The sequence below is a fragment of the Streptomyces sp. NPDC104309 genome, assembly GCF_055584025.1.
This window is the reverse complement of record NZ_JBVJMV010000017.1, coordinates 57410-115080: the sequence shown is the minus strand read 5'-3', so window position 1 is coordinate 115080 and position 57671 is coordinate 57410. Positions and strand designations below refer to the sequence as shown.

43 protein-coding genes, 1 tRNA gene and 5 pseudogenes (2 of these 49 running past the window's edge) are annotated in these 57671 nt (G+C 69.6%); 35 read left to right on the top strand and 14 right to left on the bottom strand.

The features are described from left to right. Positions 1–1833: the 3' portion of an ATP-dependent DNA helicase gene (locus ACZ68L_RS24750; protein WP_469580283.1), read on the top strand. 138 nt of this gene lie to the left of the window's left edge; only the last 1833 of its 1971 coding nucleotides appear in the window; its start codon lies off the left edge, out of view; it ends in the stop codon at positions 1831–1833. A 246-nt stretch (positions 1834–2079) separates the two neighbouring features. On the opposite strand, the gene lexA is transcribed toward ACZ68L_RS24750, so the two are convergent. Continuing rightward, positions 2080–2874: a transcriptional repressor LexA gene (gene lexA / locus ACZ68L_RS24745; RefSeq protein ID WP_469580280.1), complete on the bottom strand. Its 795-nt coding sequence runs from the start codon at positions 2872–2874 to the stop codon at positions 2080–2082. 557 nt (positions 2875–3431) lie between these two features. Between lexA and nrdR the strand changes: the two genes are divergently transcribed. Further along, a complete protein-coding gene (gene nrdR, locus ACZ68L_RS24740) occupies positions 3432–3944 on the top strand; it encodes a transcriptional regulator NrdR (protein WP_469580277.1) in 513 nt (170 codons plus the stop codon). Positions 3945–4104: 160 nt separating this feature from the next. Then, on the top strand, positions 4105–7002 hold the full coding sequence (locus ACZ68L_RS24735) for a vitamin B12-dependent ribonucleotide reductase (protein ID WP_469580273.1): 2898 nt from the start codon (positions 4105–4107) through the stop codon (positions 7000–7002). Between the two features lie 390 nt (positions 7003–7392). Here the strand turns inward: ACZ68L_RS24735 and ACZ68L_RS24730 are convergent, their stop codons facing one another. Both ACZ68L_RS24730 and ACZ68L_RS24725 read right to left on the bottom strand, forming a co-directional pair. Beyond that, positions 7393–7929, bottom strand: coding sequence for a TerD family protein (locus ACZ68L_RS24730; protein ID WP_469580271.1), 537 nt, complete (start codon positions 7927–7929; stop codon positions 7393–7395). 130 nt (positions 7930–8059) lie between these two features. Then, entirely contained in the window at positions 8060–9016 is a 957-nt protein-coding gene (locus ACZ68L_RS24725; protein WP_469580269.1) for a DUF1152 domain-containing protein, read from the bottom strand. Between the two features lie 89 nt (positions 9017–9105). Here ACZ68L_RS24725 and ACZ68L_RS24720 point away from each other — a divergent pair, with 89 nt between their 5' ends. Beyond that, the gene (locus tag ACZ68L_RS24720; RefSeq protein ID WP_469580264.1) at positions 9106–9711 is read left to right on the top strand and encodes a YdbC family protein; all 606 of its coding nucleotides are present in this window, start codon (positions 9106–9108) and stop codon (positions 9709–9711) included. Between the two features lie 186 nt (positions 9712–9897). Here the strand turns inward: ACZ68L_RS24720 and ACZ68L_RS24715 are convergent, their stop codons facing one another. Further along, a complete protein-coding gene (locus tag ACZ68L_RS24715; RefSeq protein WP_469580259.1) occupies positions 9898–10614 on the bottom strand; it encodes a TetR/AcrR family transcriptional regulator in 717 nt (238 codons plus the stop codon). Positions 10615–10786: 172 nt separating this feature from the next. Here ACZ68L_RS24715 and ACZ68L_RS24710 point away from each other — a divergent pair, with 172 nt between their 5' ends. From ACZ68L_RS24710 to ACZ68L_RS24685, 6 genes are all read left to right on the top strand, one after another. Next, positions 10787–12397 carry an ABC-F family ATP-binding cassette domain-containing protein gene (locus ACZ68L_RS24710; RefSeq protein WP_469580257.1) on the top strand — a complete coding sequence of 537 codons (1611 nt, stop codon included), beginning with the start codon at positions 10787–10789 and terminating at the stop codon, positions 12395–12397. 222 nt (positions 12398–12619) lie between these two features. Beyond that, a complete protein-coding gene (locus ACZ68L_RS24705; protein ID WP_469580255.1) occupies positions 12620–13279 on the top strand; it encodes a histidine phosphatase family protein in 660 nt (219 codons plus the stop codon). Between the two features lie 12 nt (positions 13280–13291). Beyond that, entirely contained in the window at positions 13292–14194 is a 903-nt protein-coding gene (locus ACZ68L_RS24700) for an ADP-ribosylglycohydrolase family protein (RefSeq protein WP_469580252.1), read from the top strand. Between the two features lie 47 nt (positions 14195–14241). Then, positions 14242–15315, top strand: a complete 1074-nt coding sequence (locus tag ACZ68L_RS24695; RefSeq protein WP_469580251.1) for a DUF4153 domain-containing protein — start codon at positions 14242–14244, stop codon at positions 15313–15315. Positions 15316–15483: 168 nt separating this feature from the next. After that, complete coding sequence (locus ACZ68L_RS24690) at positions 15484–16194, top strand: ribonuclease HII (RefSeq protein WP_469580248.1); 711 nt, start codon at positions 15484–15486, stop codon at positions 16192–16194. A 60-nt stretch (positions 16195–16254) separates the two neighbouring features. Further along, positions 16255–16872 (top strand): hypothetical protein, encoded by a 618-nt coding sequence (locus tag ACZ68L_RS24685; RefSeq protein WP_469580245.1) that lies wholly within the window; start codon positions 16255–16257, stop codon positions 16870–16872. 69 nt (positions 16873–16941) lie between these two features. On the opposite strand, the gene ACZ68L_RS24680 is transcribed toward ACZ68L_RS24685, so the two are convergent. Beyond that, complete coding sequence (locus tag ACZ68L_RS24680) at positions 16942–17580, bottom strand: hypothetical protein (RefSeq protein ID WP_469580242.1); 639 nt, start codon at positions 17578–17580, stop codon at positions 16942–16944. Positions 17581–18100: 520 nt separating this feature from the next. Here ACZ68L_RS24680 and ACZ68L_RS24675 point away from each other — a divergent pair. The 3 genes from ACZ68L_RS24675 (at position 18101) to ACZ68L_RS24665 (ending at position 22937) form a co-directional block, all read left to right on the top strand. Continuing rightward, positions 18101–20260 (top strand): RecQ family ATP-dependent DNA helicase, encoded by a 2160-nt coding sequence (locus ACZ68L_RS24675; RefSeq protein WP_469580240.1) that lies wholly within the window; start codon positions 18101–18103, stop codon positions 20258–20260. A 473-nt stretch (positions 20261–20733) separates the two neighbouring features. Next, positions 20734–21684, top strand: coding sequence for a LysR family transcriptional regulator (locus tag ACZ68L_RS24670; RefSeq protein WP_469580238.1), 951 nt, complete (start codon positions 20734–20736; stop codon positions 21682–21684). A 326-nt stretch (positions 21685–22010) separates the two neighbouring features. Continuing rightward, positions 22011–22937 carry a DMT family transporter gene (locus ACZ68L_RS24665; RefSeq protein WP_469580236.1) on the top strand — a complete coding sequence of 309 codons (927 nt, stop codon included), beginning with the start codon at positions 22011–22013 and terminating at the stop codon, positions 22935–22937. Between the two features lie 165 nt (positions 22938–23102). On the opposite strand, the gene ACZ68L_RS24660 is transcribed toward ACZ68L_RS24665, so the two are convergent. The 3 genes and pseudogenes from ACZ68L_RS24660 to ACZ68L_RS24650 all read right to left on the bottom strand — a co-directional run bounded on the left by ACZ68L_RS24660 (position 23103) and on the right by ACZ68L_RS24650 (position 24382). After that, positions 23103–23318: a hypothetical protein gene (locus ACZ68L_RS24660; RefSeq protein WP_469580233.1), complete on the bottom strand. Its 216-nt coding sequence runs from the start codon at positions 23316–23318 to the stop codon at positions 23103–23105. Beyond that, a tRNA-OTHER gene (locus ACZ68L_RS24655) sits at positions 23284–23357 on the bottom strand. The genes ACZ68L_RS24660 and ACZ68L_RS24655 overlap by 35 nt, the downstream gene beginning before the upstream one ends. A gap of 242 nt (positions 23358–23599) precedes the next feature. After that, positions 23600–24382 (bottom strand): annotated as a pseudogene (locus tag ACZ68L_RS24650) (MBL fold metallo-hydrolase). Between the two features lie 212 nt (positions 24383–24594). Between ACZ68L_RS24650 and ACZ68L_RS24645 the strand changes: the two are divergent. From ACZ68L_RS24645 to ACZ68L_RS24635, 3 genes and pseudogenes are all read left to right on the top strand, one after another. Continuing rightward, complete coding sequence (locus ACZ68L_RS24645) at positions 24595–26691, top strand: SpoIIE family protein phosphatase (protein WP_469580231.1); 2097 nt, start codon at positions 24595–24597, stop codon at positions 26689–26691. A 229-nt stretch (positions 26692–26920) separates the two neighbouring features. After that, positions 26921–27496, top strand: a pseudogene (locus ACZ68L_RS24640) (LysR family transcriptional regulator); the annotation flags it as partial. Positions 27497–27524: 28 nt separating this feature from the next. Further along, entirely contained in the window at positions 27525–27815 is a 291-nt protein-coding gene (locus ACZ68L_RS24635; RefSeq protein ID WP_469580228.1) for a hypothetical protein, read from the top strand. 197 nt (positions 27816–28012) lie between these two features. Here ACZ68L_RS24635 and ACZ68L_RS24630 read toward each other — a convergent pair whose 3' ends face one another. Beyond that, positions 28013–28678 carry an SURF1 family protein gene (locus ACZ68L_RS24630; RefSeq protein WP_469580226.1) on the bottom strand — a complete coding sequence of 222 codons (666 nt, stop codon included), beginning with the start codon at positions 28676–28678 and terminating at the stop codon, positions 28013–28015. Between the two features lie 77 nt (positions 28679–28755). Between ACZ68L_RS24630 and ACZ68L_RS24625 the strand changes: the two genes are divergently transcribed. From ACZ68L_RS24625 to ACZ68L_RS24580, 10 genes and pseudogenes are all read left to right on the top strand, one after another. After that, positions 28756–29139, top strand: coding sequence for a hypothetical protein (locus ACZ68L_RS24625; protein WP_469580223.1), 384 nt, complete (start codon positions 28756–28758; stop codon positions 29137–29139). Positions 29140–29193: 54 nt separating this feature from the next. Further along, entirely contained in the window at positions 29194–29568 is a 375-nt protein-coding gene (locus tag ACZ68L_RS24620; protein WP_469580220.1) for an amidohydrolase family protein, read from the top strand. 23 nt (positions 29569–29591) lie between these two features. Then, a pseudogene (locus ACZ68L_RS24615) lies at positions 29592–30070 on the top strand (GNAT family N-acetyltransferase). A 51-nt stretch (positions 30071–30121) separates the two neighbouring features. Then, positions 30122–30760, top strand: coding sequence for a hypothetical protein (locus ACZ68L_RS24610; protein WP_469580218.1), 639 nt, complete (start codon positions 30122–30124; stop codon positions 30758–30760). Positions 30761–31482: 722 nt separating this feature from the next. Then, a complete protein-coding gene (locus ACZ68L_RS24605; RefSeq protein ID WP_469580215.1) occupies positions 31483–32781 on the top strand; it encodes a DUF4192 domain-containing protein in 1299 nt (432 codons plus the stop codon). 743 nt (positions 32782–33524) lie between these two features. Next, on the top strand, positions 33525–34289 hold the full coding sequence (locus tag ACZ68L_RS24600; protein ID WP_376272453.1) for an NUDIX hydrolase: 765 nt from the start codon (positions 33525–33527) through the stop codon (positions 34287–34289). Positions 34290–34399: 110 nt separating this feature from the next. Further along, positions 34400–36160, top strand: a complete 1761-nt coding sequence (locus ACZ68L_RS24595; protein WP_469580213.1) for an ATP-binding cassette domain-containing protein — start codon at positions 34400–34402, stop codon at positions 36158–36160. A gap of 160 nt (positions 36161–36320) precedes the next feature. Further along, positions 36321–37208 (top strand): FadR/GntR family transcriptional regulator, encoded by an 888-nt coding sequence (locus ACZ68L_RS24590; RefSeq protein ID WP_361448147.1) that lies wholly within the window; start codon positions 36321–36323, stop codon positions 37206–37208. A 324-nt stretch (positions 37209–37532) separates the two neighbouring features. Continuing rightward, positions 37533–39080: an RNA polymerase sigma factor gene (locus ACZ68L_RS24585; RefSeq protein ID WP_469580210.1), complete on the top strand. Its 1548-nt coding sequence runs from the start codon at positions 37533–37535 to the stop codon at positions 39078–39080. Between the two features lie 130 nt (positions 39081–39210). Next, positions 39211–40041 (top strand): S1 family peptidase, encoded by an 831-nt coding sequence (locus ACZ68L_RS24580; protein ID WP_469580205.1) that lies wholly within the window; start codon positions 39211–39213, stop codon positions 40039–40041. Positions 40042–40143: 102 nt separating this feature from the next. On the opposite strand, the gene ACZ68L_RS24575 is transcribed toward ACZ68L_RS24580, so the two are convergent. Further along, entirely contained in the window at positions 40144–40374 is a 231-nt protein-coding gene (locus tag ACZ68L_RS24575; protein WP_283854449.1) for a DUF7455 domain-containing protein, read from the bottom strand. Positions 40375–40808: 434 nt separating this feature from the next. On the opposite strand from ACZ68L_RS24575, the gene ACZ68L_RS24570 reads away from it, so the two are divergent. From ACZ68L_RS24570 to ACZ68L_RS24545, 6 genes are all read left to right on the top strand, one after another. Beyond that, a complete protein-coding gene (locus tag ACZ68L_RS24570; RefSeq protein WP_469580203.1) occupies positions 40809–42929 on the top strand; it encodes a DNA gyrase/topoisomerase IV subunit B in 2121 nt (706 codons plus the stop codon). A 128-nt stretch (positions 42930–43057) separates the two neighbouring features. Next, positions 43058–43576 (top strand): DUF1453 domain-containing protein, encoded by a 519-nt coding sequence (locus tag ACZ68L_RS24565; RefSeq protein WP_469580200.1) that lies wholly within the window; start codon positions 43058–43060, stop codon positions 43574–43576. Further along, positions 43573–44745: a sensor histidine kinase gene (locus ACZ68L_RS24560; RefSeq protein ID WP_469580197.1), complete on the top strand. Its 1173-nt coding sequence runs from the start codon at positions 43573–43575 to the stop codon at positions 44743–44745. The genes ACZ68L_RS24565 and ACZ68L_RS24560 overlap by 4 nt, the downstream gene beginning before the upstream one ends. Continuing rightward, a complete protein-coding gene (locus tag ACZ68L_RS24555) occupies positions 44742–45419 on the top strand; it encodes a response regulator transcription factor (protein WP_469580194.1) in 678 nt (225 codons plus the stop codon). Before ACZ68L_RS24560 ends, ACZ68L_RS24555 begins: the two co-directional genes overlap by 4 nt. Before the next feature lie 98 nt (positions 45420–45517). Next, a complete protein-coding gene (locus tag ACZ68L_RS24550) occupies positions 45518–45994 on the top strand; it encodes a DUF485 domain-containing protein (RefSeq protein WP_469580192.1) in 477 nt (158 codons plus the stop codon). After that, positions 45991–47583 carry a solute symporter family protein gene (locus tag ACZ68L_RS24545; RefSeq protein WP_469580189.1) on the top strand — a complete coding sequence of 531 codons (1593 nt, stop codon included), beginning with the start codon at positions 45991–45993 and terminating at the stop codon, positions 47581–47583. The genes ACZ68L_RS24550 and ACZ68L_RS24545 overlap by 4 nt, the downstream gene beginning before the upstream one ends. A gap of 31 nt (positions 47584–47614) precedes the next feature. Here the strand turns inward: ACZ68L_RS24545 and ACZ68L_RS24540 are convergent. From ACZ68L_RS24540 to ACZ68L_RS24530, 3 genes and pseudogenes are all read right to left on the bottom strand, one after another. After that, positions 47615–48283 (bottom strand): annotated as a pseudogene (locus tag ACZ68L_RS24540) (response regulator). After that, positions 48265–49915 (bottom strand): annotated as a pseudogene (locus ACZ68L_RS24535) (ATP-binding protein); the annotation flags it as partial. The pseudogenes ACZ68L_RS24535 and ACZ68L_RS24540, both read right to left, overlap by 19 nt. A gap of 257 nt (positions 49916–50172) precedes the next feature. Beyond that, entirely contained in the window at positions 50173–51519 is a 1347-nt protein-coding gene (locus ACZ68L_RS24530; RefSeq protein ID WP_469580187.1) for a citrate/2-methylcitrate synthase, read from the bottom strand. 109 nt (positions 51520–51628) lie between these two features. Here ACZ68L_RS24530 and ACZ68L_RS24525 point away from each other — a divergent pair, with 109 nt between their 5' ends. Both ACZ68L_RS24525 and ACZ68L_RS24520 read left to right on the top strand, forming a co-directional pair. Continuing rightward, positions 51629–52789 carry a citrate synthase/methylcitrate synthase gene (locus ACZ68L_RS24525; protein WP_469580184.1) on the top strand — a complete coding sequence of 387 codons (1161 nt, stop codon included), beginning with the start codon at positions 51629–51631 and terminating at the stop codon, positions 52787–52789. A gap of 21 nt (positions 52790–52810) precedes the next feature. Beyond that, on the top strand, positions 52811–53941 hold the full coding sequence (locus tag ACZ68L_RS24520; protein ID WP_469580182.1) for a CobW family GTP-binding protein: 1131 nt from the start codon (positions 52811–52813) through the stop codon (positions 53939–53941). 401 nt (positions 53942–54342) lie between these two features. Here ACZ68L_RS24520 and ACZ68L_RS24515 read toward each other — a convergent pair whose 3' ends face one another. Continuing rightward, positions 54343–56793: a DNA gyrase/topoisomerase IV subunit A gene (locus ACZ68L_RS24515; RefSeq protein WP_469580179.1), complete on the bottom strand. Its 2451-nt coding sequence runs from the start codon at positions 56791–56793 to the stop codon at positions 54343–54345. Between the two features lie 270 nt (positions 56794–57063). Between ACZ68L_RS24515 and ACZ68L_RS24510 the strand changes: the two genes are divergently transcribed. Next, on the top strand, positions 57064–57671 hold the 5' end (the start) of the coding sequence (locus ACZ68L_RS24510; protein WP_469580176.1) for a M16 family metallopeptidase. 775 nt of this gene lie beyond the right edge of the window; the window shows 608 of its 1383 coding nt (coding positions 1–608); the start codon lies at positions 57064–57066; the stop codon falls past the right edge of the window.

Sequence of the window (57671 nt, the reverse complement as noted above, 5' to 3'; positions counted from 1 at the left end):
GGCACCGGCACGGGCAAGTCCCTCGGCTATCTGGTGCCCGCGCTGGCGCACGGGGAACGCGTTGTGGTGGCCACGGCGACGCTGGCGCTGCAGCGCCAGCTCGTGGAGCGCGACCTTCCGCGTACGGTCGACGCCCTGCACCCGCTGCTGCGCAGAAGCCCCCAGTTCGCCATGCTCAAGGGCCGGTCGAACTATCTCTGCCTGCACCGGCTCCACGAAGGAGTGCCGCAGGACGAGGAGGAGGGACTCTTCGACCAGTTCGAGGCCGCGGCCCCGTCGAGCAAACTCGGCCAGGATCTGCTGCGGCTGCGGGACTGGTCGGACGAGACGGAGAGCGGGGACCGTGACGACCTCACCCCCGGCGTCTCCGACCGTGCCTGGGCCCAGGTCTCGGTCTCCTCGCGCGAATGTCTGGGCGCCTCCAAGTGCGCGTACGGCGCGGAGTGCTTCGCAGAGCTGGCCCGTGAGCGTGCCAAGCTCGCCGATGTCGTGGTCACCAATCACGCCCTCCTCGCCATCGACGCCATCGAGGGCGCCCCGGTGCTCCCGCAGCATGAGATGCTGATCGTCGACGAGGCCCATGAGCTGGTCTCCCGGGTCACCGGGGTGGCCACCGGAGAGCTCACCCCCAGCCAGGTCAACCGCGCTGTCCGCCGAGCGGCGAAGCTGGTCAACGAGAAGGCGGCCGACGCCCTGCAGACCGCGTCGGAGGGCTTCGAGCGGGTGATGGAGCTGGCGCTCCCCGGTCGGCTGGAGGAGGTCCCCGAGGATCTCGGATACGCACTGCTGGCGCTCCGGGACGCCGCGCGCACGGTGATCTCGGCCATGGGCGCCACCCGGGACAAGTCCGTTCAGGACGAGGACGCCGTCCGCAAGCAGGCACTCGCATCGGTGGAGACGATCCACGGCGTCGCCGAGCGGATCACCCAGGGCTCGGAGTACGACGTCGTCTGGTACGAGCGGCACGACCGTTTCGGCGCCTCCGTCCGGGTCGCCCCGCTCTCCGTCTCCGGACTTCTCCGCGAGAAGCTCTTCGCCGAACGGTCCGTCGTCCTCACATCGGCCACGCTCAAGCTCGGCGGGGATTTCAACGGGGTGGGGGCGTCGCTCGGACTTGCTCCGGAGGGCACTGCGGGCGATGACCTTCCGCAGTGGAAGGGGCTCGACGTCGGGTCACCGTTCGACTATCCGAAGCAGGGAATCCTGTACGTCGCCCGGCATCTGGCGACGCCCGGCAGGGAGGGATCCCGCACCGACATGCTGGACGAGCTCGCCGAGCTGATGGACGCGGCGGGCGGGCGCACTCTCGGGCTGTTCTCGTCCATGCGGGCGGCTCAGGCCGCCGCCGAGGAACTGCGGGGCCGACTCGACAAGCCGATCCTGCTCCAGGGCGAGGAGACCCTCGGAGAGCTGATCAAGAACTTCGCGGCCGACCCCGAGACCTGCCTCTTCGGCACGCTGTCCCTCTGGCAGGGTGTCGATGTGCCCGGGGCCAGCTGTCAGCTGGTGGTCATGGACCGGATCCCGTTCCCGCGCCCCGACGATCCGCTGATGAGCGCGCGCCAGAAGTCGGTCGAGCAGGCAGGGGGCAATGGGTTCATGGCCGTCGCGGCAACGCATGCCGCGCTGCTGATGGCCCAGGGTGCCGGCCGACTGGTACGGGCCACAGGGGACAAGGGCGTGGTCGCGGTGCTCGATCCGCGACTGGCCAACGCCCGTTACGGCAGCTATCTGCGCGCCTCGCTGCCCGATTTCTGGTACACCACCGACCGCAACCAGGCGCGTCGCTCGCTCGCGGCGATCGATTCGGCCGCCAAGGCCAACGGCCAGTAGGCCCTGTCCTGCCGGTCTTCGCGGGCCCGGAACGCCTGGCACGGCACCTCGCCGCGTTGTCGGAGTCGCCCAAGTACGTCCAGTACGAGGACGATCCTCCGCCTTGCGATGCACCGCACCAGACGCCCCGGGCTGATCCACGAAGATCGACAGGACAGGACCTAGTCCGCCCGGTTGTGAGAGGGCACAGGCAGGCCCCGGGATCGGCGCAGTGGATCCCGGGGCCCGGTCGGAGCCGGTGAGTCGTCACACTCGCCGCAGCACCGCCACCACCTTGCCGAGAATCGTCGCCTCGTCGCCCGGGATCGGCTGGTAGGCGGAGTTGTGCGGGAGCAGCCACACATGGCCGTCCTCACGCTTGAAGCGCTTCACCGTGGCCTCGCCGTCCAGCATGGCCGCCACGATGTCGCCGTTCTCCGCGACGGGCTGGCGGCGCACGGTCACCCAGTCGCCGTCACAGATCGCCGCCTCGATCATCGAGTCACCGACGACCTTGAGCACGAACAGCTCTCCGTCACCGACCAGCTGGCGGGGGAGCGGGAAGACATCCTCGACCGACTCCTCGGCGAGGATCGGGCCACCGGCCGCGATCCGGCCCACCAGCGGTACATACGACGCCGCGGGCTTCCCGGTCGTGTCGGTGGGCTGCGAGCTGGGCTGGTCCGAGCCACGGACCTCGTACGCCCGCGGGCGATGGGGGTCGCGACGCAGGAAGCCCTTGCGCTCCAGGGCCATCAGCTGATGGGCGACGGAGGACGTGCTGGACAGGCCCACCGCCTGACCGATCTCCCGCATCGAGGGCGGATACCCACGCCGCTGCACGGAATCCCGGATCACCTCGATCACGCGCCGCTGCCGGTCCGTGAGCCCCGAGCTGTCCGCCCGGATACCTGGAGGTCGGCCGGGCAACGAGCGCGCTGGGCGCATGGGCTCGGGCCCCTCCGTGGTCGTGACTGGGTCATTCATGGCATGCACCGGCTCGAGTCGGCTCTGGGAGCGGTCCTGGGCAGTGATGGTGGCACTGTCTGCGGTGGTGGTCACGTCGGCCCCTCTCGAATGGTCTCCCTAGCTGGACAACGGTAGTGGCTTTCGAAAGGTTGCGCCAAACACACGTTCGAGTGAAAAACGAATAAAAGTCTGTCGTGTGTTCACTGTCGGGTGTATGTGCGGCGCGGGGTGGTCGGGCTTCCGCTCGGGGCGGTCCGTCGGGCCGAGTGGAAATCCGGATCACTGTCCGGTGGCAATTCGGATCATTACGGTAGCGTTCACCGGCGCGGTGTCGCCGGGCGGGGTGGCCCCCCCGGGGCGTTGTCGGAGTCGGACAGCGGGAGCCCCGCAATCCTGGCGGCCGCGCGGTTCCCGTAACCTCGTGCTCGGCCGTACGCTGCCTGCCGGTCGCCCGCGATGCGCGACGCGCGCTAGGGCCGAATGCGCGGCCAAACCCAAGATCTAGTGGTTGGATTGTTCCAATCACCCAGAAGTTGTGGTCCCCGGTCCGCCGGGGGTGTGGCCATCGCCTATGCTTGTCACTGCTTCGAGGGGCCCCGGTGGGCCCTGAAGAGGCTATTCAGTCGTGCTGTGAAGGAGGGTTGGGAGCCATGCACTGCCCCTTCTGCAGGCACCCCGACAGCCGGGTCGTCGACAGTCGCACCACCGATGACGGCACGTCGATCCGCCGTCGCCGCCAGTGCCCCGACTGCGCCCGCCGTTTCACCACGGTGGAGACCTGTTCGTTGATGGTGGTCAAGCGCAGCGGTGTGACCGAACCCTTCAGTCGTACCAAGGTCATCTCCGGCGTGCGCAAGGCGTGCCAGGGGAGGCCGGTCACCGAGGACGCACTCGCCAAGCTCGGCCAGCGGGTCGAGGAGGCGGTGCGTGCCACCGGCAGCGCCGAGCTGACCACCCATGACGTGGGTCTGGCGATCCTCGGCCCCCTGCGGGAACTCGACCTTGTCGCGTACCTGCGTTTCGCGTCCGTGTACCGGGCGTTCGACACACTCGAAGACTTCGAGGCCGCCATCGTGGAACTCCGCGAACGGCGACCTCCCGTGGAGGAGCGCGGGACCGGAGAGACCCTTGAGGTCCCCGTTCCCGCCGTCGCCGCCGACTGAGCGACACCGGCCGATCGGTACAGGTGTGCGGATCGGCGACAGAGCGGCTGTATGGACCCGCTCCGGGCGATGTGCGTGGCGCCCGAAGCATCAGAGACAGACCGTGCCCCGGGAAGTTCTGGGCACTTCAGGGCGTTTTTGCCCACATATGGGAGGCGGCATGACAGAGACGGCGAGCGGCCCGGCACGAGGTTCCCGAGCCAAGGGATCCAAGTCGAGCAAGGGTCTGCGTATCGAGCGCATCCACACCACCCCCGGCGTGCATCCGTACGACGAGGTGGCATGGGAGCGCCGTGACGTCGTCATGACCAACTGGCGCGACGGTTCGATCAACTTCGAGCAGCGTGGCGTCGAGTTCCCCGACTTCTGGTCGGTGAACGCGGTCAACATCGTCACCAGCAAGTACTTCCGCGGGGCCGTCGGCACCCCGCAGCGCGAGACCGGTCTGCGACAGCTGATCGACCGGATCGTGACGACGTACCGCAAGGCCGGCGAGGAGCACGGCTACTTCACCTCTCCCGCGGACGCCGAGATCTTCGAGCACGAGCTGGCGTACGCCCTCCTGCACCAGATCTTCAGCTTCAACTCGCCGGTCTGGTTCAACGTCGGCACGCCCCAGCCGCAGCAGGTCTCCGCCTGCTTCATCCTGGCCGTCGACGACTCCATGGAGTCGATCCTCGACTGGTACAAGGAAGAGGGCATGATCTTCAAGGGCGGCTCCGGCGCCGGCCTGAACCTCTCCCGTATCCGCTCCTCCAAGGAGTTGCTGTCCTCCGGCGGCAACGCGTCCGGTCCGGTCTCCTTCATGCGCGGTGCCGACGCCTCCGCCGGAACGATCAAGTCCGGTGGCGCCACCCGGCGTGCGGCCAAGATGGTCATCCTCGACGTCGACCACCCCGACATCGAGAACTTCATCGAGACCAAGGTGAAAGAGGAGGAGAAGATCCGCGCCCTGCGCGACGCGGGCTTCGACATGGACCTGGGCGGCGACGACATCACGTCCGTCCAGTACCAGAACGCCAACAACTCGGTCCGCGTGAACGACGAGTTCATGAAGGCCGTCGAGTCCGGTGGCAAGTTCGGGCTGCGCGCGCGCATGACCGGTGACGTCATCGAAGAGGTCGAGGCCAAGTCCCTCTTCCGCAAGATGGCCGAGGCGGCCTGGGCCTGCGCCGACCCGGGCATCCAGTACGACGACACGATCAACCAGTGGCACACCTGCCCGGAGTCCGGCCGGATCAACGGCTCGAACCCCTGCAGCGAGTACATGCACCTGGACAACACCTCGTGCAACCTGGCCTCGCTGAACCTGATGAAGTTCCTCAAGGACGACGGCAAGGGCAACCAGTCCTTCGAGTCCGAGCGCTTCGCCCAGGTCGTCGAGCTGGTCATCACCGCGATGGACATCTCCATCTGCTTCGCCGACTTCCCCACGCAGAAGATCGGTGAGAACACCCGCGCCTTCCGTCAGCTGGGCATCGGTTACGCCAACCTCGGCGCGCTGCTGATGGCGACCGGCCACGCGTACGACAGCGACGGCGGCCGCGCCCTCGCCGGTGCCATCACCTCGCTGATGACCGGCACCTCGTACAAGCGCTCCGCCGAGCTCGCCGCGGTCGTCGGCCCGTACGACGGCTACGCCCGCAACGCTGAGCCGCACCAGCGCGTCATGAAGCAGCACGCCGACGCCAACGCCGCGGCCGTCCACATGGACGACCTGGACAACCCGATCTGGGCCGCCGCCACGGAGGCCTGGCAGGACGTGATCCGTCTCGGCGCGAAGAACGGTTTCCGCAACGCGCAGGCCTCGGTCATCGCGCCCACCGGCACCATCGGTCTCGCCATGTCCTGCGACACCACCGGCCTTGAGCCCGACCTCGCCCTGGTCAAGTTCAAGAAGCTGGTCGGCGGCGGTTCGATGCAGATCGTCAACGGCACCGTTCCGCAGGCCCTGCGCCGCCTGGGCTATCAGGAGGAGCAGATCGAGGCGGTCGTCGCCCACATCGCCGAGCACGGCAACGTGATCGACGCCCCCGGTCTGAAGGCCGAGCACTACGAGGTCTTCGACTGCGCGATGGGCGAGCGTTCCATCTCCGCGATGGGCCACGTGCGCATGATGGCCGCGATCCAGCCGTGGATCTCCGGCGCGCTCTCCAAGACGGTGAACCTGCCGGAGACGGCCACCGTCGAGGACGTCGAGGAGGTCTACTTCGAGGCGTGGAAGATGGGCGTCAAGGCGCTCGCTATCTACCGCGACAACTGCAAGGTCGGCCAGCCCCTCTCCGCGAAGACCAAGGACAAGTCCGCAACGGACGCGGTCGCGGCCAAGGCCGAGCAGACCATCCGTACCGCGGTCGAGAAGGTCGTCGAGTACCGCCCGGTCCGCAAGCGCCTCCCCAAGGGCCGTCCCGGCATCACCACCTCCTTCACGGTGGGCGGCGCCGAGGGCTACATGACCGCCAATTCCTACCCGGACGACGGGCTCGGTGAGGTCTTCCTGAAGATGTCCAAGCAGGGCTCCACCCTCGCGGGCATGATGGACGCCTTCTCCATCGCCGTCTCGGTCGGTCTGCAGTACGGCGTCCCGCTGGAGACGTACGTCTCGAAGTTCACCAACATGCGCTTCGAGCCGGCCGGCATGACGGACGACCCGGACGTGCGGATGGCGCAGTCGATCGTCGACTACATCTTCCGCCGTCTCGCGCTGGACTTCCTGCCCTTCGAGACCCGCTCGGCACTCGGCATCCACTCCGCCGAGGAGCGTCAGCGTCACCTCGACACCGGTTCGTACGAGCCCTCCCTGGAGGACGACGAACTGGACATCGAGGCTCTGGCCCAGTCCGCCCCGGTGCGGACGGAGCCGCTGAAGGCGGTCGCGGCCGTCCCGGAGGCCGAGAAGCCGGCCCCGAGGACGGCGCACACCTCGGCGGAGCTCGTCGAGATGCAGTTGGGCATCAGCGCGGACGCGCCGCTCTGCTTCTCCTGCGGTACGAAGATGCAGCGCGCCGGGTCCTGCTACATCTGCGAGGGCTGCGGCTCGACCAGCGGTTGCAGCTGAGAACAAGCCCCATGGCGTCTGACGCAACGTTGAGCGCCTCTCGCCGAGGGTGCTGAGCCGCACTTCACAGAGGGTGCCGACCACTGGTCGGCACCCTCTGATGTGTCTTTGACGCGGGTGTATGTGTCTTGACGCGGGCGTACGAGCTGCGGCGTATCCGATGCGTCGAGATTGCGTTGAACGCATGATGACGAGAGTCGCTGTTCCCGCGCCTTTGTCATCTTCGCCTTCGTGACGCCCGGCAGCTGCGTCCGATGCAACAGAACATCTGCGGAAGGGACGTGTCTGGGCGGGCGCCGTGATGGCGCGCTCAGCGGCCTGATCAAAAGAGTCGGGTCTTCCATCCGCCGATGAGCGAGGCCGGGCGTGCTGCCCGGCCCCCGTGACCCGTCACGCTCCGGGCGTACGGCCGCCCATCATCTCGGCGAAGGTGCCGGGGTCCCCGTCGAAGCCCCGGACCGTGGCGTGGAACTCCCAGACGCCGGAGGCGCCGCGGACGAATTCGGCGACGGTCGCCGCGGTGGCGGCGCCGACCGAGGCGAAGTCGTCCTCGGTCAGATTCGTGTAGCCCTCCCGGACCTGTACGCCCGTGTTCGCTATTTCGGCGAACGTCTTGCGCCCGTCACGCTGTTGAATGGCGACGCCGACGACGACCCGGGTGTACGTGGTCGACAACCGGTGCAGTTCCAGCGTCATCACCTCGTCGAAACCGAAGCCCTGGCCGGTCCTGCTGTCGCGGTCGAGATTGATGGTGCCGTCCGGCGAACGGCTGTCGAAGTGCACGAGATACGCGGGACTGCCGTACGGCGCGTCGGCGTAGTAGGCAGCCGCGATGATGTCGAGGTCGTGGGCCGGGGCGCCCGGAGGGCTGGGATCCCATTTGAGCCTCACTTCGACCTTTTCGAGGTCCTTGTTGGGCGTGCTCATCGGACTTCCCTCCCTGGTTCGCCGCTGGGCCGTCGAGCCGTTCATACCACCTGATCATGTCCGTAACGGGCCGTGGATCCAACCGACTCGGTCAGCGGCGATGGAATCGGGCCACTGTCGCTCCGCCCGTTCAGTGCGGAATGCGGCGCGGCGGTCGCTGCCGGACCTCGTCCCGGAACTCCTCGATGGCGCTGCTGACCTGACGGATGAGATGGGTGTCCTCGATGCGGTCGAGATACAGGCAGTGGCGGGCCACTCCGTCCAGTTCGAAGGCGAAGCAGAGGGTCATCAGAGGATTGATGAACAGTTCACTGCCACGGGTGCGCGAGGTGAACCGGACGTCCCCGAAGGCTCCCTGGACGGCTGCGGCGATCGATCCGTTGACGATGCTGGGGTGGTCGGGGGTGTGGTGCTGCGCGTGCGCCACCGCGTCGACGAACAGTGCGCCTTCACGGGTCGTACGGGATACGGAGAATGCTCCGAGGCAGGAACCGTCTCGTTCGAGTGCGGCGATGTTCTCCAGTACGAGGCCGTGACTCACCCCGTGGTAGGCGTCTATGCCGAAGCCGATGGACACGACCAGGCGTTCCGGTACGTCGATTGCGGCGAGCGCCGCGACGCTGGTCAGGTCCTCCTCCGGCGTGCCGAGGCCGGATTCGTCCCCGCGCATCAGGATGTCCGTGCCGCCGTCGACCAGGACGACCGCATCGATGTCGTGCTTCTCGATCAGTGCCCGGTAGGCGGCTCGCAGCGGCTGCACTCCCACGCGCGCGAGGGCGTGCACCGTGCTCGGGTAGCCGTGCAGGTCGAGCCACTGGGCGAGGGTCCGTTCCGGGAAGTACACCTGGTGGAGGGCCGTTTCGGGGGTGACGGCCGCGACGTCCGGCGCGAGCCAGGCGTCGAGTGGCAGCCCTTCGAGAGCGCTGAACGAGAGATTGGCGAGTTGGACCTGCTTGCCCTGGTGGAGGAGGGAGAGCGCGATGGGGAGTCCCGCGTAGATGTCGAAGCCACCGCCGGCCCCGGCGACGAGGACGCGTTCCGCCGAATCGAGGCGGGCGAACAGGGGGTTGGTGTGCAGCGAGGTCATGGAGATCATTCTGTGCGCCGCGCCCTTCGGTTCGGGTGTACTCCATCAGAGCGTGACCCGTGCCATGTTCGGCACCGTACGATGGCGCGGTGCTGGTCAAGTGGATTCGTTGCACCGTGGTGGACCGTCGGGCATTTGAACGGGGACAGCGAAAGTGGGCGGGGCTACTGGGTGAGCCGGGGTTCAGGGGACAGGGCGGCGGCTGGAGTCGAGGGCGTCCGGAAGTGGCGCATGTCTTCGCCTTCTGGGAGAACCGTGTCTTCTACGACTCGTTCATGGCGCGCGCGCACGACCAGTTGGCCGCCGCGCAGTCCGGTACGTACAGCAGCATCCAGGTCAAGCTGTTCGAGTACCGCTTCGATGTGAAGACCGGCTTCGAACCACGCTTCACCGATGCGGATGTCGTCAGGGTGGCACACAGCAAGGTGCACGAGGACCGGGTCGAGCATTTCGCCTTGATGCAGGAGAGGGTGTGGAATCCGGCGATGGCCGGCTCGCCCGGCATGCTGCGGGGGGTGTTCGGGGAGGCGCCGGGGCACGAGTTTCTCGTGTTGTCCATGTGGCAGTCGAGCGCCGAGCGGGGCAAGTACCGGGCGGGGAGCATCGAGCGGCTGACGCAACGGGCGCAGACCGAGGACGATGTGGCCGCGGTGGCGGGAGACGTTGTGCAGCTTGAGCCGTCCTGGACGGTGTGACCGGATGGGTTGGTCCGGACCAGCGCAGTCCGGACCTGACCGGATGGGTGGGGACGGGACAGGGCTGATGTGAATCGGCCCGACGGGGGAGGACGGCCGGGTTGGGCCGCCGCGGTTCCGCGTGGCCTGAAGGGGCTCGGCGTGGCCGGCGCGGGATGGGACGCCGGGGGCGGTCCGGCCGCCGGGTCAGGTGGATTCGGGGGTGAGGGGCACAGACGTGAAGACTCCCGCTCTGGCAGCCGCCAGCGCCGCGTCCGCAGCCTGGTCGGGAAGCCTCTCGTCGATGGGTTCGCGAGTGATGAACAGGCTGAGGAACAGGGGTGAGGTCACCGCCCGGACCAGTGCTCCCGCGTCCGTGTGCCGGTCCAGCTCGCCGCGCGCGACGGCGCGCGCGACGAGGTCCTCGCAACGGGCGAACCGATCGGCGTAGAAGGCGGTCAGCGCCTCGGCGGCGCGCTGCGACTGGAAGGCCGCGGCGATGAACGCGGTCGGCGCGGCTGCCGCGGCAGGGTCGGTGAAGGCGTCGGCCGTCGTGTGCGCCAGGGCGCGCAGATCTCCTTCCAGACTTCCGGTGTCGGGTGGTGTCCAGTCGTCCTCTCCGGCCAGGTCCAGGGCGTCCGCGACCAGTCCTTCGAGGTTGCCCCAGCGGCGGTACAGGGTGGTCTTGTGAACGCCGGAATGCTCTGCGACGTACTCGACGGAGAGCCCTGGGTAGCCGTGTTCGGCCAGACCGGTGAGGACGGCGTCCCTGACCGCGGCCCGGGTGCGAGCGGTGCGGCCACCGGGTCGACGGGTGCCGGGGGCGAGCGGGGTCGCCGGGACGGGTGCCCCGGGCGAGGCTCCCTCTCCGGTGCCCCGCCCGGCTTCCGGCTCGGCTTCCGGTGCCGCTTCCTGTTCAGTCAATTGCTACTCCTGTTGCGTTAGGTCGTTCCAGTCTGCCATACTCGCCTTAATGCAACATTGATTGCGTTTGATTGAGGTCGCCGGACGGGTCCGGGCGAGGCTGCGCCCAGTGGTTCCCCGCAGCTCGCCGCTGTTTCCGCTCCCTGCCGGCCGTTCGAGTACGGAGGTGCCCTTGCCCACGCAGATCTCATTGCACGACGTGACCGTGTCCCGCGGTGAGCGGCTGTTGCTCGACGATGTCTCGCTGACCGTGCGTCCCGGTGAACGGATCGGCGTCGTCGGGGAGAACGGCGCGGGGAAGACGACCTTGCTCCACCTGCTCGCCGGTCTGGAACGGCCCGACTCCGGCAGCGCGTTCACAGCCGCCGACCGCGGCGCGGGGCTGCTGGCCCAGACTCCACGGCTGCCACCGGGCAGCACGGTCCAGGACGCGATCGATGACGCCCTCTCTGAATTGCGCACCATGGAGCGGGAGCTGCGGGAGTCCGAGGCCCGGCTCGGTGCGGCCGACCGCGCTGGGCTCGCCGCCTACGGGGACCTGCTCGCCGCGTTCGAGCTGTGTGGGGGATACGAAGCGGACTCACGCGTCGAAAAAGCGATGCACGGCCTGGGCCTGGCGCACATGGGGCCGACCAGGAAGCTCGGCAGCCTCTCCGGTGGTGAGCAGGCACGGCTCGGCATCGCCTGCCTGATCGCGGCGTCCCCCGAGGTGATGCTGCTCGACGAACCCACGAACCACTTGGACGGAGCCGCCCTCGACTGGCTGGAGGATGCCCTGCTGGCCCATTCCGGCACGGTGATCGCCGTGTCCCATGACCGGGTCTTCCTGGAACGCGTGGCGACCGCGGTGCTGGAGGTCGACTCCGACCGCCGCACGGTCGTGCGCTACGGCGGTGGATACGCGGGATTCCGGGCCGAGCAGAGAGCTGCGCGGCAGCGCTGGGAGCAGTCCTACGCGCAGTGGTGCGACGAGACGGCGCGATTGGAGGAGTACACGGCGACCACCGCCCACGGAGTCGCGGCAGGTCGTGGCATCAAGGACAACAACAAGATGGCGTACGACCGGGCGGGGGGCCGGGTCCAGGCATCCGTGTCCGGGCGGATCCGCAACGCGCGCAAGCGCCTGGAGCGACTGCGGGAGGAGCCCGTCCCCAGGCCGCCGGACCCGCTGCGCTTCACCGCCCGGCCCACGGCCGGCTCGACCGAAGGGGAACTGGTCTCCCTGACGGGCGTACGGGTGGGTGATCGGCTCGCTGTCGACCGGCTCTCCGTGTCGGCGGGCGAGAAGCTGCTGATTCACGGCGGCAACGGGGCGGGGAAGTCCACTGTGCTCCGCGTCATGGCGGGCGTACTCGAACCCGACGCGGGCCGCGTGGTCCGCGGGGGCGGGATCGGCTACCTCGCTCAGGAGATTCCGGCGCACCGCCCGACGGAGCGGGTGCTCGCGGCGTTCGGCCGTGGACTGCCGCTGACCGACGAAGAGCAGGCGGAACTGCTCCTCTCGTACGGATTGTTCCGGTCCCGGGATCTCCGGGTGCCGGTCGGATCGCTCTCCGCGGGTCAGCGCAGAAGACTCGCCCTCGCCCGTCTGCTGGCCCGGCCGGCGGACCTGCTGCTGCTCGACGAGCCCGCGAATCACCTGGCACTCGGACTCGTGCAGGAATTGGAGGAAGCGCTGGCCCTCTGGCAGGGCGCGCTGGTGGTGGTCTCCCACGACCGGCTGCTGCGCCACCGCTTCACCGGCGGCATCCGTCGGATGGAGTCCGGACAACTGCTCGAATGAGCCATGGCCGATCTAAGGGCTGTCCCGCAATCCGTGGTGGATCAGTGCGCGGCGTCAGGTGCATCGCAAGGCGGAGGGACGTCCGCATACTGGAGGTATGCGGATGTTCCGACAACGCGGCGAGGATGGGGCCTCCCCTGTTCGAGCGCAGCCGAGAGCTTGGGGAAGTAGCTGTCGTCGCGCGCCCGTCAGGGATTACGGGACAGCCCTTAGGGTCTGTACATGGCACGACCGCAACGCATTGTCCTCGTCCGGCACGGTGAGTCCGAAGGCAACACCGATGACACGGTGTACGAGCGCGAGCCGGACCACGCGCTGAGGCTCACCTCTGCCGGGCTGCGGCAGGCCAGGGAAACGGGGGTGCGGCTGCGCGAGATGTTCGACGGCGAGCGGGTCAGCGTGTACGTCTCTCCCTATCGCCGCACGCACGAGACGTTCAGATCCTTCGGCCTCGATCTTGAACGGGTGCGGGTGCGGGAGGAGCCGAGGCTGCGGGAGCAGGACTGGGGTAACTGGCAGGACCGGGACGACGTGAGGCTGCAGAAGGCGTATCGGGACGCTTACGGGCACTTCTTCTACCGCTTCGCACAGGGGGAGTCCGGGGCCGATGTGTACGACAGGGTCGGTGCCTTCCTGGAGAGTCTGCACCGGAGTTTCGAGGCCCCCGACCACCCGCCGAACGTGCTGCTGGTCACGCACGGACTGACCATGCGGTTGTTCTGCATGCGCTGGTTCCACTGGTCGGTGGCCGAGTTCGAGTCGCTTTCCAATCCGGGCAACGGGGAGACGAGAACGCTGATCCTCGGAGAGGACGGGCGCTACACCCTTGACCGGCCGTTCGAGCGCTGGCGCGTACCCGAGCCGTACGGCATCACCGGATAGAGTGGAAGGGCGATGACAACCGCTGACTCTGCAACCGACCCACGTCTCGAACGCGCCTTGGCCAGCTTGCGTGGACTGGCTGTGGGAGACGCACTGGGTTCCCAGTTCTTTGTCCCGGCCAACTATCCGCTGCTGAAGCGGCGCGAACTTCCCCCCGGCCCCTGGCAGTGGACGGACGACACCGAGATGGCCTCATCGGTGCTGGTCGTCCTGGCGGAGCACGAGCGGATCGACCAGGACGCGCTCGCGCGTTCCTTCGCCGCGCACCATGACTCCGACCGGGGATACGGCCCTGCCGTGAACCGACTGCTCAGGCTGGTGCGGGAAGGCGGTGACTGGCGGGAGCTGGCGTCCGCGCTGTTCAAGGGGCAGGGTTCCTGGGGCAACGGCTCGGCCATGCGCATCGCGCCGCTCGGCGCCTGGTACGCGGACGACCCGGAGCAGGCCACGCATCAGGCCGAGATCTCTTCGTACCCCACGCACCAACACCGCGAGGCGGTCGTGGGCGCGATGGCCGTCGCGGCAGCGGCCTCACTGGCGGCATCGACCACGGGACCGCCCACCCCGACGGAGCTACTCGACGGTGTGATCGCGCTCGTGCCGCGCAGCGCGGTCGGCGCCGGGCTGCGCCGGGCACGCGACATGCTCGACTACGGCGATGCGGGAACGGTCGCCGCGGTCCTCGGCAACGGCAGGCGCACCAGTGCACATGACACCGTCCCGTTCGCCCTCTGGTCGGCGGCGCGAAGCCTCGGCGATTTCGAGCAGGCCTTCTGGGTGACGGCCCAGGCGGGCGGCGATGTCGACACCACCTGTGCCATCGTCGGCGGGATCCTGGCGGCGGGCAGGGCCGGCGCTCCACCTGCCCACTGGTCGGCGCGGACGGAGGAACTGCCGGACTGGCTGCTGCGGTAGGGAGAGGGCGGCGAGAGCGGCCCCCGTCGTGGTGCGTCAGCCGGACCGTGGACTGTCACACCAGCATCCGGAGCGCGACGATCTGCTCCGTCCTCGCCACCGCGGTACTGAGCGCCCTGCTGCTGGGCGACGGCCTCGGTTCGAACCTGTTGATCGTCGCGGTGCCCGCCGCGCTCGCGGCTTTCTTCGCCGCACGGGCGGCCGGTCGCCGCCTCCGTCCATGGACAGTTGTCTGGGCGGTCGGCGGCCTGGCTCTTCTCGTGGTCCCGGTCCTTCGGGATGCCGGATGGCCCACCTTCCTCGCTGTCGTCTCGGCTGTCGCCCTGGGCCCGCTCGCTCTGCACGGCAGTCGTGGCTGGCTCGCCGGGGTGCTCCTCGGCTCGCTGGGCTTGTTCAGTTCCGTCATCGACGGCGCGGCCTGGGGAGCGCGAGGCGTGTGCGAACGGATGGTGGACTCCCGAGGCCGGTTGGGCGCCGTCCTGCGCACCACTGCGGTCGCTGTCGTCCTGCTCATCGTGTTCGGGGCGCTCTTCGCGAGTGCCGGCGTGTTCGGTGCGCGACTGCTGCCACGCGCGGTCGCCGCGAGCGCGGCCGTCGCCGTGCTCGCGTTCGGCCTGATCTCGCCCGACGGGGTGATCGCCGAGCAGGACGTTCAGCGGTACCGCGATGACCACTCCATCGACATCGACCACCTACGGGGCCTCTCGGCCGACGCCGTGCCCGCCCTGGACACACTGCCGGAGCCGCTGCGCTCATGCGCCCTCATGGAGATCGAAGGGTCCCTGCGAGCCTCCGACACCCCTTGGTACGCCACCAGTTGGTCCGAGGCGCGAGCCCGCGACATTCTGGGAGAACGGGGTTCGGGCGATCTCGCGCGGGCATGCCACGCTTCGCGCACGGGCGGTGGCGGGGACGGCGACCGCGGCGGTGACGAAGGCGATCCGTACGACCCCTACGGCCGTACTGACGCGAGCCGAACGGGAGGGGTGCGGCCGACGCCCATGCGCGGCGGCCCGCGCCTGCCGCGTTCCGCGGTTCACCAATCCGGCCCGAGCACTGCTGAGCCTGTCCGGTCGGTGGTTCCGGCCGCCTTTTCGGGGCGTCGGCAGACCCGTTCGTGATCACCAGCCCGTACGCGCGGCTCTTCGGACGCGTGGACCGCAGCAAGCGGAATGCCGCGGTCGAGGATCCTGTCGCCATCCGTTCCGCGGCTCGGTGCGCGTCCCGGCCGGTCGTCGGGCGCCCCGGGGTGTTGTCGGCGTTCCCATCGGCGTACGCTGACAGGCGCCATGCCGTACGAACCACCCACGCACACCGTCGAGCGCTCACTGCGCGCTACCACTGGTGCCAAGACCGTCGCCGGTGTCGACGAGGTCGGACGCGGAGCGTGGGCGGGACCGGTCACCGTGTGTGCGGCCGTCACCGGCCTTCGCAGACCTCCTGCCGGGCTCACCGACTCCAAGCTGATCAGCCCCAAGCGCCGCGCGGAGCTGGCCCCGTTGCTGGAGCGCTGGGTCACCGCGTTCGCTCTGGGGGACGCCTCTGCGCAGGAGATCGACGACCTGGGCATGACGGCTGCTCTGCGTCTGGCCGCCGTGCGCGCGCTCGAAGCCCTGCCGGTGCGGCCCGACGCGGTGATACTCGATGGCAAACACGACTACCTGGGACAGCCCTGGCAGGTCCGCACGGTGATCAAGGGCGACCAGTCCTGTATCGCGGTCGCGGCGGCTTCGGTGATCGCGAAGGTGCGACGGGACACGATGATGGCCGAACTGGGCGCGGATTCCGGTGAGTACGCCGCCTTCGCCTTCGGCGCCAACGCCGGATACCCGTCGCCTGTGCACAGGGCCGCGCTGGAGGAGTGGGGGCCCACGCCCCATCACCGTCTCTCGTGGTCCTACCTGGACGCGCTGCCCAGGTGGCAGCACCTCAAGAAGGTCCGTTTCTCCGCCGAGGCGGCCGCACTGGAAAGCGGGGGCCAGCTCGGCTTCGACTTCTGATCGCGCACATGCACCCACCCGCTGATGCCTCGTGTGTCGGCGTTTGATAGACAACCACCCATGCCTCTCATCCCCGAGGAGCCTCAGATTCACGAGAGCGCCCAGGGTCCCCGCGTCACTCCGGCCGCAGGCCGCACCGCGCCGACCCCCCGTCCCGTACCCGGTCCGCGTTCAGCGGCCACGCCGCGCCCCGGTCGCCCGGGTCCCGGTCCCGCGAGGCCCGCGCCCCCGGCGCAGCGCCCGCACCCCACCTCCGGTCAGTCGAAGACGGCCCGGCCGGAGGATCGTTCCGCTCCGCAGATCCAGCTCATTCCCGCCTCGGCCGCCGGTGCTCTTGACGCCGCCGACGAAGCGGTGGATCTGCTGCTCGACTCCGGGCGCGCACCGGGCGACATCCTGGTGCTGACCACCGGTGAGCAGCACCCGTGGGCCGTGCACGAACTCTCCTTCGGTGACGCCGCCTACTGGGCGCAGCACGAAGCGGGCGACGATGTCTTCTTCGCCGGTGCCGCAGCCTCGGGCCGGCTGAAGCCTCGTCCCGTGGTGGTCGTCGCTGTCAACGGCGGCGGTGACACTGTTGCCGACGTGCTGTCCGGCGCCCGCGAACGCGCCGGAACCCTGCTGATCGTCTGCGGGGATCCGCAGACGATCAACGCGGTGCTCGGCGCCGGCGTCTGAGCCGCAGGACACACCGGAGTGCGGTGACCCGGCTGCCCGACGACGGGCGGCCGGGCCCGCGACCGCCGGTCAGCGTGCCGCGGTTCGCCGTTGCGCCTGAGCGGCACCGCCGCCCGTGCGCAGCGGCAACGGATCACGGCCGAGTGCCGTGTCGGCGAGAGCGGACGGCTGCGAGGTGGAGTTGGGCCGACGCCCGCCCCGGCCCTCGCCCAGCACCTGCCAGCCGCCGCGGGTGAGCGTGATGTACGCGCCGCACCGCAGGCCGTGCAATGTGCAGGCGTCCCGCAGGCCCCACATCCACGCGCCGTCCTCCTCCGTCCAACGCTCGTCGCCCTCACGGCAGTAGAGCAGTACCGCGGTCCGGGCAGGAGTGCGGCGGCGGAGGTCGTGCGGGATGACCCGGCGCAGATTCGCCAACAGCGAGTTGCGGAACTCCCAGCCGTCCGCGGCCATGGGGCGGCGTGCGAACGAGGCACTGGCCGCGAGGCGTTCCTCGTGGTCGAGTACGGCGACGACAGCGGTTGTCGGCATGGGCCGGTGGCGGGCGTGCAGGCCGCTGACAACCTCGCGCGGGCTGCGCAACAGGGGTATGCCCGCCTCTGCCCACTCGGCCGGTTCCAGCATCCGGGCCAGGCGGTTGGCGGATTCGGTGGACGCCGAAGACGCCGGCATCGAAGTGTCTGCGGACGGAGCGAATCCGAAGGTCACGGTCCTCCCTTCGCATACGCGCCCACGGTGCGGGCAAGGTCGAGTGGGGGCGCACTGCGGCACAGCCCTTCCGGCCCGCGAAAGGACCGTGCGGGGAGCGAGTCCAATTCTTCCTGGCGTATCGGCGGGCGGCAACGAGCAATTGGCACAGCTGACGGGTATCGGACGAAATGGCTCTGATATCCCTGCCCACGCCTCGCCCGGACAACGCCTCCTGTCTCGCCCGAACGGCCAGTACCAGCGGAAACTTCCCCTGCGCCCTGGCCCGGCGCAACAGTCGCGCCGCTGCGGCCAAGCGCCTCGTCCTCCTGCCCGGGAGCAGCGGCATCTCAGCGTGCTCGACTCCGCGTCGGCGCACCCCACCCGTACTGACCTGCATGAACGCGACCATCGGTGAGGGGCGGGGGCTGAGCGCTCCGGCCTGCCGCCGTCGATCGACGCGCGGCCGGCACCGTTGGTGAGCCCGTTGTCACGCGGGGTGAATTGGTCGATTGTCCTTGCCATCGGGTTGCATGGGGGCATGGACAACCTGGAGCTCCGCACTGAAGCCGATGCCATCCTCGCTGAGCTCGTCGGTGACCCGAGCGGTTCGGCACGGCTCCGGGAGGACCAGTGGCAGGCGGTGGCGGCTCTGGTGGAGCAGCGCCGGCGTGCGCTGGTGGTGCAGCGCACCGGCTGGGGCAAGTCGGCGGTCTACTTCGTGGCCACCGCTCTGCTGCGCCGGCGAGGCTCCGGCCCGACGGTGATCATCTCGCCGCTGCTGGCGCTGATGCGCAACCAGGTCGAGTCGGCGGCGCGGGCCGGTATCCATGCGCGCACCATCAACTCGGCCAATCCGGAGGAGTGGGACACGATCTACGGGGAGGTCGAGCGCGGCGAGACCGATGTTCTCCTCGTAAGTCCGGAACGCCTTAATTCCGTGGATTTCCGCGACCAGGTGCTGCCCAGGCTCGCGGCCACGACCGGTCTGCTGGTGGTCGACGAGGCGCACTGCATCTCCGACTGGGGCCACGACTTCCGCCCCGACTACCGCCGACTGCGGGCGATGCTGGCCGAGCTGCCCGCCGGTGTGCCGGTGCTGGCCACCACCGCGACCGCCAACGCGCGCGTCACCGCGGACGTGGCCGAGCAACTGGGTACCGGCGCCGGCGAGGCCCTGGTGCTGCGCGGCCGGCTGGACAGGGAGAGTCTGCGGCTGGGTGTGGTCCAGCTGCCGGACGCCGCGCACCGCCTGGCCTGGCTCGCCGAGCACCTGGACGACCTGCAGGGTTCCGGAATCATCTACACCCTCACTGTCGCCGCGGCCGAGGAGGCCACCGCCTTCCTGCGTCAGCGCGGCTTCCGCGTGGCCTCGTACACGGGGAAGACGGAGAACGCGGACCGGCTGCAGGCCGAGGTCGACCTGCAGGAGAACCGGGTGAAGGCACTGGTCGCGACGTCGGCGTTGGGTATGGGCTATGACAAGCCCGACCTGGGGTTCGTGGTGCATCTGGGTTCGCCGTCCTCGCCGATCGCCTACTACCAGCAGGTGGGCCGCGCCGGTCGCGGGGTCGAGCACGCCGATGTCCTGCTGCTGCCGGGCAAGGAGGACGAGGCCATCTGGCGCTACTTCGCCGATACGGCCTTCCCGCCCGAGGCGCAGGTCCGCCAGACCCTCTCGGCTCTCGCCGGAGCGGGACGGCCGCTGTCGGTGCCGGCCCTGGAGGCAGCGGTGGATCTTCGGCGCAGCCGACTGGAGTCGATGCTGAAGGTGCTCGATGTCGACGGCGCGGTCAAGCGGGTGAAGGGCGGCTGGACTGCCACGGGAACCGAGTGGGTCTACGAGGCCGAACGCTATGCGTGGGTGGCGCGGCAGCGGGCCGCCGAGCAGCAGGCCATGCGCGATTACGCGAGCACGTCCCAGTGCCGGATGGAGTTCCTGCGCCGGCAGCTGGACGACGAGGGAGCCGCCCCGTGCGGTCGTTGCGACAACTGCGCGGGAGCCTGGGCCGATCCCGCTGTCTCGGCGGAGACGTTGACGGGGGCGACGAAGGAACTGGACCGCCCGGGGGTGGAGGTCGAGCCGCGCCGGATGTGGCCGACGGGGATGCCCGCACTGGGCATCGACCTCAAGGGACGCATCCCGGCCAAGGAGCAGTGCTCCACCGGGCGCGCCCTGGGACGGCTCTCTGACATCGGCTGGGGCAACCGGCTGCGCCCGCTGCTGGCCGAGAACGCGCCCGACGGTCCGGTCCCCGACGACGTACTGCGGGCCGCGGTGGCGGTCCTCGCCGACTGGGCACGCTCCCCTGGCGGCTGGGCGCCGAATGCCCCGGACGCCTCAGCCCGGCCGGTGGGAGTGGTCGCGGTACCGTCCCTGACCCGACCCCAGTTGGTGGGCTCCCTCGCCCAGGGAATCGCGACCGTCGGCCGCCTCCCCTTTCTGGGCACCCTGACGTACACCGGCCCGAGCGGCGCTCACGCGGCACGCCGCAGCAACTCCGCCCAACGCCTCAGAGCGCTGTCCGGGGCCTTCGCTGTCGCTCAGGAGCTGGCTGATGCCTTGGCGAGTTCTCCGGGCCCCGTCCTGCTCGTGGACGACTCCGCGGACTCCGGATGGACCCTCGCAGTCGCTGCCCGCCTGCTGCGCCGGGCAGGCAGCGAACAAGTCCTTCCGTTGGTCCTCGCTGCGGCAGGCTGAGATGCCCCGTGCTCGTGCCCGGTGAACCACGGCTCCGCGTGCCGAGTTCGGGGGTGACGCCGATGGTGGCGTCGGGCGTGACAAGTTCCGACCATTCCTTACGAACGATCAAGTCCTCATGCCGCGCTCATGGACCGCGATCACGCATGCGCGCCTGCGTCCCCCCGGCACATCCGGCGCGCGGTGAACGGCGCCTTCACGCCCGGAACCCGATGGCGGCGGGCACCGCGGACGATGCCGGTCACAGCACCGAGCCGCCGCCTCGGCCCGGCAGCCACCTGGGCCGTGGACAACAGCCCGCGTCATCGCCACTCCGGCCCGCTGTCGAAGTGCACGTCGAACTCCGTCACTTCGGTGCACGACCAAGGGCTTGGTGAACTCGTTCATGCCCCCAGTCCATCCCGGGAACAGAGCACGTCCAAGAAGCAGTTCACGAAGAGTCCGTTCACTTCCGATGACGACAGGACCGGGACATGGAGCTGCGGCAGCTGGCGTATCTGGTTGCCATCGTCGATGAAGGCGGATTCGGGCGGGCCGCGGCACGTCTGCACGTCGTGCCCTCCGCGGTGAGCCAGCACGTGGCCCGGCTTGAGCGGGAGCTCGGCGTCACACTGTTCGACCGGGGGACGCGCCGGGTGCGACTGACCGCGCCCGGCGAACGTCTGCTCGTCGAGGCCAGGACAGTGCTGGACGCGGCACGGAGACTGCAGCGGACGGCAGCCGACCTGGCATCGGGTACGGAAGGGGCGGTGCGGCTGGGCAGTGGCCGGGCGTACGCCGAGCGGCTCCACCACGCACTGGACCTGCTTGCGGCACGGTCGCCCGGAATTCAGGTGGCCGTGCGACAGCAGGGGCGGAGCGACCGAATCGAAGCGGTGCGGACCGGTGAGCTGGACGCGGCGCTCGTCCGCGGCGGTGAGACGGCGCCGGGCCCTCAGGACATGGATGTGATCCGCCTCTGGGAGGATCCGCTGGTCGTGGCGATCCCCGCCGACCATCCCCTCGCCGCGCGCAGCCGGCTCGGCCCCCGGGACCTGGCCGGTCTCCCCGTGCGTCTGGCCGCACGCGAGCGTAATCCGGGCTTCCACGCCCTCGTCCTCGAAGCCTTCCGGCAGGCGGGCGCCGAGCCGGTCGCGGGACCGCCGTTCACGACCCTGCTGGAGACACTGAGCGCCATCGCGCGGGAGGCACCGTCCTGGACGGTGTTCGACCCGATCGGCCGCCCGCCGTGGAGTTCGAGGATCGCGCTGCGGCCGTGGGACGGACCGGCATCGTCGACATACCTGTTCGTGCGCAAGGGCGCGGCCTCGCCGGGACTGCGGTCCCTCACGGACGTGTTGCGGGAAAGCGGACCACCTCACACACCCGTGCCCCCGGCCATCGAGTGCGACGACCACACCGAGGTACCTCCCCCGGCCGCCTGACGACGTGCTCGAACAGCCGACACGGTCCGGCCTCGACCTCCTTTCAGGACATGTCCCGGAGCACGCCCGGCAATTCCTGCCGGAGGACCGGTGGGTCCGCTCTCGCGTGTCCCAACAGAACCGCATCCGAAGGGGCGTTGGGAGGGACCGAGCGGGCGGGTTGTGAGAAGCGCCGGAAGCGGAGCGCGCACCGGCCGGCGAGTTGGTGTCTTCTCCCTATGGGAACGACCACCGGGAACTCGCTAGCGTCGGGACCAGGAACTGCTGGGTGTTCCGCCGAGGTGTGCTGTGCCACGGATCCTGCCCGGCTCTGCGAAATGAGGGGCGTGACAAGCGCAGCGGGCAAGCTCGGGCACGCCGTGCGCGGCGGCGGAGTGACGCCGGTGCTGGCGGCGGCCGTGCTCTGGGGCACGGTCGGCCCCGCCCAGATCCTGGCCGGAAGCAGCGCGTCGCCGGTGGTGATCGGCGCGTGCCGGATGCTTCTCGGCGGTTTCGTCCTGGGGCTGTTCACCGCGCGGCGAGCCGGCATCCGGACCGTGTGGCGGCGGAACACCCGGTGGTGGATGCTGGTGAGCATCCTGGTCACGGCGGCCTTCCAAGCATGTTTCCTGGAGGCGGTGGCCCGCGGTGGTGCCGCCCTGGCCACCGCCGTCACTTTCGGTACGGTCCCGGCCGTGACGGGGGTGTGCGGGCGAATCCTGGCCGGTGAACGGCTCGGCGGACCGTGGGTCTGCGGCACCGCGTGCGCGGTCGGCGGCATCGCACTGCTTCTTGTCCCGGCCGACGGGGCACCGGCCGACAGCGTGGGTGTACTGCTCGGGATGATCGCCGGAGCCAGCTTCGGCGTGTACATCTCGGCGACCAAACAGCTCGGGGACCGAGGCGCGGATACCGCCGCTGCTGCCCCGACAAGCGTGTTCTGCGCGGGAATCCTGGTCTCACCATGGGCCCTCGCCCACCCTGACGGGCTGACCGAACCGCGCGCCCTGGTCCTGATCGGCTGGCTGGCCCTGGCCACGACGGCTCTGGGCTATCTGCTGTTCACCTGGGGGGTGGGACGGATCAGCGGGGCGACGGTCGGCACTCTCAGCCTGGCTGAACCACTGGTCGCCACGGCGCTGGGGGTCGCGCTGCTGGGAGAACGGCCGGGCCCATCGGCGGTGGCCGGCGCGGTGCTTCTCCTCGGCGGGCTCGTCCTGGTCTCCGCACCGGCCCTGCGCCGCGAGCGTCCGGTCGGGCTCCCGGAAAGGTGATCGCTGCCGGTCCGCCGGGCAGCAGCGAGGGCAAAGGCCAGTGGCCAGGGCGCCCGCTCGCGCAGGGCGGGGAGACTCGCTGAACTCATGGCCGCATCGAAGGAGCGTTGCTTCGACCTCGGGGTGCGGAGGACCCGCCGGTACCTGTCGACCGGCCGCGCGTGATCAGCCCGTGTCGGTGTCCTGCGCCGCGTGCGCTCCGAGTAGGCGGCGGAGGCGGCGGATCTCGGCGATCAGGTCAGGGATGTCCTGGCGGGCGTTGGCGATGAACTGGGCGTTCTCGTCCCGGTGTCCGTCTGCGACGTTGACATGGCGCGGCTGCTGGACGAGGGTGGCGCAGGTGGGATGGGACCGACCGGATTCGAACCGGTGTCCTCCCACACGCGGTGAAGGCGCGACGACCACTGCGCTACGAGCCCCATCCCGCTCGCGATCGTACAAGTCACCCGTGCTCCAACGCCGTCGACGACGAGGACAGCCGCGACGGTCGGGACGGCGATCGGGGTGGGCGTACACATGAGACACCCCCGGTGCCGAAGCGCGCAGGTGACGCTCGACGAAACCACCTTGGGTACCCGGCGCCGTGCATCTCACCCGACCACCTGGTCGTACCGGTCCCTGCCGGTGCCCCTTCGAACGTGGCCGCCTCGTCGAACGGCCCCTCAGGCAGTTGTGGCCTGACCGATCGAGAAGGTGGCACCGGGCGCGGCATGGTCGACGGGACCGTCGAACCGGGCCGAGGCGCGTGCCACCGCCTGCCGCGGGGTGAGGAACCGGCCGACGTGGGTGACGATCAAACGACCTGCCCGCGCCGCGACGGCTGTGTCGCCGGTGTCTTCGGGCGTGTGGTGCACCTGTTCGCCCTCGGCCGGCACTCGGGCGCCCTCGGCCTCGCACAGCAGCACATCGCACCCCCCGCCGGCTGCGTGAGGTTCGCGCACGGCGCTGTGTCTCCGGAGTGGACCAGCGATCGGCCCGCGGCCTCGACGCGTACGGCGAAGGCCGGGATGCCGTGCGCCACAGCGCGGCTGGTCAGGGTGAGTGCGCCGACGCGTGCCTGATGCCCGTCATACAGCTCATGGACGGCGAAGGCGGACTCGACCGGGCTGCTCGTCGAGGTGTTGGTCAGGAAGTGGACGAGCCGCGCGGCGATGTCCGGTGGCCCGTACAGGGGGATGGGTGCGGCGAGTTGTACGTCCGCGAAGAGCGCCGCGTAGTAGGCGGTGAGCAGATCCGCGCTGTGATCGGCGTGCAGGTGCGAGATCCAGATGGCGTCCAGCTCATCGAGCCGGACATGCCGTTGCAACTGCGCCAGCGTCCCGCTGCCCGCATCCACCCAGACCCGAGTGTCGCCGCTGGACACCAGATAGCCGGAGCACGGGTTGTCCACGCTCGCGTAGGGCGTCGCACCCCAGGACGTTGAGACGGAGAAGATCGCTGGCCATCGAGGGAGTCTATAGAACACTTGATCCAGAGGTATGGGTGTTTCTCCCATGAAACAGCGTGGTGAGGCTGCGTGCGTGAGCGCCGTCCGCTTCTGTGCGCTTCGCGGCTGTGGTGCTTCTGTGCGTTCCGCGGTCGTGCTGCCGACCGGGCCGAGGTGAGAGACCATGGTGGTGATCAGCCGGTGACACAGCGGGGAGCGAGGTGGCGACCGGTGGGGTCTGCCGAACCCTTCGTGGGAGATGCCGGGCGCGCGCCCGGGGCTCCGTCCGGTGGCCTGATCGATCTGCTCAGCGTCTCGGCAGTGGTGCTGGACGCACGGGGGCGCGTGGTCTTCTGGAGCCCGCAGGCACAGCAGATCTTCGGCTACAGCGCCCGGGAGGCCCTGGGCCGGTACGCGGCCCGGCTGATGGTCGACGAGCAGCACCTGGACCTGGTCACCGAGCTGTTCTCCCAGGTGATGGCAGAGGGCACGAGTTGGGCGGGGGCCTTCCCTGTCCGGCACAAGGACGGCAGTACCCGCCTGGTGGAGTTCCGGAACGTACGGCTGGAGGGTGAGCACGGGGATTTCTACGCGCTGGGTATCGCCGCCGATCAGGCCGTTCTCCAGCGTATGGAGCGCGACCTCGCGCTCTCCGCCCGACTGGTCTCGCAGTCTCCGATAGGGCTGGGGATCCTGGATCCCGATCTGCGGTACCTGGTGGTCAACCCCACGCTGGAGCGCATCAACGGCCGGCCGGCCGATCGGCAGATCGGCCGCCCCGTGCGTGAGGTGCTGGACTTCATGGACGCCGGCCCGGTCGAGGCCGCGATGCGCCGCGTACTGGACAGCGGAGACCCGCTCGTGAACCAGTTCGCCCTCGCCCCCACCCCCTCCGACCCGGGCCGCGAGCACGCCTGGTCAGCCTCCTACTACCGGCTCGAGGACAGCGCCGGGCAGGTGCTCGGACTCGCCCTCGAACTCGTGGACGTCACCGAACAGCACCGTGCGTCCTCCGAGGCCGCCGCGGCGCGGCGGCGTCTTGCCCTGATCGCGGACGCCTCCACGCGCATCGGCACCACTCTGGACCTGGATACCACCGCCGACGAACTCGCCCACACCTGTGTGCCCGAGCTGGCCGACCTCGCCGCGGTCGACCTCTTGGAGGCCGTGCTCCAGGGCGGCGACAGCGACTGGGCGCCCGATGGCCCGGCCGCCTTCCGCACCCTGGCCCTCGCTGCCCACCCCGCCCCGGCCGTCTCCGTGCCCTCCGGACACCTCGCCCGGTACGAGCCCGACCACCTGATCACCCGGTGCATCACCACCGGCCGCCCGGTCCTCGCCACCCACATCACAGGCCAGGACCTCGCTCACATCGCCCCCTCCCATGCCGCGGCCGTCCTCGCCGGGGCCGGGGCGCACTCCTGCCTCGCCGTCCCGCTCACTGCCCGCGGCCGCGTGCTGGGTGCGCTGGGCCTCGCCCGCACCCGCAATCCGCTGCCCTTCACTGAGGACGACACCACCCTGGCCCTGGAACTGGCCTCCCGCGCAGCCGTCAGCATCGACCACGCCCGCTGGTACCAGAACCAGCGCCAGGCCGCCGAGAACCTCCAACGCAGCCTCCTGCCCCAGAAACCGCCGCACCGGCCGGGCCTGGACATCGCCTGCCGCTACCAGCCCGCCTCGACCATCTGCGGAACAGGCGGCGACTGGTACGACGTCATCGCGTTGTCCGCCGACAAGACCGCCCTGGTCATCGGCGACGTCATGGGCAGTGGCACCGGCGCCGCCGCCACCATGGGCCAGCTGCGCACCGCGACCCGTACCCTGGCCGCGCTCGACCTGGACCCCGCCGCGGTCCTGCGCCACCTCGACCGCATCACGGGCGAGCTGGAGCAACGGTTCGCCACCTGCACCTATGCCGTGTACGACGCGCGCCGCGCCTGCTGCCGCCTCGCCACCGCCGGTCACCTGCCGCCGGTCCTGATCCCCGGCGTCGGCGCCCCGAGGTTCCTTGACCTCCCCACCGGAGCGCCCCTCGGTGTGGGGAGCGTCCCCTTCGAGACGAGCCAGTTGCGGATCGAGCCCGGAGACGGGCTGCTGCTCTACACCGACGGACTGGTCGAAACCCGCAGCCACCCCCTCGACACGCGACTGGGCGTCCTCCTGCGGCTCCTCGCGGGAGCGCCGCGCCGGCTGGAGGAAACCTGCGACCACCTGTTGGGGGCCCTGCGTCGTCGCGACGAGCCCGACGACGTCGCCCTGCTCCTCGCCCGTGCCCGCCCCGTCGTCCCACGCCACAGCGGCGACGGGGGGGCCGGAAACACGTGACCGGCTCAGGTGAGACCTGGACGCCGCACTTCCACACGGCGGACGTCAGCAGCACCTCGTGGACGTCGCCGGGCATGAGGTTGCCGCTGCCGAGGGCGTGGCGCGGACGCATCGCCGGCTCGCCGCCGTGCCACAGGGCGACCGGGCACCCCCGGGCGACAGACCAATGGCGCCGCTTCCTAAAGTCACTGTTGGGGTGAACGAGGAACGGGCATGAGGTGAAGCGGGCATGGAGTTGCGGCAGTTGCGGTACTTCGGCGCCGTGGTCGCGGAGGGCAACCTCACCAGGGCGGCGAGGGCACTCGGTATGGGCTCCTCCGCGCCCAGCGAACAGATCATCGCGCTGGAGCGGGAGTTGGGCGTTCCGTTGTTCCGCCGCACTCCCTCAGGCATGGTGCCGACAACGGCGGGCCAGGCGCTCGTGCCCCATGCCCACGCGGTCATTTCGGCGGCGACCGTGGCACAGCGCGCCGTCCAGCAAGCCGCCGGAGCCGCACGGTGCTGGCAGGTGGGCGTCACCCCGGGCAGCCCGCACGGGGTCGTCGCCCGGATCTGGGACGCGCTGCGTGACGCGGGGATCGCAGCCGAGCCGGTGGACGCCTCCACCACCGCGCAGCTGGACGCCGTGCGCGCCGGCTCCTTGCAGGCGGGCCTGGTGTGTCTGCCGGTGGACGACCGCGGGGTGAGCGCGGCGTTGGTCAGCGATGTACCGCTCGGGGTCCTCATGGCCGAGGACCACCCGCTGGCCGAGCGCTCCGAGGTGACCTGGCAGGACCTGCCCGGCCAGGAGCTGCTCTGGTTCCCCCGGGAACTCGCCCCCGGCTATCACGACGATGTCCTGGCCGTCTGCCGCGCCGCCGGATGGTGGCCGTCGCTGCGAGCCCGGCCGCCGCGCCCTGTTCACCGCCGAACTGCGGACCGTCCGGCAACTGGTCGCACTACGCCCGGTCAGCTCACAGGCCGACGGGCCCGGGCTGTGGTGGCGGCCGCTACGTGCCGCACCGCGGCTACGGCACGCCCTGGTCCGGGCGACGCTCGACACGGACCCGGCGTCGGGCGGTCCCCGTTCACGCGCTGTGGCAGAGATCAGGGCGGGCGTCGCACCCGCCCTGCGCCCCCGTTGACCAGCGGCGTGAGGCGACGCCGTACAAGTGACGCCGTACGTGTGACGCTGTACGAGCGTCCGGGACCGCCGCGTGAACAGCGTCGATCACACTCGGTTCCGTGGGTGTCCGGCCCGTTCGGTGTGCGTGAGTGGGCAGGGCCCCGAACGCGTGCCGCGGGGCTGTTCTACCGATTTCGCTTGGGAGCCGACCGGGCCTCACACAGCCGCTTCCCGGACCGCTTCCACCTCGCGGCGGAAGAACCCAAACCACATCCACAGTGCGAAGCCGACGAAGCCGAACCACTGCAGCGAGTAGCCCAGGCTCTGGAACGCCTTGAGATCGAGCCCGGTGTTCTGCGGCAGGCGCAGAGGCACTGTCATCAGCCCGTCCTCGGGCTCGGACAGCGAGATCCAGGCGTCGTACATGTCGTGCGACAGTCGGTTGACCAGCACGGCCGAGCTGATCAGGCCCAACTGCCCCTGAGGCAGGCCATCGACGACGCCTACGTCCCTCGATCCGGCGACCTCGGACGCCTGGAGCACCCCGGTCACCACGACGGTTCCCGTCGGTGCGGGCAGGGCACGGGTGCCCTCCGCGTTTCCCGGGCGCCAGCCACGGACGACGGGCACCGCCCTGCCACCGTCCGTGCGCAACACGGACAGCACGAAATACCCCTTCTCGCCGTCCACGTAGCAGTCCGGCACCACAAACTGCTCGGCGTAGCGCCCGCGCGCCGTGACCAGCTGCCCGACGGTCTGTTTGCTGACGGGCAGCAGCCGGTCCAGTGGCCGGGCACCTCGGACGTCCACGTCGGGCCGACGCTGAGCGGCTCGATGGGTTTCGATTCGATCATCGAACCGTTCGACCTGCCATGTGCCCATGAACAGGCAGAATGGGATGCCGAGCAGCAAGAAACACGTTGAGCCCCCACCCACGCGGGGTGAGCAGGAACCGGTACATGCGCTCACGGTACGGGGCTGTCGCCAAGGGTCCGCACCAGGAGGCAGCACCTGGCGCGCCATCAGGATCGGAGCCTTCGGACCTTGCCAGCAAGGCAGTTGAGGAACCGCCGTGGCGCGGCGGCCGCGGTGGCGCGGGCCCCGATCACGCCACGCACTCGTCCGACGTCCCGCCCCGAGGGCGGGGACGTATCGGCCGGCACACCCTGCCGCCGCCCGGCGGCACGGTTGTCACCGACTCGAACGGCGACCCGACCGGTCTGTTCCGGGAAGGCGCGCAGATGCTGGTCCAAGGCGCGGTACCACCGCCCACGCTTGAGACGCGGGCCGAGGCACTCCGGCTCGCCCTGGCCCAGCTGCGGGAGCTGGGGATCACCGGCTAAACCGAGCCGGGGCTCGGTCCGGGCGGCGAGACCATGTCGGGCGGTTCGATGGGCATGGCCACCCTTCAGGCGTACCGAGGGCTCCTGGCCGCCGGGGAGCTGAACGCCCGGGTCACCGTCCTGCTGCTGCCGACGGGACTGTCCAGCACCGCGCCGGACTTCGCCCGCGCGCTGGAGAAGATGGCCGCGTCCGCGCACACTCCCGACCCGCGCATCACACTGCAGGAGGCCCTGCGCTCGTACACGATCGACGCGGCCTGGCAGGACTTCGCCGACGACTGGAAAGGCTCCCTGGAGGTCGGCAAAGCGGCCGACCTGTGCGTGCTGGGCGGTGACCTGCTCCACACCCGGTCCGGAGACATTCCGGCACTTCCTGTCGCCCTCACTGTCGTCGACGGCCGCATCGTCCACGAAGCGGGGGAGCGGTGACCGGGCGGGGGCCCGCGCAGGGCGTGCGGTTCCGTGACGCCGTGCCGGAGGACTGGACGCAGATCTGGCCGTTCTGGCACGAGATCGTTGCCGCTCGCGACACGTTCGCCTGGGACGCGGATGCCGACGAACCCACGGCGAGGGCGCTGTGGATGGCGCCCGGCTCCTGCGTGTTCGTTGCCGAGGAAGCGGCGGAGGTGGTCGCCTCGGCCTATGTCCGTCCCAACTACGGCGGGCCCGCGCGGACCGTGGCCAACGCGGGCTTCATGGTGGCCCCGGCACACGCCGGCCGGGGCATCGGGCGCCGACTGGCCGAGCACGTCCTCGACGAGGCGCGCCGGGACGGCTACACAGCCATGGTGTTCAACGCCGTCTTGGAGACCAACCCCGCGCTGCGGCTGTGGCGTCCCTGGGCTTCACGGTCCTGGGCACGGTCCCCGAAGCGTACGACCACCCCCGTCACGGCACCGTCGGCCTCCACATCCTCCACCGCCGGCTGTGAGCGGCCATGTGCACACGAAGGGGTGACAAGCCGCATGGACAGGTTCCCGGGATGAAGATCGTGCGTGGAGCGCTCGGGGCTCTTGCGACGGGTGTGGTGTTCGGAGCCGCCACGTCGTTCGCGAACGACGTTTCCTCGCCGTACGGGTGGACCGGTGCGGAGATACGAGACGCCGGCTGGGGGTGGGTGTCGGGGGCAGCCCGTGTCGTGAGCCTGCTGCTCGATGCCGGCTGGGCGTGGGCGGCGCTGGCAGTCGCCGTGGGTTGGCCGGCCCGGGCACGGCTTTGTGGTGCCGTCCACGGGGTACTGGCCCTGCTCGCGGCGACGGCCGCGTACTACGTCACGGACTCCGTCCTCCGGGGCGAACCGCTCAGCCAGTATGGCTGGGAGGTCCTGTGCTGGTGGGTCGCGGCCGTCCTTTTCGGCGGGGTCCTGGGCGTGGTGGGCGCGAGCACCCGGAACCCGGGCCCGGTCGGACTCCTCGCGACCCTGACGGTGCCGGTCGGCGCTCTCGTCCAGATGACGGTGCTGCCGCCCGGCGGCTCGGGCCCTCTCGCACACCCGATTGAGCTCTGGGTGCGGGCGATCGTTCTGGCAGGTGCTCTGGCTTCCATGGGCGTGATCGTCCGCCGGTACCTCGTCGCGCTGCGGACGCGTCACGGCCGTGGCAGGGCGGTGACGGAGACATGAAGCGGGCGTGCGGCAGCCGACCGTCGCAGGTGTGGAGGGCACAACAGGGCGGCGCCGAAGTCGTTTTTTCGTCGTGCTCGCACGGTGAGCGGATCACGTGGCCCGCAGGGGATCGTTGCTGCCTGACATCGGACGCCATTGTTCAACCGATCTCGGAACGCGGTGACCGAGCGGGTTTCCCTCGCGGGTGCAAGACGCCCCAACGCTGCCTCACCGAGCGGAACGTCACCCCTGCCGGTGTCGCCGCACCGGAGACCGCTACGCCGCATCCGGGCGCTCCCGCACCAGTCGCCGGCCTCCGTGTCAGTGCCGCCTGCCATCCTGGTGGGATGCCCGGCGGTGCCCATCACCGAAGCCGATGCCGCCGCCGGGCACATCCCTGCGCGGCGCAACGCGGGGCACGGCACTCTGCCCCGTGTCATGGGCCGGCAGCGGCGGGCCACACGTCTGCCCGCACTCTCTGAACTGGTCACCCGGATCGAGCGTTCCAGCAAAAAAGCCGCAGAACCTCCTGAACAACGAACAGAGTCCGGGTGTGGAGAAGACAGCACCTCCGGGCCGACCAGCAGCACATCCACCTTCCCGGCCACCAACTCGGCCTGGACGGTGTGCTCCCATGCAACCCGATGGGTACGGCAAACCGCGAACGGCCTCGCGACCCCTGTGGACAACCTTATCCACAGGGGTCGCGGAAAAGGGGCCGCTCGCGGGACGGTCATGCCATGAACCAGCACGACGAAACCAACGGTCCGGTCGAAGAGCAGCAGATCACCCTGCGGGGCCCTGCCGAGCTCGCCGACGCTCTCCCGTACCTCATGGGGTTCCACCCGAACGACAGCGTGGTCATGGTCGCCCTGCACGGTGGCCGGGGTCGCTTCGGCGGGCGGCTCAGGCTCGGCATCCCGCAGTCGCCGCAGGAATGGCCGCCCGTCGCCGAGCAGCTCGCCGAGTGCCTGATCAAGGGGAGCGAGCGGCGCGGGGAGCGCCCTGACGCGATCGTCATCTTTCTCTGCCAGGATCCTGCCGAAAGCGAGAGCGGCAGCCAGATCATGGAGCGGCTGCGGCCCCTTGCCCAGCGCCTGCGTACGGCGTGTGGTGCGCTCGACGTGCCCGTTCTCGAAGCACTCTGCATCTCGGACGGCCGGTACTGGTCGTACTGCTGCCCGGATGAGCGCTGCTGCCCGGCCGAAGGGAACCAGTTGGCCTTGCCCGGCACCTCAGTGATGGCGGCCGCTGCCGCATACGCGGGTATTCAAGTGCGCGGAACGCTGCGGGAGATGGAAGCCAGGCTCAAGCCACTGCGCACCCCGGCCGCTGCGGAGCAGCAACGGGTGCTCGACTCGGCCGGGGCCGAGCTGGTGCCGAAGATCTTGGACGAGGTGGGACGCGAGGACGTGGCCCGGGAGACCTTGGGACTTGTCCGCAGGCTCATGAAGCGGCTCAGCGAGGCGCCGGTCGTGGTGCCCTCCGCGTCGGACTTCGATGACGACCGGTTGATCAGTCACGACGAGGCCGCCGCGGTGATCCTCGGGCTGCAGGACCGGGAGACCCGTGACAAGGCCGCCGAGTGGATGGAGGGGCCGGAGGCAGGTTCCGCGTTGCGGCTCTGGCGGGCGCTCTCCCGTCGCTGCGTCGCACCGTACGAGGAGCACGCCGCGGCGCCGCTGACCTTGGCGGGGTGGGTCTCCTGGTCGACCGGGGACGAACCGGCCGCACGGGTCGCGCTGGGGCTCGCCCTGCGCGTCGACCCTGGGTACACCTTTGCTCAACTTCTCCACGAGGCGTGCAACCAGGGGCTCGACCCGGAGACCCTGCGCCGTTGTCTTCGGGGGGAACGCCGCGCCCGGACGGCCCGGCGAGTCCACCGCACGGACCGGAGCACAGGGCCCCGCACGGCACGCCGGACCACCACGCGGCCGAGGAAGACCCCGTCCGGCTCCGCCCGCCCCGGAACGGCTGCCGCCCGACGGCGTTCCGGGCAGGCCTCTCCCAGCCGCCGCGGGTCCAGGAGCGGCCGATGACTCCGGCGCCTCGTCGCTCCGCGACACCTCTGATCAGCGGTCCCATAGGGAGAGCTCCCTGATCCGCACCGCGCGGGGAGCGACGGTTGCGAGCTCCTGCCGCGGGCACTTTCCGGCGCGCTCGGACAGACGCACCCAGCAGCTTCTCCCGTTGAGGCTTCTGTGGAGTGCGGAGCCACGGTGCAGGATCACCGCCACCCTTCCCGCCCTGCTCGCGAAGTGCTGGACGGGGGCGGACTGAGCCGCGGCTCGTCGTTGCCGAGGGCCCGCAGCCGGAGGCCGCAATGGAGGCCCGGGTACTGCGCCGGTACAAGGAGTGGACGGCCGGTGCCCCGTGCGGCGTCGGCGTGACGGCATGTACGAGCCATTGGGGTGAAACCGGTGTCCGCTCACGGACGGCCGGCGTTCGCCCCCTGCGCCGTGGGGGACGGCTCAGGAGGAGCCCGGGCGGTGTCCACGGACTCGGTGATCTCCAGGGCGTCCGGTGGTCGGCGTCCAGGAGTTCCCGGCCAGTGAGCTGCTCGGGACGCCGCACGACCCGCCCCCGCGTCGCAGCGGCGCTCGGGCCGGGGCCTGCCTTCCGGACGGCTCCGGCAACGACGCCGGGTTCCAGCGAGGAATTCAGCGCCCTGACGGATGACGAATTCGGCGACGAGCAGGGTGGGGAGTACGGCGAAGGCAGTCACGCCGAAGAGCATGGCGAAGGGAGTGTTTATCGTCAGGCAGACGACTATGATCACGGCATGCCGCCCTACGACCCGTCGACCTTCCCGCCCTTCGCTGTCACCGTCGACCTGGTTGTGCTCACGGTGCGCCGCCATGCGCTCTGTGCGCTGGTGGTTCGCCGTGGTGAGCCGCCCTTCCAGGGGCGATGGGCGCTGCCCGGCGGGTTCGTCAAAGCCGATGAGGATCTCGGGGCCGCGGCAGCGCGCGAGCTCGTCGAGGAGACCGGGCTGTGTGCCCAGGATCCGGCCGCGCCGGCAGTGGGCAATGGTGCCCATCTGGAACAGCTGGCCACCTATGGCGACCCCGGGCGCGACCCCCGGATGAGAGTGGTGAGCGTCGCCCACCTCGCTCTGGCCCCCGATCTGCCGGCCCCGCGGGCGGGCGGCGATGCGAACAGTGCGCGTTGGGCGCCAGTGGGGGACCTGCTCGGCCCGGAGGGCGGAGTAGGCCATGAGGGCGAAAATCAGGCTCCGCTGGCCTTCGATCACGCGCAGATTCTTGCCGACGGTGTCGAACGGGCGCGTTCCAAGATCGAGTACTCCTCTCTGGCCACCGCTTTCTGCCCGCCGGCGTTCACGGTCGGTGAGCTTCGGAGGGTGTACGAAGCGGTGTGGGGGGTGGTCCTCGACCCGCGGAATTTTCACCGCAAGGTGACAGGAACGCCCGGCTTCCTGGTGCCTGCGGGCGGGACGACCACGCGACAGGGCGGCCGCCCTGCCCAGCTTTTCCGAGCCGGAGCGGCCACGGTCCTCAACCCGCCGATGCTGAGGCCGGAAGTCTGACCGCGGAACGCCCGTAAGGCCAGTGCTGCACGAAAAGTCGGATATGTCGCGTTATCTTGCTGCGGTACCCGCCCTGCCGCCGAGCGGTCTCACCTTCCGCGAGAGAAGCGATGCTCCAGGCCATCGGACTCACCAGCTCCCCCCGCCGCGGCCTTCCGGTCGCCGTGGACGATCTCACCTTCGAAGCCCGGCCCGGTCACGTCACCGCCCTTCTGGGGGCTCCAGGTTCGGGAAAGACGGCAGCTCTCCGTCTGATGCTCGAACTCGACCCGGGGCGGGGGGTCACCTACTTCCGGGGCAGACCGCTGCACCGCATCCGCCACCCGGCACATGAGGTGGGCGTGCTCCTCGGGGATGTGCCGGGTCATCCCGCCCGTACCGTCCGAGGCCAGCTCCGCATGCTCTGCGCCGCCGCAGGCGTGCCGGCGTCCCGGGCCGATGAATTGCTCGAAGTCGTCGGTCTCGCCGGACTCCGGGACCAGCGCGTCGGCACGCTCTCGCTCGGCATGGACCGCCTGCTCGCCCTCGCTTCGGCGCTGCTCGGTGACCCGCACACGCTGGTCCTCGACAACCCCGCGGAAGGCCTCTCCCCGCGCGAGGAGTGCTGGGTGCACGAGCTGCTGCAGTCCCATGCCGGCCAGGGCGGGACCGTTCTCTACACCACGGTCGACCCCAAGGAGGCCGCGCGAGCTGCCGACCACGTGGTCACCATCGAGAACGGACGTCTCGTCGCGGATCAGAGCGCCGACGACTTCTCCCGGACCCGCCTCCGGCCAAGGGTCGCGGTACGGACCCCGCACGCGGCCCGCCTCGCTGCCGTCGTCGGTCGCGAGGCCCGCGCGGCCAGACGCTCGGTCGAGGTGGTCGCCGAAGCGAGCGGCCGCCTCTCCGTGTACGGCTCCACCTGCGCGGAGATCGGCGACGCGGCATTCCGGCACGGGCTCCCGGTGCATCAACTCGCCGACGAGGTCGCCGACACCGGTCCCACAGGCGTCACGATCCCCACAGGCCCCGCTGACGGCGAGAGGAGAGTCGAACCGCGACCGGTCGCGCGCGTGTCCGGCCCGGAAGCGCTGCCATCGATCCGACGCCGCCCGGCCCGCGGCCCGCTCCGCCCGCTGCGATACGAACTCCGTCGCCTCCTCGGGGTCAGAACGGCAACCCTGGTCATGGCCGCCGTTCTTGTCGCCTCGGCCGGACTCTCCGTCCTCCTCGCCCGCTCCGGCCATGCTCAGCTGCCGAAGGTGCTGGCGGCCTGGCCGTCATCGCTGCCGCTGCCACCTGCGGCAGTCGGCGCCGGAGTGCTCGGTGCCATCTCATTCGGCGACGAGTTCCGCTACCCCGCGCTCGCGGCGGGCCGAGGGACCGTCCCCCGCCGCCTGGGGCTGCTCCTCGCCAAGCTGCTGGTATCAGCGGGCGTTGCCCTGGCGCTCGCTCTGGCTGCCGTGCTGGCCGCCGCCGAAGCTCTCCATGTGGTGTACGGCGACGATTTGCTCCGGATTCCACCGAATCCGGTAGCCATGGGTGCGAGTTGGGGAGGGCTGACCGTGGGCTGTGCCTGGGCCGGCCTTCTGGCCGCCGGAGTCTTCAGAGTGACGACGGCCGGCGTCGCTGCTGTGCTGGGCATTCCTGTGCTCGTCGTTCCGCTTGTCCAGAACGTGCTGACGGGATCTGCCTCTCGTTCGATCGACGGCCTTCCGGGCAGGCTCCGAGAGCTGATGTGGCCGCGCTGGCCGCACGAGACGGACCGATGGGTGGCAGTCGTCGTGCGTGTGGTGGCACACCCGGTGGGGACCGCGCTGTCACTGTCGTTGTCGGTCCTGATCTGCGCATATCTGTTCACCAGCCTTCGCGGCAGGGTTCGTTGGTGATCGCGGTGCGGTGATGGATCGGTCGCAGCCGCGCAACTTCCCGGAAGTTGCCCGATTTCCACCAATAAGGCGTCAATTGGGGGGTGGGTGCCGATCACCCTTTCGTGTGCTTTTCACCAAAGACCTCAAGGGCCGGGCGAGCCGCGCCGACAAAGGATGCGTGAGTACCCTTGCGCACACCATGATGACCGCCGCCCGCTCCGCCGATTCCGGCCTCGCCGGCCCGGGTGAACTCGATCGCTACCCGTACGCGGAGGCGCCGGCCGGCGAGCGCGCCCCTCTTCGTTCCTGGGACGGCCCCGATGCCGAGCTCGGCCGGGCGGGCCGGCGGGGCTCGGCCAGTCGTGGCCGTGGCCTCCACGGCCAACTCGTTCAGCAGTTGGGCCAGATGATCGTCTCCGGCGACCTGGGCGCCGACCGCCCTCTGGTGCCGGAGGAGATCGGTCAGCGTTTCGAGGTCTCCCGCACCGTCGTACGCGAATCACTGCGCGTCCTTGAGGCCAAGGGCCTGGTCAGCGCCCGGCCCAACGTGGGTACCCGGGTCCGCCCGGTCAGTGACTGGAATCTGCTGGATCCCGACATCATCGAATGGCGCGCCTTCGGCCCTCAGCGCGAGGATCAGCGTCGCGAGCTGGGGGAGCTCCGGTGGACGATCGAGCCGCTCGCCGCCCGTCTCGCCGCAGGTCATGGCCGCGAGGACATCCAGCAGCGCCTCGGTGACATGGTCGAGATCATGGGGCATGCGCTCGGACAGGGTGACGGGATCACCTGCTCCAGGGCCGATGTGGAATTCCATTCCCTGCTCATTCAGGCGGCTGGTAATCGCATGCTTGAGCACCTCTCCGGCATCGTTTCCGCGGCCCTACAGGTCTCCGGTGGCCCCGTCACGGGCTGCGATCGCCCCACTGAGGCATCCCTCGGTCATCATGCGCGGATCGTCGACGCCCTCGCGTCCGGTGACTCGGCGGGCGCGGAGGCGGCCATGCGTCAACTGCTCGTCGTCCACCCCGAGGTGGAGCGGGTGGTGCCCGCGCCCCGCGAGCACTGAGCGCAGCACGGCCAGGGTGTACGAACCACGTGTCGCCGGGCCCAGGCGGTCCGGCGGCACAATTGTGGGGGGATGGCACCCATGGTCACGTTCGTCGCAAATGAGGTGTGACTCGGGCCACGCGGATTGGGCGTAACACTCCTTGAGACAGTGCGATGACTTAAGAGGTGACCGCCGCGGAAGGAATACAGCAGCCGTTCAGTGCGCTGTGCAGTTCTGAGGCCAAACCCGCGCCGTCGGTACATTCCCAGCCCGACGGTCGTCGGCTCCAGCCCTCCCCAGGGCCGGGCCGGAAGCCGTTTCCATCGTTCCGAGAGGTTGTTCGTGTCGGCCAGCACATCCCGTACGCTCCCGCCGGAGATCGCCGAGTCCGAGTCTGTGATGGCGCTCATCGAGCGGGGAAAGGCTGATGGGCAGATCGCCGGCGATGACGTGCGTCGGGCCTTCGAGGCTGACCAGATTCCGCCAACCCAGTGGAAGAATGTTCTGCGCAGCCTCAACCAGATCCTCGAGGAAGAGGGTGTGACGCTGATGGTCAGTGCCGCGGAGCCGTCGAAGCGTGCCCGCAAGAGCGTCGCAGCAAAGAGCCCGGTCAAGCGCACCGCCACCAAGACTGTCGCGGCCAAGACGACCGTGACCAGGACCGTCGCGGCCACTGCCGCCTCCTCGGCAGAGACCGTGGACGTGGTGGCTGAGGACGCTGCCGCCGCCGGCCCTGCGAAGAAGGCAGCAGCCAAGAAGACGGCAGCCAAGAAGACCGCCGTGAAGAAGACGGCGGCCAAGAAGACAGCAACGAAGAAGTCCGGAAAGTCGGACGACGAGCTCCTCGACGGCGACGAGGCGGCCGAGGAAGTAAAGGCCGGCAAGGGCGAGGAAGAGGAGGGCGAGGGCGAGAACAAGGGCTTCGTCCTGTCCGACGACGACGAGGACGACGCACCCGCGCAGCAGGTCGCCGTCGCCGGCGCCACCGCCGACCCGGTCAAGGACTACCTGAAGCAGATCGGCAAGGTTCCCCTCCTCAACGCGGAGCAGGAGGTCGAGCTCGCCAAGCGCATCGAGGCCGGCCTGTTCGCCGAGGACAAGCTGGCGAATTCGGACAAGCTCGCGCCGAAGCTCAAGCGCGAGCTGGAGATCATCGCCGAGGACGGCCGCCGGGCCAAGAATCACCTGCTGGAGGCCAACCTCCGTCTCGTGGTGTCACTGGCCAAGCGCTACACCGGCCGCGGCATGCTCTTCCTGGACCTGATCCAGGAAGGCAACCTCGGTCTCATCCGCGCGGTCGAGAAGTTCGACTACACCAAGGGTTACAAGTTCTCCACGTACGCCACCTGGTGGATCCGCCAGGCGATCACCCGCGCCATGGCCGACCAGGCCCGCACCATCCGTATCCCGGTGCACATGGTCGAGGTCATCAACAAGCTCGCCCGTGTGCAGCGTCAGATGCTCCAGGACCTGGGCCGCGAGCCCACCCCGGAGGAGCTGGCGAAGGAGCTCGACATGACCCCCGAGAAGGTCATCGAGGTCCAGAAGTACGGTCGTGAGCCGATCTCCCTCCACACCCCGCTGGGTGAGGACGGAGACAGCGAGTTCGGTGACCTGATCGAGGACTCCGAGGCGGTCGTCCCGGCCGACGCGGTCAGCTTCACGCTTCTCCAGGAGCAGCTGCACTCGGTGCTCGACACGCTCTCCGAGCGCGAGGCGGGCGTGGTCTCGATGCGCTTCGGTCTCACCGACGGCCAGCCGAAGACGCTGGACGAGATCGGCAAGGTCTACGGAGTGACGCGTGAGCGCATCCGTCAGATCGAGTCGAAGACCATGTCGAAACTGCGCCACCCGTCGCGTTCGCAGGTGCTGCGCGACTACCTCGACTAAGTCGCAGAAGTGCATGCCGAGGGCCGGGCTTCCGACAGGGAGCCCGGCCCTCGGCCTATCTGCGGGTGCGGTCGATGGCGAGTGGGATGACTCTGGGTGGTGATGGTTCACCACAAAGTCAGGAGTGCGCATGTCCCGTACCGTCTTCCGCGCCATGGCCGGGGTGTTCGCCCTGGTTGCCGCCACGGCTGTGATACCGCTCGGATCCTCTGTTCCAGCCGTTGCGGACAGTGTCGTCATCGGTGGTGAGCCGGCGCACGTGAAGGACAGTCCCTGGGTCGTGGCGCTGTCCAGCCGCGACCGGTTCGGGGACACGCGCGCAGGCCAGTTCTGCGGGGGCGTCGTGGTGGGGCCTAAGAAGGTGTTGACCGCCGCGCACTGCCTGAGCCGGGAGGCTCTCGGCGTCGGGGTCGGCAAAGTGCGCGATCTGCGGGTCATCGCCGACCGGGACTCTCTGCGTGGGACCGAGGGCAAGGAGATCGCGGTGCAGAAGGCATGGAGCAACCCGGCATTCGACCCTGTCACGAACGCGGGGGACCTGGCGGTGCTTACTCTGGCCGACGCGTTGCCCGCGAAGAGCGTGGTCCCGATGGCCGCGCCCGGTGACGCGGCGTACGAGCCGGGCACCGACGCCGTTGTCTACGGCTGGGGCGACACGACCGGCAACGGTGACTACGCGTCGTCCCTTCGCTCCGCCAAGGTGAGCGTCCTGCCGGACAGTCTCTGCACGCGGTCCTACCCGGGCGGCAGGGACGGCACATATGACGCCTCAGCGATGCTCTGTGCGGGCGGACTGCTGGGTGGGTATGACGCATGCCAGGGCGACAGTGGAGGGCCGCTGGTGGCCCGTGGACGGCTTATCGGGCTGGTGTCCTGGGGGAACGGTTGTGCCCGAATGGGGAGCCCGGGTGTCTACACGCGGATCTCCGCCGCGATCGGCTGGATGCCGGGTGGTGACTGAACGGCATCCTCGCGCAGGTACGAGAACGGGCGGCTTCCTCTTCGGGAAGCCGCCCGTCGGCTGGTCCGGGACCTGCCCCAGGCTCGTCGTGGATGCGAGGTGTCAGTGTTCCTCTTCGGTGGCCTGGGCCTGTACAGCCGTCAGCCGGTCCGTCTCATCCTGTATTTCCGCGGCGATCTTCTTGAGTTCCGGCTCGAACTTGCGACCGTGGTGGGCGCAGAAGAGCAGTTCACCGCCGCTGATCAGGACGACGCGCAGATATGCCTGGGCGCCGCAACGGTCGCAGCGGTCTGCTGCGGTCAGCGGGCTCGCGGGGGTCAGAACAGTAGTCACGTCGCCTCTTCTCTAGCTCGACGAGCTGTCGTACCAGGGTCAACATCCAACCAGGCCGAAAACGTTCCCGCTCGTGGCTTTTCTTCGAAACTTCTTCTCAAGATGGCTGTCTGTTGCCGGTTGGCGGCGAATGTGCCGTATTGCGTAGCGCTACGGTTTCGCGTTGCTTGTCTGTGTGGATCCTCCCGGCTGGCTTGCCGGTTTGTTCATGAGGACGTGCCCGGAGCCTAAATGGTTCATGCCTGGAAGGGAACGTGATGTGCGCGTCACTCCTGCGAGGGATCGAACGTGTATGCGAGGCTGGACTAGTGTGAGGGTTCTCGGAGGGTGGCGGTACAACCGCTCTACCAGGCCTCGGTACCCTCTCAGCGGCGACCGAAGCCGAGCCCGTTACCCACTGGGCCCCAAATGAAATTCAGCGAGGAGCGAACCGCGTGACCGCCGATACGTCCGTGCCGTCCACTGCGCTGCTGACCGGAGCAGACCGAGACGGTTCCAACTACACCGCGCGGCACCTGCTCGTACTCGAGGGGCTCGAAGCGGTTCGCAAGCGTCCCGGGATGTACATCGGATCCACCGACAGCCGCGGTCTCATGCACTGCCTCTGGGAGATCATCGACAACTCCGTCGACGAAGCTCTCGGCGGTTACTGCGACCACATCGAGGTCATCCTCCACGACGACCAATCCGTGGAGGTCCGGGACAACGGGCGAGGCATCCCGGTCGACGTCGAGCCCAAGACGGGTCTGTCCGGCGTCGAAGTCGTGATGACCAAGCTGCACGCCGGCGGAAAGTTCGGTGGCGGCTCCTACGCGGCGTCGGGCGGCCTGCACGGAGTGGGCGCCTCCGTGGTCAACGCGCTCTCCGCCCGGCTCGACGTCGAGGTCGACCGCAACAGCGCGACCCACTCGATCAGCTTCCGGCGCGGAGTGCCGGGAATCTTCACCGAGCAGGGGCCGGACAGCCCGTTCGACCCGGCCAACGGCCTGCTCAAGGGCAAGCGGGTACCGAAGGCGCGCACCGGTACCAGGGTGCGTTACTGGGCGGACCGGCAGATCTTCCTCAAGGACGCCAAGCTCAACCTGGAGACGCTCCACCAGCGGGCCCGGCAGACGGCCTTCCTCGTCCCCGGCCTCACGATCGTCGTCCGCGACGAACGGGGTCTCGACGGTGAGGGCAAGACCGAGGAGACCTTCCGCTTCGACGGCGGAATCAGTGAATTCTGCGAGTACCTCGCCCAGGACAAGGCGGTCTGCGACGTCCTGCGCCTGACCGGCCAGGGCACGTTCAAGGAGACCGTGCCGGTCCTGGACGAGCGCGGGCACATGACGGCGACGGAGGTCACTCGTGAACTCGCCGTCGACATCGCCATGCGCTGGGGCACCGGGTACGACACCAACCTCAAGTCCTTCGTCAACATCATCGCCACCCCCAAGGGCGGCACGCATGTGACCGGATTCGAACGCTCCGTGACCAAGACGGTCAACGAGGCGCTGCGCTCCGCCAAGCTGCTCCGCGTAGCCGAGGACGACATCGTCAAGGACGACGCGCTGGAGGGCCTCACCGCAGTCGTCACCGTGCGGCTGGCGGAGCCGCAGTTCGAGGGTCAGACCAAGGAGGTGCTCGGCACTTCGGCGGCCAACCGGATCGTCGCCAATGTCGTGGCCAAGGAACTGAAGGCGTTCCTGACCTCGACGAAGCGCGATGCCAAGGCCCAGGCCAGGGCGGTCCTGGACAAGGCGGTGGCGGCTGCGCGCACCCGTATCGCGGCCCGTCAGCACAAGGACGCACAGCGCCGCAAGACGGCGCTGGAGTCCTCTTCGCTGCCGGCGAAGCTCGCCGATTGCCGCAGCGACGACGTGGACCGCAGCGAGCTCTTCATCGTCGAGGGCGACTCCGCGCTCGGTACGGCCAAGCTCGCCCGGAACAGTGAATTCCAGGCACTGCTGCCGATCCGGGGCAAGATCCTCAACGTTCAGAAGGCGTCCGTCTCGGACATGCTGAAGAACGCCGAGTGCGGGGCGATCATCCAGGTCATAGGAGCCGGGTCGGGGCGCACCTTCGACATCGACGCCGCCCGCTACGGGAAGATCGTCCTGCTGGTGGACGCCGATGTCGACGGCGCGCACATCCGCATTCTGCTGCTGACGCTGTTCCAGCGCTACATGCGGCCCATGGTCGAGGCGGGCCGGGTCTTCGCCGCGGTACCCCCGCTGCACCGGATCGAGCTGGTCCAGCCCAAGAAGGGCCAGGACAAGTACATCTACACGTACTCCGACAACGAGCTGCGCCAGCGGCTGTTGGAGCTTCAGCGGAAGAACATCCGGTACAAGGAGTCGATCCAGCGCTACAAGGGGCTGGGTGAGATGGACGCGGACCAGCTGGCAGAGACCACGATGGACCCGCGGCACCGCACCCTGCGGCGGATCAACATCGGCGACCTGGAATCGTCCGAGCAGGTGTTCGACCTGCTGATGGGCAATGAGGTGGCGCCGCGCAAGGAGTTCATCACCAGCTCGGCCGCCACCCTGGACCGCTCGCGCATCGACGCCTGAGCGGTGCCGTCTCCACCCGTGGGTGGAGACGGCGTCTCCACCCACGATCAACCCCTGAGCCGATCCCCGGACCTGGCCGTTTCCGTAGCGTCGAAGGCGTTCAACCTTCCCGCGTCTCGGAGGCAGCCATGTCCGGGCTTGTCAACATCCTGGTGATCGTCGCCGTCCTCGTCGTCGTCGTGATCCGCCAGTGCTCGGCACGGCGGATCACCGATGACAAGCGCTGGTGGATTCTGCCGGGCATTCTCCTCGTCATGTCGTTGCGCGAGCCCGGACTGCTCGACCCGCGTCACTCGGCGCTGTCCGTGGCGGTCCTGGGCGCAGAGCTGGTGGTGGGGCTGGTGACGGGCGCCGGCTGGGGCTGGACGTCCCGACTGTGGCGTGAGGCGGACGGCTCGCTGTGGAGCAGGGGCACCAAGGCCACCGTCTTCGTCTGGACGGGCGGGCTGGCGCTGAGGGCGGCCCTCTACGGGGCTGCGGCACTGTTGGGCATACATCAGGGCAGCGCGGCTCTGCTGTCGGCTCTCGCGGTCACGCTGGCGGTGCGCAGGGGCGTGCTGATGTGGCGGGCCGGGCAGATGCGTCCGGCGTACGGTGGCCGTGCCGACGGGGAGCCGTCGCAGCCGCTGTGGAAGGACCGCGTGTGACTCGCACGACTTGGACGACCTGGACGACCTGGCCGTCCCGTGAAGCCCTCTCGCCGGGCCATCGCACCCGCCCGCGAGCGGTGATCGCCTGGTCCGTCCGGGTCGCTCTGCTCACGGCCATGCTGTGGGGCACTTTCACCAGCGGACGGTTCGGCCCCTGGGAGGTGGCCTTCGGGCTGGTGTGCGTCGTGGGCTGTGCGGTTGCCGCGTGGGCCTTCTTCCGGGCCAGTCTGGAACACCGGCTGTGGCCCTCGCTGGGACTCCTGGCGCTGCTGATGGCGGCGGCGTTCGGAGCACAACAGGCCGGCGCCGGTGTGCCCGCGGTGATCCTGTGGTGCGGTTGCGCGGTGGCCGCTCTGGAGAGGCTGCCCCTCACGGCAGGCCTTCCGGCCACGGCCGTCGCACTCGGCGCATACGCCGCCGTCAACACGGACGGCTGGCTGAACACGGCCATCACCACAGCGGGTCTCTGCCTGGCGGGCTATGTGCTGAGGCTGGATGCCGAGGCCCGTGGCAGCGCCCGGAGACTCCTCGCGCAGGAGCGAGCGGCCCGCGCGGCGGAGGCGGAGACCGCTGCCCTGGACGAGCGGGCCAGGATCGCCCGGGAGATCCACGACGTGCTCGCCCACAGCCTCTCCGCACAGTTGGTGCATCTGGAGGCGGCGCGGCTGCTGATCGAGCAGGAGCCTGCGGGCGAGTTCCGGGACCGGGTCCTGGACCGGGTGGTGGCGGCACGTTCCATGGCACGTGAGGGGCTTGCGGAGACCCGTCAGGCGCTTTCAGCGCTCCGGGGGGAGGTGTCCCCCGTGGAGGAGTTCCTGCGGCAGCTGGTGGTCGCGGAGCCCGCCGAGGTGAGTGTGGCAGGGGAGCAGCGGGCCTTGACCGCCGAGGCGTCGCAGACGGTCCGGCGGGTGGCACAGGAGGCCCTGACCAATGTACGCAAACATGCGCCGGGGGCCAGGGTTCTCGTACGGCTGGAGTATCTGCCGGACGAAATCGCCCTGGAGGTGCGGGACTCGGGCGGGCATGGAGTCGAGGAGGAGCTCACCCGCAGTGGCTCCGGATACGGTCTGCTGGGGATGAGGGAGCGGGCCGAGCTGATGGGCGGGACGCTGGAGGCCGGTCCGGGTGAGGAGGGTTTCGTGGTGAGTCTGCGGGTGCCCGCGTGAACGCGCGGGTCGTGGTCGCCGATGACCAGTCGGTGGTGCGCGAGGGAATCGTGATGCTGTTGGGGCTACTGCCCGGAATCGAGGTGGTCGGATCGGCGAAGGACGGCGAAGAGGCCGTCGCGCTCGTGGCCGAACTGGACCCTGACGTGGTTCTGATGGATCTGCGGATGCCCCGCTGCGACGGAGCGGAGGCGACACGGCGGATTCGCAAGGAGTATCCGGGAACCCAGGTGGTGGTGCTCACGACGTTCGCGGACGACGACTCGCTCTTTCCCGCGCTGCAGGCAGGGGCCCGGGGCTATCTCACCAAGGACGCCGGCGGCGATGAGATCGTGCGGGCCATTCAGGCTGTCCTGTCGGGCGAGGCCGGACTCTCGCCTTCCGTCCAGCGCCGTCTTCTGGAGCGCGTCACCACACAAACCCCGCCGCCCGGCCCGGCCCCGGAGCCGCAGTTGCCCGACGCTCTGACGCCACGTGAGCTCGAAGTGCTGGTCCTGATCGCGGAGGGGCTGTCCAATCCGGAGATCGCCCGCAGACTGCACATTTCGCAGGCAACCGTGAAGAGCCATATCAACAATCTCTTCGCCAAGGCCGGGGTGCGTGATCGTGCACAGGCCGTTCGCTACGCGTACGTTCGGGGCCTCGCACAGCCGCCCGGGTCAGCCTTCACCTGAAGAGGTGAAGACGGGCGAATGAAGTGCCCGGGATCTTCCCGATCTGCCCATTCTTGGGTACGCGGCCGAAGTGGTCCGTGGACAAGGGGAGTTGTTCGGTGGAGAAGGAAGCAGGGCGTGAGGCCGCAGCGACGCGGCTCGACGACCCGTGGTACGACGAGCCCGCCTCCGGATGGGGCGAGCTGAACGGGGCGGGGGGCTTCGTTCCCGCAGGACCACCTGGGTCCGCGGACCCGCGGTGCGGCCACAGCGCGGCGGACATCTATCTGGAGGTGCAGCGCAGCGAGGCATTCCGGGAAGTGCGCCGTCGATACCGGCGGTTCGTCATCCCCGCCACCCTGGCCTTCCTCGTCTGGTATCTCGCCTATGTCGTCGTCGCGATCACGGAACCCGGGCTGATGGCCCGTCCGGTGGCCGGAGCGGTCAATGTCGCGATGGTCGTGGGGCTCGGACAGTTCCTCTCGACCTTCCTGCTCACCGGGGCGTACGCACGGCACGCACGGCTGCGCAGGGACCGGGCCGCGCTCGAATTGCGCTGGGAGACACAGGAGATGACGCGGGGGATCGGGCGTTGAACGGGAACCATGAGACGTTGGCGCTCCTGCTGTTCAGCGCCTTCGTCGCAGTGACGCTCGCCATCACCACCTGGGTGAGCCGCAACCGGCACGGCTCGGCCGAGGAGTTTTACGCGGGCGGCCGGTTGTTCTCCCCCATGGAGAACGGTTTCGCCATCGCGGGCGACTACATGTCGGCCGCGTCCTTCCTCGGCATCTCGGGCCTGATCGCCCTCTTCGGCTACGACGGCATGCTCTACTCGGTCGGGTTCCTCGTGGCCTGGCTCGTCGTCCTGCTCCTGGTCGCCGAACTGGTCCGCAACTGCGGCCGGTTCACACTCGCCGACGTGGTCGCGGCGCGGATGGCGGAGCGCCCGGTCCGGATCGCCGCGGGCACCTCGTCCGTGACCGTCTCCGTGCTCTATCTGGTGGCACAGATGGTGGGCGCGGGCAGTCTGGTCGCCCTGCTGCTCGGCGGTACGGGCGGCGCGGCCCGCTCCTGGACCGTCATCGGTGTCGGCGCGCTCATGGTGATCTATGTGTCGCTCGGCGGGATGCGCGCCACCACCTGGATCCAGATCGTCAAGGCCGTTCTGCTGATGGCGGGAGCGGTCGTGCTCACCGTCCTCGTCCTGGTCCACTTCCACGGCGACTTCAACGCCTTGCTCAACTCCGCGGCCGAACGGAGCGGGCACGGGAGCCGGTTCCTCTCGCCCGGCCTCCGGTACGGCGGAACCTGGACGGCACGCGTCGACTTCATCAGCCTGGGTCTGGCCCTGGTACTGGGCACGGCGGGGCTGCCGCACATCCTGTCGCGGTTCTACACCGTCCCCACCGCCCGTGCGGCCCGGCGTTCGGTCGTCTGGTCCATCGGGCTCATCGGGAGCTTCTACCTGATGACGATCGCGCTCGGATTCGGGGCGGCGGCACTGGTCGGCACGGCCGAGGTACGGGCGTCCAATCCCGCGGGGAACACTGCCGTGCCGCTGCTGGCCCTGGTGCTCGGCGGCGGCGAAGGGTCCACCGGGGGAACGATTCTGTTCGCCGTGGTCGCCGCCGTCGCGTTCGCGACCATCCTCGCCGTCGTCGCGGGGATCACCCTCGCCTCGTCCGCCTCCGTGGCGCATGACCTCTATGCCTCGCTCAGGCGTCCTGGCTCCAAGCAGCACAGCGAGGTCACGGTGGCCCGGGTCGCCGCAGCCGGGATCGGGATGGCCGCCGTCGGGCTCGGTCTGCTCGCCCAGGACCTGAATGTGGCGTTCCTGGTGGGGCTCGCCTTCGCCGTCGCCGCTTCGGCCAACCTTCCGGTGCTGCTGTACTCCCTGTTCTGGCGCGGGTTCACCACACGGGGAGCGGTCTGGTCGGTCTACGGCGGGCTGATCCCGGCCGTGCTGCTCGTACTTCTCTCCCCGGTGGTCTCCGGCAGCCCCACCTCGCTCTTCCCTGGCGTCGACTTCCAGCTCTTCCCCCTGGAGAACCCCGGCCTGGTCTCCATTCCTTTGGGCTTCCTGGCCGGATGGATCGGAACGGTCACCTCCACCGAGCCACCCGACGCCGCCAAGCATGCGGAAACCGAGGTGCGTGCGCTGACCGGGGCCGGAGCGGTGTAGCCGAGCGCTCGCACCGTGCGGCCCGGGGGTCTCAGGCCTCTCCGCCGGTGGACCAGGTGCAGCGGTGTTCCGGGCGGCCCGTCTCGCCGTACCGCAGCGTCAGCCGCACCCTGCCGGTCCTTTCCAGCAGCTTCCGATAGCGCTGAGCCGTCTGTCGGCCCATCCCGGCGCTTTCCGCGATCTGCTGCGCGGAGAGCGGCCCTTCGGCGCTGCTGAGCCACCTGCCTGACGAGTTCCGCAGTCGTCGGTGAGTGGCCCTTGGGCCGGTCGGGTTCGCCCGCCGCCCACAGGGCGCCGAAGAGTCGGTCCACCTCGCCCTGCTCGGCCTCGCCGCCGCGTTCACGGGTGTGACGCAGCGCCGCGTAGGCCTCCAGCTTGGTACGCAACCTCGCGTAGGTGAACGGCTTCACCAGGTACTGCAGTGCGCCGTGCCGCATGGCCTCCTGGACGGTGGCGACATCGCGCGCCGCGGTCACCCGTGATCACATCGGTGTGGTGGCCGAGCCTGCGCAGTTCCCGCACCATCGCCAGACCGCTGCGGCCGGGTATGTGGTGGTCCAGCAGGACCAGGTCCACGCGCCGTTCCTCGATCGTGGCGAGGGTTTCGGCAGTGGAGTGCGCCTGGGCGGTCACCCGGAACCCCCGGCACCCTGGCGACATAGGCCGCGTTGACTTTGACGACCCGGACGTCGTCGTCCACGGGCCTGTTGCGTCCGGGTCGGCGAGGGCTTCCAGCATTACGACGGTGAACTCGGCGCCACGGTTCGGGGCCTCGCCGACAGTGACACAGCCCCCTTGCCGTTCCGCCAGCCGCCGCACCAGCGCGAGACCCAGGCCGCGCTTGCCGTGCGCGGGGAGTTCCTTCGTCGACCACCCCTCCGTGAAGATTGCCTCGCGTTGCCCGGACGGGACCCCGGGGCCGTTGTCGCGGACCCGCAGCACCACCGTACGGCCCTCGGCGCGCAGGCCCACCTCGATCAGCGGGCCGTCCGTTCCGGCCGCCACGTCCAGCGCGCTGTCCACCGGATTCCCGACGACGGTGACCAGCCCACGGGGGTCCACGAGGCAGTCCGGGAGCCGGGTTCCGGGGGCGATGCGCAGGGCGACGCCGTGTTCCGCCGCGACCGTGGCCTTGCCGACCAGGAGTGCGGCCAGCAGCGGGTCACGCACCTTCTCGGTGACCTGCTCGGCTGTGGCCCGGTGGACACCGACGATCTCGGTGACGTACTCCAGGGCGTCCTCGTGCATGTCCAGTTCCAGCAATCCCCGGAGGGTGTGCATCCGGTTGGCGTGCTCGTGGTCCTGGGCCCGCAGAGCGTCGATCAGACCACGGGTGGAATCGAGCTCAGGGCCGAGGTGTTCGAGCTCGGTGCGGTCGCGGAGGGTGGCGACGGCGCCGTCGTCGTCGGTCGGCATCCGGCTGGCGAGCAGGACCCGGGTCCCCCTCACCGTCAGCAGATCCTCGCCGACCACGCGGCCGGCCAGCACATCGGCAGTCCGCCCCTCGCCGAGCACGGAGTCGAGCGGGCGTCCGGCAGCATCGGGGCCGAGCCCGAGCAACCGCTGGGCCTCGTCGTTCAGCAGCCGGATGCGGCCGGTCCGGTCGAGCGCGACGACCCCTTCCCGGATGCCGTGCAGCATCGCCTCGCGCTCCGTCAGCAGCGCGGAGATGTCGGAGAAGGCGAGGTCGTGGGTCTGCCGCTGGAGGCGCCGGGAGATCAGATAAGCGGCGAGGGCCCCGACGGAGAGTGCCCCGCCCGCGTAGGCGAGCAGTCCGGGAATCGCCGCGAGGAGCCGGGCGCGGACACTGTCGTACGCGATACCGACGGAGACCGCGCCCACGATCCGGTTCGCCTCGTCGCGCAGCGGCACCTTCCCCCGGGGCCGAGCGGCCGAGCGTGCCGCTGTCGATCTCCATCACGTTCCGGCCCGCGAGCGCGTCGCTCGGGTCGGTGGAGACGACCTCGCCTATCTGGTCGATGTCGGTGTGCGACCAGCGCACCCCGCGCCGGTCCATGACGACGACGTACTCGGCACCTGTGGCATGTCTGATCCGCTCGGCCGCTGCCTGTACGGGCCCGGCGGGGTCCGGGGCGGTGGCGAGCAGCGACTCGGTGATCTGCGGCTGGGCCGCCGTGCTCTGGGCGATGGCGAGTGCACGGCGCATCGCCTGATCGTCGAGCTGGGAGCTGAGGGGTGCCAGGAAGAGACCGGTGGCGAGCACGGTGACACCGGTGGCGATGGCCGGCTGCATCAGCAGGACCTGGGAGAAGACCCGCTGCGGCCGGCCGAGCCGACGCGCTCTCCTGACGGTGGCCGGTGGGGCACTCATCGTATGAACGGTAGAGGGCATTCCGATGCTTTCCGAAATTCCCGTTCCTTTGCTGGTTTCTGCTCGACCAGGGCGTCCCCGGCGTCCGGGCAGCAGCGTCGGCGATCCACTCGGGTCCGGAGCCGTGCGCGCCGTCGTGCCGTTCCCCGTGCGGTTCGGGAACCCTCCGCGCCGTCCGACGGACTGTTCTTCGAGCCGGCATCGGTGGTGCGGGGCGCGCCACCGAGCAGCCGCCCCGTTCTGCTGCGCGCCGGCCGTCACCGTTCCGTGCTGTGCGGACCGCCGGGAGACCGGGGCGGGACATCTGTGGCGGTGGGCAGCGGCTGAGGGGGCCGGGGACCTGTGTACTGGCCGCTGGGCCGCATACGCAGCGGCCTTTCCCCGTACTCCTCCAGCGCGTGCGCGATCCAGCCGGCCGTGCGCGACACGGCGAACACGGTCTCGCCCGCATCCGCGGCCATGCCGCAGGAGACCGAGAGCACGGCGAGTGCCAGGTCGACATTGGCGTGCAGGGGCGCATGACGGGCGGTCGTCGTGACCACGTCGCGCGCTGCGGCGAGCGCCGGAGCCGCTTGTGGAACGTCCGAGAGCAGGGCGAACAGGGTCTGGGCCCGAGGGTCCTCGGAGAGGTAGAGGCGGTGGCCGAGTCCCGGCACCCTGCGTCCGGTACGGAGATGGTCCGCGACCACCGGGACCGCGCTGCCCCGCTCCAGGACCTCGGTCAGCATCCGGTGTGCCAGGCCGCTCGCCGCGCCGTGCAGCGGGCCCTCCAGAACCCCGAGGCCCGCGGAGACCACCGCGTAAGGATGGGCATGGGCGGACGCCGCGACCCTGGCGGCCAGCGTCGACGCCGCGAGATCGTGGTCGATCAGCAGGATGAGGGCGGTGTCCAGTGCGGCGATCGACGGCCCGTCGGCCGGTCGAGTGCTGAGTTTCGGCCACAGTCGCCGTGCCAGTGGGGCCCCGGTCCCGTCCGCCACCCCCTCGGATGCGCCATCCGCAGAACGCTCGCCCGTGGCCAGGGGCAGGGCTTCGACCAGGGTCGGGATCAGGCTCCGCGCGCCGGCGAGCACCGCTCCGCGCGAGAGGTCGAAGCGGAGTGGGTCGGCCGTCGCCGCGGCGATCGCGGCCACCCGCAGCCGGTCCGTCGAGCCACTGTGGGCGGGCAGCGACCCGACTGCCCGGCGCGCCGCGGACAGTGCTTCGGCAGGTGCCGTGAAGCGGATGCCGGGCCGCAGCTCGCCGGTCCAGAGCCATTCGGCGACCTCTTCGTAGGCGTACTGCCCGGCCAGTTCGGTCGCGTCGACACCGCGGAAGTAGTAGCGGTCGCCGTCGATCAGAGTGATGCCGGTGCGGAAGACCAGATCGCCGGTGGCGGGGGAGGGCTCGCGGCGTCCCGTGCGCCGGGCCAGCGCATCGACCTCCGCGGCGTCGAACGTGCTGCCGCGTCCGCCGGGAGCGCGTCTGCTGGTGAGCTGCCCCCGGCTGACGTACGCGTACACCGTCTCGGGCTTCACGCCGAGCCGTTCGGCCGTCTCGCGGGTGCTGAGCCGTTGCGGAACGGACGCGGCCGGGACGTCGCCGGGCGCTGCTTGATCCTTCATGCCGCCAACCGTATCCATATTGATTCAATCAACGTTGACAGGATTGAAGTCAATCATGGATGGTCAAATCAATATTGATGCATTCGCCGGGACGCGCACGGAGGAAGAGATGCAGACCACCACCGACGGAACCCCGCTCGACGTACCCCGAGGGCTTGCGGGCGTCGTCGTCACCGACACGGCCCTCGGGGACGTCCGCGGGCGCGAGGGCTTCTACCACTACCGGCAGTACTCGGCGATCGAACTCGCACAGACCCGCAGCTTCGAGGACGTCTGGTACCTGATGTCCGAGGGCGCGCTGCCCGATGCCGCAGCCCGTGTCGAATTCGCCGCCCGCACCGCCGGGCTGCGGCGGCTGCCCGCGGAAGTACGGGAGGCCCTGCCCGCCATAGCCCGAGCGGGAGCCGTCTCCGGACCCCTGGCCGGTCTGCGTACCGCCCTCTCGCTCCTCGGTGCCTCGGCCGGCTTCCAGCCGGTGTACGACATCGACGCCACCCGGCGTCGCGGTGACGCCCTGATCGCCTGTGCCGCCGTCCCCACCGTGCTGACGGCCCTGCACCGGCTCGGCCGGGGCCTCGAACCGGTCGAGCCGCGTGACGACCTGCCGTACGCGGCCAACTACCTGTACATGCTGACCGGTTCCGTCCCGGACGCCGCACGCGTCAGGGCCGTGGAGCAGTATCTGATCTCCACGGTCGACCACGGCTTCAACGCCTCGACCTTCACCGGCCGGGTGGTCGCCTCCACCGGCGCCGACGTCGCAGCCTGTCTGGTGGCGGCCGTCGGCGCGCTCTCCGGACCGCTGCACGGCGGAGCGCCCAGTCGCGCCCTCGACACCCTGGACGCCATCGGCACCCCCGACCGCATCGACGGCTGGATCCGCGAACGGGTACTCGCCGGTGAGCGGATCATGGGATTCGGTCACCCCGTCTACCGCACCGAGGACCCCCGCTCACGCATGCTCCGGGGGATCGCCCAGGGCTTCGGCGGCCCGCTCGTCGACTTCGCCGTCGAGGTCGAGCGGCAGGTCGAGACGATCCTCGCGGAGCTCAAGCCGGGCCGTGAGCTGCACACCAACGTCGAGTTCTACGCCGGAGTCGTCATGGAGCTGTGCGGGCTGCCGCGCGAGATGTTCACGCCGACGTTCTGCGCGGCGCGGGTGGTCGGCTGGAGCGCCAATATCCTGGAGCAGGCGGAGGACTCGAAGATCATCCGTCCGGCGGCCCGATACGTCGGCACGCCCCCGCCGCAGCCGGTCCCGGCGCCCTGACGTCCCCGAGGAAGGTCCCCGTTGAACCCGTCGTCCCCGCCCCGCAAGCAGCAGATCCCGGTCATCGTCCTTGCGGGGTTTCTGGGATCCGGCAAGACGACGCTGCTCAACCACCTGCTCCGCAACCGTGCCGGAAACCGGATCGGTGTGATCGTCAACGATTTCGGCGCCATCGAGATCGACGCCATGACGGTCTCCGGGCAGGTCGGCTCGACGGTCTCGCTGGGCAACGGATGCCTCTGCTGTGCGGTCGACGCGAGCGAGCTCGACACCTTCTTGGAGACGCTGACCAGGCCCGCCGCCCGCCTCGACGTGATCGTCATCGAGGCCAGCGGGCTGGCGGAGCCGCAGGAACTCGTACGCATGCTCCTGGCCAGCGACAATCCGCACATTGTGTACGGGGGGCTGGTGGAAGTCGTCGACGCCGCGGAGTTCGATGCCACCCGGCGGCGCCATCCGGAGATCGACCGCCATCTCGCTGTCGCCGATCTTGTCGTCCTGAACAAGACGGACCGGGTGGGAAGCGAGGAACAGGCCCGTATCCGCGACGTCATCGCGGCGACAGGTGCCCCGGCCGCCGGTGAGGGAGCGGGTGGCGGCGCGGCAGCCGTCATCTGTGCCACGTACGGCCGCATCGATCCCGAACTGCTCTTCGACCCGGCGCTGCGGCCGGACGGCGAGGAGAGGGCACGCCAGCTCACCTTCGAGGATCTGCTGCTGGCGGAGCGGGCCGAGGAGGAGACCGACGGGCACGGGCATCATCTGCACGCCGCGTACGAGAGCCTCTCCTTCACTGCGGCTGTCCCCATGAACCCCCGTCGGCTGATGGACTTTCTCGACTCCAGGCCCCAGGGCCTCTACCGGATCAAGGGGTTCGTCGACTTCGGCATGGGCGACCGCGGCAACAAGTACGCCCTGCACGCGGTCGGCAGGTTCCTGCGGTTCGATCCGCAGCCCTGGACGCGCGATGAACCGCGCCTCACCCAGTTGGTGCTGATCGGCTCAGGCATCGACTCCGAGGCCCTGCACAAGGAACTGACCGACTGCCGCGAGAGCACGGCGCCGACACCCGACGCGACGCAGGACGCCGCACATGAGCGAAGCATGTGGGGTGTCCTGCGCTACGTACAACGGCCCGACGACGACGCCTAAGGTCTGTCCCGCAATCCCTGGCGGGCGCGCGACGCCAGCTACTTCCCCAAGCTCTCGGCTGCGTTCGAGCAGGGGAGGCCCCATCCTCGCCGCGTTGTCGGAACGTCCGCATACCTCCAGTATGCGGACGTCCCTTCGCCTTGCGATGCACCGCATCTGACGCCGCGCGCTGATCCACCACGGATTGCGGGACAGACCTTAGCCAGTGCTGTGACCGGAAGGGTTCACCGGCTCGCGACGCCCGGCACGGCACCTCGCCGCGTTGTCGCCTCACGCGAGGGCGTCCGACACGAGGGCGATCCTCCGCCTTGCGGCGCACCGCACCGGACGTCGCGAGCTTCCCGGCAAACCTTTCCGACCACAGCACCAAGCGATACCAGGCCCGTCTCCGGTCCGATCGCCTACACCGGGCCCGCGATCACCGCGACCGGCTTGACCAGCGGCGTCCCCGAACCATCGCGTCGCGGGTCCGGCTCCGGCAGCTCGGTCGGCGCGCCGTTCCTCTGCGCGGCGCGGGCAGGCGTCGCGCCCGCCCAGCCGAACACCAGAACGTCCTCGCCCTTGAGGAACCGCTGGCAACGCACCCCACCGGTGGCCCGGCCCTTGCGCGGATACTGGTCGAACGGGGTGAGCTTGCACGTCAGCACGGAGTCGTCCAGCGTGCCGTGCGAACCCGCCACCGTGAACACCACCGCGTCCACCGCCGGATCCACCGCGGTGAAGGAGATCACCACCGTGTCGGCGGCGAGCTTGATCCCCGCCATGCCTCCTGCCGGCCTTCCCTGCGGCCGCACCTGTGCCGCCGGGTAGCGCAGCAACTGCGCGTCGGACGTGATGAAGACCAGATCCTCCTCGCCCGTGCGCAGCTCGGCCGCGCCGACGATCCGGTCACCGTCCTTGAGGGTGATGACCTCCAGCTCGTCCTTGTTGGCCGGGTAGTCCGGCACCACCCGCTTGACGATTCCCTGCAGGGTGCCGATCGCCAGGCCGGGGGAGGCCTCGTCGAGGGTGGTGAGGCAGATGACCTCCTCGTCGCTCTCCAGCGTGAGGAACTCCGACACCATCGCACCGCCCGAAAGGCTGGGCGCGGCGTGGGTGTCCGGCAACCGGGGCAGATCAATCACCGCGAGCCGCAGCAGCCGTCCCGTCGACGTCACCACACCCACATCGCCGCGGGCCGTCGCCGGCACTGCCGAAACGATCACATCGTGCTTGGCCCGCTTGGCGTCCTCGGCGAAGACGATCGGATCGTCATTGGCGGTACGGGCCAGCAGCCCGGTCGACGACAGCAGCACCCGGCACGGGTCGTCCGCGACCTCCAGCGGCACCGAGGCGACCTGCGAACCGGCCGACTCCAGCAGCACCGTACGCCGGTCGGTACCGAACTTCTTCGCGACCGCGGCCAGTTCGGAGGAGACGAGCCTGCGCAGCTCGGTGTCCGAATCGAGGATGGCGGTCAGCTCGTCGATCTCGTCGTTGAGCCGGTCCCGCTCGCTCTCCAGCTCGATCCGGTCGAACCGGGTCAGGCGGCGCAGCGGGGTCTCCAGGATGTACTGCGTCTGGATCTCGCTCAACGAGAAGCGCTCGATGAGCCGCTCCTTCGCCTGCGCCGAGTTGTCACTGGACCGGATGAGCCGGATGACCTCGTCGATGTCGATCAGCGCGACGAGCAGGCCCTCGACCAGATGCAGCCGGTCACGGCGCTTGCCACGGCGGAACTCGCTGCGCCGGCGCACCACGTCGAAGCGGTGGTCGAGGTAGACCTCAAGCAGCTCCTTGAGCCCCAGCGTGAGCGGCTGTCCGTCGACCAGCGCCACATTGTTGATGCCGAAGGAGTCCTCCATCGGCGTCAGCTTGTACAGCTGCTCCAGCACGGCCTCCGGAACGAAGCCGTTCTTCACCTCGATGACCAGGCGCAGGCCGTGCTTGCGGTCGGTCAGGTCCTTCACGTCCGCGATGCCCTGGAGCTTCTTGGCCGAGACCAGGTCCTTGATCTTGGCGATCACCTTCTCCGGTCCGACGGCGAAGGGCAGTTCGGTCACGACCAGGCCCTTGCGGCGCGCCGTCACGTTCTCCACGGAGACGGTCGCGCGGATCTTGAACGTGCCACGCCCGCCGGCGTACGCGTCCTTGATGCCGCCCAGGCCCACGATCCGGCCACCGGTCGGCAGATCGGGGCCGGGGACGAACCGCATCAGGGTCTCCAGGTCCGCACCCGGATGCTTGATCAGATGCCGGGCGGCGGCGATGACCTCGCCCAGGTTGTGCGGCGGCATATTGGTCGCCATGCCTACGGCGATCCCGGACGACCCGTTGACCAGGAGGTTCGGGTACGCGGCCGGGAGAACGGTCGGCTCCTGCTCCTGGCCGTCGTAATTCGACTGGAAAGCGACGGTGTCCTCGCCGATCGACTCCGTCATCAGTGACGTCGCGTCGGCCATCCGGCACTCGGTGTACCGCATGGCGGCCGGCGGGTCGTCGTTTCCGAGCGAGCCGAAGTTGCCGTGGCTGTCCACCAAGGGGAGCCGCATGGAGAACGGCTGTGCCAGACGGACCAACGCGTCGTAGATCGATGTGTCGCCGTGCGGGTGCAACTTGCCCATGACCTCGCCCACGACACGGGCGCACTTCACGAAGCCGCGGTCGGGGCGCAGGCCCATCTCGTTCATCTGGTACACGATGCGGCGGTGCACCGGTTTCATGCCGTCACGGGCGTCCGGCAGGGCCCGTGAGTAGATCACCGAGTACGCGTACTCAAGGAAGGAGCCCTGCATTTCGTCGACGACGTCGATGTCGAGGATCTTCTCCTCGAAGTCGTCCGGCGGCGGGGTCTTCGTGCTGCGGCGGGCCATCGCTGCTGCGACTCCTTCACGGATTCTGTTCGGGCAACCTCAGGTTCTGACGTCGACCATTGTGGACCGCCGCACTGACATCGCCGACCTCGACCCGTCCCAAGAGCCGCTCCGGACCCCTGCCGGGGTGGTTTCACGACCCGTCGGGAGGGGGGCACGCCCCTCTTTCCCGCGAACTTCCGCAGTATGGGAACTTCGTCAGGTGTCTGTGCGCTTGCTTACAGTGGCAGGTCTCGCAGGAAATCCAGTATCGCGATCGAAGGGACGTACATGCCCATGGGTCACACGGCCACAGCCCGGGTCGGCTCCGGCGGCTTGACAGCGACCGAGCACCGTCTGGCCAACGGCCTGCGCGTGGTGCTCTCCGAGGACCATCTGACCCCGGTTGCCGCGGTCTGCCTCTGGTACGACGTCGGTTCGCGCCACGAGGTCAAGGGACGCACCGGTCTGGCTCACCTCTTCGAGCACCTGATGTTCCAGGGCTCCGGCCAGGTCAAGGGGAACGGGCACTTCGAGCTGGTGCAGGGGGCCGGCGGTTCGCTCAACGGGACCACCAGCTTCGAGCGCACCAACTACTTCGAGACGATGCCCACGCACCAGCTGGAGCTGGCCCTCTGGCTGGAAGCCGACCGCATGGGCTCGCTGCTCGCCGCGCTCGACGAGGAGTCCATGGAGAATCAGCGGGACGTCGTCAAGAACGAGCGGCGCCAGCGCTACGACAACGTTCCCTACGGCACGGCGTTCGAGAAGCTGACGGCCCTGGCCTATCCCGAGGGCCACCCGTACCACCACACGCCGATCGGCTCGATGGCCGACCTGGACGCGGCGACCCTTGAGGACGCGCGCGCCTTCTTCCGTACGTACTACGCGCCCAACAA

Excerpts from the sequence above, each read along its gene's own strand:
- ACZ68L_RS24730 (WP_469580271.1), bottom strand. The coding sequence starts at position 7,929 with ATGAGCACGCCCAACAAGGACCTCGAAAAGGTCGAAGTGAGGCTCAAA.
- ACZ68L_RS24670 (WP_469580238.1), top strand. The coding sequence starts at position 20,734 with ATGGAGCTGCGGCAGCTGGCGTATCTGGTTGCCATCGTCGATGAAGGC.
- ACZ68L_RS24530 (WP_469580187.1), bottom strand. The coding sequence starts at position 51,519 with ATGAAGGATCAAGCAGCGCCCGGCGACGTCCCGGCCGCGTCCGTTCCG.
- ACZ68L_RS24635 (WP_469580228.1), top strand. The coding sequence starts at position 27,525 with ATGTCCTGGCCGTCTGCCGCGCCGCCGGATGGTGGCCGTCGCTGCGAG.
- ACZ68L_RS24605 (WP_469580215.1), top strand. The coding sequence starts at position 31,483 with ATGAACCAGCACGACGAAACCAACGGTCCGGTCGAAGAGCAGCAGATC.
- ACZ68L_RS24625 (WP_469580223.1), top strand. The coding sequence starts at position 28,756 with ATGCGCTCACGGTACGGGGCTGTCGCCAAGGGTCCGCACCAGGAGGCA.
- ACZ68L_RS24685 (WP_469580245.1), top strand. The coding sequence starts at position 16,255 with ATGCCTCTCATCCCCGAGGAGCCTCAGATTCACGAGAGCGCCCAGGGT.
- ACZ68L_RS24705 (WP_469580255.1), top strand. The coding sequence starts at position 12,620 with ATGGCACGACCGCAACGCATTGTCCTCGTCCGGCACGGTGAGTCCGAA.
- ACZ68L_RS24675 (WP_469580240.1), top strand. The coding sequence starts at position 18,101 with ATGGACAACCTGGAGCTCCGCACTGAAGCCGATGCCATCCTCGCTGAG.
- ACZ68L_RS24725 (WP_469580269.1), bottom strand. The coding sequence starts at position 9,016 with ATGACCTCGCTGCACACCAACCCCCTGTTCGCCCGCCTCGATTCGGCG.
- ACZ68L_RS24525 (WP_469580184.1), top strand. The coding sequence starts at position 51,629 with ATGCAGACCACCACCGACGGAACCCCGCTCGACGTACCCCGAGGGCTT.
- ACZ68L_RS24700 (WP_469580252.1), top strand. The coding sequence starts at position 13,292 with ATGACAACCGCTGACTCTGCAACCGACCCACGTCTCGAACGCGCCTTG.
- ACZ68L_RS24620 (WP_469580220.1), top strand. The coding sequence starts at position 29,194 with ATGGCCACCCTTCAGGCGTACCGAGGGCTCCTGGCCGCCGGGGAGCTG.
- ACZ68L_RS24595 (WP_469580213.1), top strand. The coding sequence starts at position 34,400 with ATGCTCCAGGCCATCGGACTCACCAGCTCCCCCCGCCGCGGCCTTCCG.
- ACZ68L_RS24630 (WP_469580226.1), bottom strand. The coding sequence starts at position 28,678 with ATGGGCACATGGCAGGTCGAACGGTTCGATGATCGAATCGAAACCCAT.
- nrdR (WP_469580277.1), top strand. The coding sequence starts at position 3,432 with ATGCACTGCCCCTTCTGCAGGCACCCCGACAGCCGGGTCGTCGACAGT.
- ACZ68L_RS24580 (WP_469580205.1), top strand. The coding sequence starts at position 39,211 with ATGTCCCGTACCGTCTTCCGCGCCATGGCCGGGGTGTTCGCCCTGGTT.
- ACZ68L_RS24690 (WP_469580248.1), top strand. The coding sequence starts at position 15,484 with ATGCCGTACGAACCACCCACGCACACCGTCGAGCGCTCACTGCGCGCT.
- ACZ68L_RS24735 (WP_469580273.1), top strand. The coding sequence starts at position 4,105 with ATGACAGAGACGGCGAGCGGCCCGGCACGAGGTTCCCGAGCCAAGGGA.
- ACZ68L_RS24610 (WP_469580218.1), top strand. The coding sequence starts at position 30,122 with ATGAAGATCGTGCGTGGAGCGCTCGGGGCTCTTGCGACGGGTGTGGTG.
- ACZ68L_RS24600 (WP_376272453.1), top strand. The coding sequence starts at position 33,525 with ATGCCGCCCTACGACCCGTCGACCTTCCCGCCCTTCGCTGTCACCGTC.
- ACZ68L_RS24565 (WP_469580200.1), top strand. The coding sequence starts at position 43,058 with ATGTCCGGGCTTGTCAACATCCTGGTGATCGTCGCCGTCCTCGTCGTC.
- ACZ68L_RS24515 (WP_469580179.1), bottom strand. The coding sequence starts at position 56,793 with ATGGCCCGCCGCAGCACGAAGACCCCGCCGCCGGACGACTTCGAGGAG.